Origin of the sequence: Streptomyces sp. NPDC002773 (genome assembly GCF_040295605.1) — a bacterium.
Classification (GTDB): domain Bacteria; phylum Actinomycetota; class Actinomycetes; order Streptomycetales; family Streptomycetaceae; genus Streptomyces.
This window is the reverse complement of sequence record NZ_JBEOVO010000033.1, coordinates 1-57,007: the sequence shown is the minus strand read 5'-3', so window position 1 is coordinate 57,007 and position 57,007 is coordinate 1. Positions and strand designations below refer to the sequence as shown.

53 protein-coding genes and 1 tRNA gene (1 of these 54 cut by a window edge) are annotated in these 57,007 nt (G+C 72.4%); 36 read left to right on the top strand and 18 right to left on the bottom strand.

What is annotated here, in order from left to right; genetic code table 11:
* From ABT034_RS29220 to ABT034_RS29190, 7 genes are all read left to right on the top strand, one after another.
* Positions 1-13, top strand: the 3' portion of a protein-coding gene (locus tag ABT034_RS29220) for a transglycosylase family protein (protein ID WP_351220065.1). The gene continues 719 nt to the left of window position 1, outside the view; 13 of the gene's 732 nt are visible here — the last part of the coding sequence; the start codon falls outside the window, past its left edge; its stop codon occupies positions 11-13.
* A gap of 365 nt (positions 14-378) precedes the next feature.
* Positions 379-1,659 (top strand): phosphopyruvate hydratase, encoded by a 1,281-nt coding sequence (eno, locus tag ABT034_RS29215; protein ID WP_351220064.1) that lies wholly within the window; start codon positions 379-381, stop codon positions 1,657-1,659.
* A gap of 101 nt (positions 1,660-1,760) precedes the next feature.
* The gene (locus ABT034_RS29210) at positions 1,761-2,231 is read left to right on the top strand and encodes an FtsB family cell division protein (protein ID WP_351220063.1); all 471 of its coding nucleotides are present in this window, start codon (positions 1,761-1,763) and stop codon (positions 2,229-2,231) included.
* Positions 2,232-2,262: 31 nt separating this feature from the next.
* Positions 2,263-2,805: a DUF501 domain-containing protein gene (locus ABT034_RS29205; protein ID WP_351220062.1), complete on the top strand. Its 543-nt coding sequence runs from the start codon at positions 2,263-2,265 to the stop codon at positions 2,803-2,805.
* Entirely contained in the window at positions 2,802-3,716 is a 915-nt protein-coding gene (locus ABT034_RS29200; protein ID WP_351220061.1) for a Ppx/GppA phosphatase family protein, read from the top strand. Before ABT034_RS29205 ends, ABT034_RS29200 begins: the two co-directional genes overlap by 4 nt.
* 380 nt (positions 3,717-4,096) lie before the next feature.
* Complete coding sequence (locus ABT034_RS29195; protein WP_351220060.1) at positions 4,097-5,476, top strand: NAD(P)/FAD-dependent oxidoreductase; 1,380 nt, start codon at positions 4,097-4,099, stop codon at positions 5,474-5,476.
* Positions 5,477-5,648: 172 nt separating this feature from the next.
* Positions 5,649-6,950, top strand: a complete 1,302-nt coding sequence (locus ABT034_RS29190) for a class I SAM-dependent methyltransferase (RefSeq protein ID WP_351220059.1) — start codon at positions 5,649-5,651, stop codon at positions 6,948-6,950.
* Positions 6,951-7,014: 64 nt separating this feature from the next.
* Here the strand turns inward: ABT034_RS29190 and ABT034_RS29185 are convergent, their stop codons facing one another.
* Entirely contained in the window at positions 7,015-9,546 is a 2,532-nt protein-coding gene (locus ABT034_RS29185) for an ABC transporter permease (RefSeq protein WP_351220058.1), read from the bottom strand.
* Positions 9,547-9,605: 59 nt separating this feature from the next.
* Entirely contained in the window at positions 9,606-10,376 is a 771-nt protein-coding gene (locus ABT034_RS29180; protein WP_351220057.1) for an ABC transporter ATP-binding protein, read from the bottom strand.
* Positions 10,377-10,762: 386 nt separating this feature from the next.
* Between ABT034_RS29180 and ABT034_RS29175 the strand changes: the two genes are divergently transcribed.
* Both ABT034_RS29175 and ABT034_RS29170 read left to right on the top strand, forming a co-directional pair.
* Positions 10,763-10,847, top strand: a tRNA-Leu gene (locus ABT034_RS29175).
* Between the two features lie 176 nt (positions 10,848-11,023).
* The gene (locus ABT034_RS29170; protein WP_351220056.1) at positions 11,024-11,926 is read left to right on the top strand and encodes a Bax inhibitor-1/YccA family protein; all 903 of its coding nucleotides are present in this window, start codon (positions 11,024-11,026) and stop codon (positions 11,924-11,926) included.
* 63 nt (positions 11,927-11,989) lie between these two features.
* Here ABT034_RS29170 and ABT034_RS29165 read toward each other — a convergent pair whose 3' ends face one another.
* Positions 11,990-12,556, bottom strand: a complete 567-nt coding sequence (locus ABT034_RS29165) for a TetR/AcrR family transcriptional regulator (RefSeq protein ID WP_351220055.1) — start codon at positions 12,554-12,556, stop codon at positions 11,990-11,992.
* Between the two features lie 110 nt (positions 12,557-12,666).
* On the opposite strand from ABT034_RS29165, the gene ABT034_RS29160 reads away from it, so the two are divergent.
* Complete coding sequence (locus ABT034_RS29160; RefSeq protein WP_351220054.1) at positions 12,667-13,539, top strand: alpha/beta fold hydrolase; 873 nt, start codon at positions 12,667-12,669, stop codon at positions 13,537-13,539.
* 58 nt (positions 13,540-13,597) lie between these two features.
* Here the strand turns inward: ABT034_RS29160 and ABT034_RS29155 are convergent, their stop codons facing one another.
* Positions 13,598-13,828: a DUF4287 domain-containing protein gene (locus ABT034_RS29155; protein ID WP_351220053.1), complete on the bottom strand. Its 231-nt coding sequence runs from the start codon at positions 13,826-13,828 to the stop codon at positions 13,598-13,600.
* A gap of 118 nt (positions 13,829-13,946) precedes the next feature.
* Here ABT034_RS29155 and ABT034_RS29150 point away from each other — a divergent pair, with 118 nt between their 5' ends.
* The gene (locus ABT034_RS29150) at positions 13,947-14,276 is read left to right on the top strand and encodes a hypothetical protein (protein ID WP_351220052.1); all 330 of its coding nucleotides are present in this window, start codon (positions 13,947-13,949) and stop codon (positions 14,274-14,276) included.
* Between the two features lie 183 nt (positions 14,277-14,459).
* Here ABT034_RS29150 and ABT034_RS29145 read toward each other — a convergent pair whose 3' ends face one another.
* From ABT034_RS29145 to ABT034_RS29135, 3 genes are all read right to left on the bottom strand, one after another.
* Positions 14,460-15,293 carry a hypothetical protein gene (locus tag ABT034_RS29145; protein WP_351220079.1) on the bottom strand — a complete coding sequence of 278 codons (834 nt, stop codon included), beginning with the start codon at positions 15,291-15,293 and terminating at the stop codon, positions 14,460-14,462.
* A 280-nt stretch (positions 15,294-15,573) separates the two neighbouring features.
* Positions 15,574-16,794, bottom strand: a complete 1,221-nt coding sequence (locus ABT034_RS29140; RefSeq protein WP_351220051.1) for an acetyl-CoA C-acetyltransferase — start codon at positions 16,792-16,794, stop codon at positions 15,574-15,576.
* Positions 16,795-16,943: 149 nt separating this feature from the next.
* Positions 16,944-17,942, bottom strand: a complete 999-nt coding sequence (locus ABT034_RS29135; RefSeq protein WP_351220050.1) for an SGNH/GDSL hydrolase family protein — start codon at positions 17,940-17,942, stop codon at positions 16,944-16,946.
* Between the two features lie 103 nt (positions 17,943-18,045).
* Here ABT034_RS29135 and ABT034_RS29130 point away from each other — a divergent pair, with 103 nt between their 5' ends.
* Both ABT034_RS29130 and ABT034_RS29125 read left to right on the top strand, forming a co-directional pair.
* Positions 18,046-19,434: a cystathionine beta-synthase gene (locus tag ABT034_RS29130; protein ID WP_351220049.1), complete on the top strand. Its 1,389-nt coding sequence runs from the start codon at positions 18,046-18,048 to the stop codon at positions 19,432-19,434.
* 347 nt (positions 19,435-19,781) lie between these two features.
* A complete protein-coding gene (locus ABT034_RS29125) occupies positions 19,782-20,630 on the top strand; it encodes a MurR/RpiR family transcriptional regulator (RefSeq protein WP_351220048.1) in 849 nt (282 codons plus the stop codon).
* Between the two features lie 67 nt (positions 20,631-20,697).
* Here the strand turns inward: ABT034_RS29125 and ABT034_RS29120 are convergent, their stop codons facing one another.
* The 6 genes from ABT034_RS29120 to ABT034_RS29095 form a co-directional block, all read right to left on the bottom strand.
* The gene (locus tag ABT034_RS29120) at positions 20,698-21,069 is read right to left on the bottom strand and encodes a hypothetical protein (protein ID WP_351220047.1); all 372 of its coding nucleotides are present in this window, start codon (positions 21,067-21,069) and stop codon (positions 20,698-20,700) included.
* A gap of 67 nt (positions 21,070-21,136) precedes the next feature.
* Complete coding sequence (locus ABT034_RS29115) at positions 21,137-21,595, bottom strand: roadblock/LC7 domain-containing protein (RefSeq protein WP_351220046.1); 459 nt, start codon at positions 21,593-21,595, stop codon at positions 21,137-21,139.
* Positions 21,595-22,377: a transcriptional regulator gene (locus ABT034_RS29110; protein ID WP_351220045.1), complete on the bottom strand. Its 783-nt coding sequence runs from the start codon at positions 22,375-22,377 to the stop codon at positions 21,595-21,597. The genes ABT034_RS29115 and ABT034_RS29110 overlap by 1 nt, the downstream gene beginning before the upstream one ends.
* A gap of 60 nt (positions 22,378-22,437) precedes the next feature.
* Positions 22,438-22,830: a roadblock/LC7 domain-containing protein gene (locus ABT034_RS29105; protein WP_351220044.1), complete on the bottom strand. Its 393-nt coding sequence runs from the start codon at positions 22,828-22,830 to the stop codon at positions 22,438-22,440.
* A gap of 149 nt (positions 22,831-22,979) precedes the next feature.
* Positions 22,980-23,459, bottom strand: a complete 480-nt coding sequence (locus tag ABT034_RS29100; protein ID WP_351220043.1) for an SRPBCC family protein — start codon at positions 23,457-23,459, stop codon at positions 22,980-22,982.
* A 4-nt stretch (positions 23,460-23,463) separates the two neighbouring features.
* The gene (locus ABT034_RS29095; RefSeq protein ID WP_351220042.1) at positions 23,464-24,840 is read right to left on the bottom strand and encodes a type III PLP-dependent enzyme domain-containing protein; all 1,377 of its coding nucleotides are present in this window, start codon (positions 24,838-24,840) and stop codon (positions 23,464-23,466) included.
* A gap of 112 nt (positions 24,841-24,952) precedes the next feature.
* Between ABT034_RS29095 and hutU the strand changes: the two genes are divergently transcribed.
* From hutU to ABT034_RS29040, 11 genes are all read left to right on the top strand, one after another.
* Positions 24,953-26,629 (top strand): urocanate hydratase, encoded by a 1,677-nt coding sequence (hutU, locus tag ABT034_RS29090; protein WP_351220078.1) that lies wholly within the window; start codon positions 24,953-24,955, stop codon positions 26,627-26,629.
* On the top strand, positions 26,626-27,843 hold the full coding sequence (locus tag ABT034_RS29085) for an allantoate amidohydrolase (protein ID WP_502973080.1): 1,218 nt from the start codon (positions 26,626-26,628) through the stop codon (positions 27,841-27,843). Before hutU ends, ABT034_RS29085 begins: the two co-directional genes overlap by 4 nt.
* A complete protein-coding gene (locus ABT034_RS29080; RefSeq protein ID WP_351220041.1) occupies positions 27,834-29,171 on the top strand; it encodes a formimidoylglutamate deiminase in 1,338 nt (445 codons plus the stop codon). The genes ABT034_RS29085 and ABT034_RS29080 overlap by 10 nt, the downstream gene beginning before the upstream one ends.
* Before the next feature lie 17 nt (positions 29,172-29,188).
* Positions 29,189-30,436 (top strand): imidazolonepropionase, encoded by a 1,248-nt coding sequence (gene hutI, locus ABT034_RS29075; RefSeq protein ID WP_351220040.1) that lies wholly within the window; start codon positions 29,189-29,191, stop codon positions 30,434-30,436.
* Between the two features lie 79 nt (positions 30,437-30,515).
* Positions 30,516-31,331: a hypothetical protein gene (locus ABT034_RS29070; protein ID WP_351220039.1), complete on the top strand. Its 816-nt coding sequence runs from the start codon at positions 30,516-30,518 to the stop codon at positions 31,329-31,331.
* Positions 31,332-31,443: 112 nt separating this feature from the next.
* Complete coding sequence (locus tag ABT034_RS29065) at positions 31,444-32,520, top strand: GNAT family N-acetyltransferase (RefSeq protein WP_351220038.1); 1,077 nt, start codon at positions 31,444-31,446, stop codon at positions 32,518-32,520.
* A 137-nt stretch (positions 32,521-32,657) separates the two neighbouring features.
* Positions 32,658-34,268, top strand: coding sequence for a glycosyltransferase (locus tag ABT034_RS29060; RefSeq protein ID WP_351220037.1), 1,611 nt, complete (start codon positions 32,658-32,660; stop codon positions 34,266-34,268).
* A complete protein-coding gene (locus ABT034_RS29055; protein WP_351220036.1) occupies positions 34,265-35,074 on the top strand; it encodes a polysaccharide deacetylase family protein in 810 nt (269 codons plus the stop codon). Before ABT034_RS29060 ends, ABT034_RS29055 begins: the two co-directional genes overlap by 4 nt.
* A complete protein-coding gene (locus tag ABT034_RS29050) occupies positions 35,071-37,125 on the top strand; it encodes a hypothetical protein (protein ID WP_351220035.1) in 2,055 nt (684 codons plus the stop codon). Before ABT034_RS29055 ends, ABT034_RS29050 begins: the two co-directional genes overlap by 4 nt.
* Positions 37,122-37,547: a hypothetical protein gene (locus ABT034_RS29045; protein ID WP_351220034.1), complete on the top strand. Its 426-nt coding sequence runs from the start codon at positions 37,122-37,124 to the stop codon at positions 37,545-37,547. Before ABT034_RS29050 ends, ABT034_RS29045 begins: the two co-directional genes overlap by 4 nt.
* A complete protein-coding gene (locus ABT034_RS29040) occupies positions 37,544-38,608 on the top strand; it encodes a glycoside hydrolase family 26 protein (protein WP_351220033.1) in 1,065 nt (354 codons plus the stop codon). The genes ABT034_RS29045 and ABT034_RS29040 overlap by 4 nt, the downstream gene beginning before the upstream one ends.
* A 9-nt stretch (positions 38,609-38,617) precedes the next feature.
* Here ABT034_RS29040 and ABT034_RS29035 read toward each other — a convergent pair whose 3' ends face one another.
* The 3 genes from ABT034_RS29035 to ABT034_RS29025 form a co-directional block, all read right to left on the bottom strand.
* The gene (locus ABT034_RS29035; protein WP_351220032.1) at positions 38,618-40,726 is read right to left on the bottom strand and encodes a lipopolysaccharide biosynthesis protein; all 2,109 of its coding nucleotides are present in this window, start codon (positions 40,724-40,726) and stop codon (positions 38,618-38,620) included.
* Complete coding sequence (locus ABT034_RS29030) at positions 40,723-41,919, bottom strand: DegT/DnrJ/EryC1/StrS family aminotransferase (RefSeq protein ID WP_351220031.1); 1,197 nt, start codon at positions 41,917-41,919, stop codon at positions 40,723-40,725. The genes ABT034_RS29035 and ABT034_RS29030 overlap by 4 nt, the downstream gene beginning before the upstream one ends.
* Positions 41,920-42,094: 175 nt before the next feature.
* Positions 42,095-43,012 carry an RNA polymerase sigma factor SigF gene (locus ABT034_RS29025; protein WP_351220030.1) on the bottom strand — a complete coding sequence of 306 codons (918 nt, stop codon included), beginning with the start codon at positions 43,010-43,012 and terminating at the stop codon, positions 42,095-42,097.
* 303 nt (positions 43,013-43,315) lie between these two features.
* Here ABT034_RS29025 and ABT034_RS29020 point away from each other — a divergent pair, with 303 nt between their 5' ends.
* From ABT034_RS29020 to ABT034_RS28995, 6 genes are all read left to right on the top strand, one after another.
* Positions 43,316-43,687, top strand: coding sequence for an STAS domain-containing protein (locus ABT034_RS29020; RefSeq protein ID WP_351220029.1), 372 nt, complete (start codon positions 43,316-43,318; stop codon positions 43,685-43,687).
* Positions 43,688-43,751: 64 nt separating this feature from the next.
* Positions 43,752-44,171, top strand: coding sequence for an ATP-binding protein (locus ABT034_RS29015; protein WP_351220028.1), 420 nt, complete (start codon positions 43,752-43,754; stop codon positions 44,169-44,171).
* Between the two features lie 109 nt (positions 44,172-44,280).
* Complete coding sequence (locus ABT034_RS29010) at positions 44,281-44,970, top strand: peptidase (protein ID WP_351220027.1); 690 nt, start codon at positions 44,281-44,283, stop codon at positions 44,968-44,970.
* Positions 44,970-45,845 (top strand): COG1470 family protein, encoded by an 876-nt coding sequence (locus ABT034_RS29005; protein ID WP_351220026.1) that lies wholly within the window; start codon positions 44,970-44,972, stop codon positions 45,843-45,845. The genes ABT034_RS29010 and ABT034_RS29005 overlap by 1 nt, the downstream gene beginning before the upstream one ends.
* Positions 45,842-46,915 carry a hypothetical protein gene (locus ABT034_RS29000; RefSeq protein ID WP_351220025.1) on the top strand — a complete coding sequence of 358 codons (1,074 nt, stop codon included), beginning with the start codon at positions 45,842-45,844 and terminating at the stop codon, positions 46,913-46,915. Before ABT034_RS29005 ends, ABT034_RS29000 begins: the two co-directional genes overlap by 4 nt.
* Before the next feature lie 14 nt (positions 46,916-46,929).
* Complete coding sequence (locus tag ABT034_RS28995; protein WP_351220024.1) at positions 46,930-48,306, top strand: hypothetical protein; 1,377 nt, start codon at positions 46,930-46,932, stop codon at positions 48,304-48,306.
* 65 nt (positions 48,307-48,371) lie between these two features.
* On the opposite strand, the gene ABT034_RS28990 is transcribed toward ABT034_RS28995, so the two are convergent.
* Positions 48,372-49,892, bottom strand: a complete 1,521-nt coding sequence (locus ABT034_RS28990; protein ID WP_351220023.1) for a peptide MFS transporter — start codon at positions 49,890-49,892, stop codon at positions 48,372-48,374.
* A 427-nt stretch (positions 49,893-50,319) separates the two neighbouring features.
* On the opposite strand from ABT034_RS28990, the gene ABT034_RS28985 reads away from it, so the two are divergent.
* Positions 50,320-50,997 carry a response regulator transcription factor gene (locus ABT034_RS28985; protein WP_351220022.1) on the top strand — a complete coding sequence of 226 codons (678 nt, stop codon included), beginning with the start codon at positions 50,320-50,322 and terminating at the stop codon, positions 50,995-50,997.
* Positions 50,998-51,011: 14 nt separating this feature from the next.
* Positions 51,012-52,283 (top strand): sensor histidine kinase, encoded by a 1,272-nt coding sequence (locus tag ABT034_RS28980; RefSeq protein WP_351220021.1) that lies wholly within the window; start codon positions 51,012-51,014, stop codon positions 52,281-52,283.
* A gap of 28 nt (positions 52,284-52,311) precedes the next feature.
* Here the strand turns inward: ABT034_RS28980 and ABT034_RS28975 are convergent, their stop codons facing one another.
* Positions 52,312-52,827, bottom strand: coding sequence for a GtrA family protein (locus ABT034_RS28975; RefSeq protein WP_351220020.1), 516 nt, complete (start codon positions 52,825-52,827; stop codon positions 52,312-52,314).
* 187 nt (positions 52,828-53,014) lie between these two features.
* Here ABT034_RS28975 and ABT034_RS28970 point away from each other — a divergent pair, with 187 nt between their 5' ends.
* The 4 genes from ABT034_RS28970 to ABT034_RS28955 all read left to right on the top strand — a co-directional run.
* Positions 53,015-54,154: a 5-(carboxyamino)imidazole ribonucleotide synthase gene (locus tag ABT034_RS28970; RefSeq protein WP_351220019.1), complete on the top strand. Its 1,140-nt coding sequence runs from the start codon at positions 53,015-53,017 to the stop codon at positions 54,152-54,154.
* Positions 54,155-54,189: 35 nt separating this feature from the next.
* The gene (purE, locus tag ABT034_RS28965; RefSeq protein WP_351220076.1) at positions 54,190-54,687 is read left to right on the top strand and encodes a 5-(carboxyamino)imidazole ribonucleotide mutase; all 498 of its coding nucleotides are present in this window, start codon (positions 54,190-54,192) and stop codon (positions 54,685-54,687) included.
* Complete coding sequence (locus ABT034_RS28960; RefSeq protein ID WP_351220018.1) at positions 54,684-55,898, top strand: dipeptidase; 1,215 nt, start codon at positions 54,684-54,686, stop codon at positions 55,896-55,898. Before purE ends, ABT034_RS28960 begins: the two co-directional genes overlap by 4 nt.
* Positions 55,899-56,022: 124 nt before the next feature.
* On the top strand, positions 56,023-57,007 hold a 985-nt coding region (locus ABT034_RS28955), incomplete at its 3' end, for a membrane dipeptidase (protein ID WP_351220017.1).

Sequence of the window (57,007 nt, the reverse complement as noted above, 5' to 3'; positions counted from 1 at the left end):
TCACCTGAAGTGAGCCCGGCGGTCCGCGTGAGTCCGGCGGCTCACGCGGTCCCCACGACCCTCCCGCGGTGACCACCCCGGTCCGGCGCGCCCTTCCCCCGTGCGCGCCCGACCGGGGTTCCGTCCGTTCCGGGCCGCTCCCGTGCGGGGGCGCACCCGTCGAGGGGCGACTGACTGAGGGACCGACCTGATGGTTACCGTCCAGTAGATCTGATGTCCTTCGTCCCGAAACGCATGCCCTTGGGTCCTTTTTCGTCCCAGGGGGCGGGCGCCCGGCTGGCCGGAGCCCCCGCGCCGGTTAGGCTCTTGTCGCAAGGCCAAGCGACCCTGCACCGACCTTGCGTCACATCCAGCGTCACATCCCAGAAGGAGATGCTCGTGCCGTCCATCGACGTCGTCGTAGCCCGGGAAATCCTGGACTCCCGAGGCAACCCCACGGTCGAGGTCGAGGTCGGCCTCGACGACGGCAGCACCGGCCGTGCTGCTGTTCCGTCCGGCGCCTCCACCGGTGCTTTCGAGGCCATCGAGCTTCGCGACGGTGACCCGAACCGCTACCAGGGCAAGGGTGTCGAGAAGGCCGTCCTCGCCGTCATCGAGCAGATCGGCCCGGAGCTCGTCGGCTACGACGCCACCGAGCAGCGCCTGATCGACCAGGCCATGTTCGACCTGGACGCCACCGAGAACAAGGGCTCGCTCGGCGCGAACGCCATCCTCGGCGTCTCGCTCGCCGTGGCCCACGCCGCCTCCGAGGCCTCGGACCTGCCGCTCTTCCGCTACCTCGGCGGCCCGAACGCGCACCTGCTGCCCGTTCCGATGATGAACATCCTCAACGGTGGGTCGCACGCCGACTCCAACGTGGACATCCAGGAGTTCATGATCGCCCCGATCGGCGCGGAGTCCTTCTCCGAGGCCCTTCGCTGGGGTGCGGAGATCTACCACACGCTCAAGGGCGTGCTGAAGCGCAAGGGCCTCTCGACCGGCCTCGGCGACGAGGGCGGCTTCGCCCCGAACCTGGAGTCGAACCGCGCCGCCCTGGACCTCATCATCGAGGCCATCAAGGAGGCCGGCTACACCCCGGGCACCGACGTCGCGCTCGCGCTCGACGTGGCCGCGTCCGAGTTCTACAAGGACGGCGCGTACGAGTTCGAGGGCAAGTCCCGCTCGGCCGCCGAGATGACCGAGTACTACGAGGAGCTCGTCTCCGCGTACCCGCTGGTCTCCATCGAGGACCCGCTGTACGAGGACGACTGGGACGGCTGGAACACCATCACCTCGCGCATCGGCGACAAGGTGCAGATCGTCGGCGACGACCTGTTCGTCACCAACCCCGAGCGCCTGGCCCGCGGCATCGAGGAGGGCTCCGCGAACGCCCTCCTGGTCAAGGTCAACCAGATCGGCTCGCTGACCGAGACCCTCGACGCCGTCGAGCTCGCCCAGCGCAACGGCTTCAAGTGCATGATGTCCCACCGCTCCGGCGAGACCGAGGACGTCACCATCGCCGACCTCGCGGTCGCCGTGAACTGCGGCCAGATCAAGACCGGCGCCCCGGCCCGCTCGGACCGCGTCGCCAAGTACAACCAGCTGCTGCGCATCGAGGAGATCCTCGACGACGCCGCGGTCTACGCCGGCCGCAGCGCCTTCCCGCGCTTCAAGGGCTGATCAACGGCTGAGCCTCTCCGCAGGGCAGCTTCCGTACGTCCCCGTACTCGGTCCCGTACCGTGTGCGGGGACGTCCGCGTGAACAGGGGAGGCGACACGACATGGCCGCGAAGGACCGGGACCGGTTCTCGACCGCGACCCGGATCAGGCTGCTCGGCGAGCAGACCGCCGCCCGTGTCTACCGCTCCCAGACCCGCCGCCAGGCCCGCCGCTCCCGGCTCACCGGCCGCGCGGCCTTCCTCGCCCTGGTCGTCTGCTCCCTCGTCGTGGCGCTCGCCTATCCCATGCGGAGCTACGTCTCCCAGCAGGGCGAGATCGCCGAGCAGGAGCGCAGGGCCGCCGAGGCCGCCCGGCGGGTCGAGGAACTGAAGGACGAGAAGGCCCGCCTCCAGGACCCGGCCTACGTCCGCCGCCTCGCCCGCGAGCACCTCCACTACGTGCTGCCCGGCGAGACCGGATTCACCGTGAACGACCCCGGCGCGGAGCAGCGGCCCCGCACCGACCAGGGCGCGGCGGACCGCCCCTGGTACGACAACCTCTGGGACGGCGTCGACCACGCCGACCGTCCTTGAAGCCCGAAACGACCTGACGAGCAAGGCAGACATGGAAACGCCCCCTCCGCAGACCGAACGCACCGAGCCCACCGAGGCGGACATCGCCGCCTTCGAGCTCCAGCTCGGCCGGCCGCCCCGCGGCCTGCGCGCCATCGCGCACCGCTGCCCGTGCGGCAACCCGGACGTCGTCGAGACCGCGCCCCGGCTTCCCGACGGCACGCCGTTCCCGACCACGTACTACCTGACCTGCCCCCGGGCGGCCTCCGCCATCGGGACCCTGGAGGCCAACGGGGTCATGAAGGAGATGCAGGCCCGGCTCGCCACCGACCCGGAGCTCGCCGCCGCCTACCGGGCCGCGCACGAGGACTACATCGCCCGCCGTGACGCCATCGAGGTCCTGGAGGGCTTCCCGAGCGCCGGCGGCATGCCGGACCGGGTCAAGTGCCTCCACGTCCTCGTCGGCCACTCGCTGGTCGCGGGCCCGGGCGTGAACCCCTTCGGCGACGAGGCCCTCGCGATGCTGCCGGAGTGGTGGGCGAAGGGCCCCTGCGTCACGCCGTGCGCGGAGAAGAAGGAGGGGGAGGAGCAGTGACCCGGGTCGCCGGAATCGACTGCGGTACGAACTCCATCCGCCTCCTCGTCGCCGACGTCCACCCCGAGACGGGCGATCTGATCGAGCTGGACCGGCGGATGACGATCGTCCGGCTCGGGCAGGGCGTCGACAGGACGGGCCGGCTCGCGCCCGAGGCCCTGGAGCGCACCTTCGCGGCCTGCCGCGCGTACGCCGAGGTCATCGAGGAGCTCGGCGCCGAGCGGATCCGCTTCGTCGCGACCTCCGCCTCCCGCGACGCCGAGAACCGCGACGAGTTCGTGAACGGGGTCGTGGAGATCCTCGGCGTCGAGCCCGAGGTCATCACCGGCGACCAGGAGGCCGAGTTCTCCTTCACCGGTGCCACCGGCGAGCTGCACGGCACGGAGACGTACCTCGTCGTGGACATCGGCGGCGGCTCCACCGAGTTCGTCACCGGCAACAAGCACGTCGAGGCGGCCCGTTCCGTCGACATCGGCTGCGTCCGGCTCACCGAGCGGCACGTCCGGCACGACCCGCCGACCGCCGAGGAGGCCGACGCGATCCGCGCCGACGTCCGCGCGGCCCTCGACCTGGCCGCCGAGACCGTGCCGATCGGCACGGCCGGGACCCTCGTCGGGCTGGCCGGCTCGGTCACCACGGTCGCCGCGATCGCGCTCGGGCTCCCGGAGTACGACTCCGAGAAGATCCACCACGCCCGGATCTCGGCCGCCCAGGTCGCCGAGGTCACCGACCGGCTGCTCGCCTCCACGCACGACGAGCGGGCCGCGATCCCCGTCATCCACCCGGGCCGGGTCGACGTGATCATCGCCGGGGCGCTCGTCCTGCGGGAGATCGTGGAGCGGACCGGGGCCCGCGAGGTGGTCGTCAGCGAGCACGACATCCTCGATGGGATCGCCCTATCCGTCGCATAGCGGGCGTCTATCGAGCCTCCCGGCGACACCCCGTCGGGAAAGTTCGTGAAGTTCTTCACAAGGAAAAGGGCCCTGATGGCGTCCGAGGAGGCCCTTCGGGCCGCCTTTAGCCCCTCCGGGGGGTGCCTCAGGGCCCTTTCGCAGGCGCGGAGGCCGATTCGCTCGATGTTTCCATCGCGTGAACGGGCCCTCCGGTTCAGCGTTAACGGCCGCTCTCCGGTCCAGTTCACAAGGGGTGAACAACGTTCGCCCTTGCATCCCGGTTCCTTTGCAGCACCATGACATGGATCACGTGGGCGGCGGAGTGTAGCAGAGACACCCGGAGAGCTTGTGAAGGGGCGCACGAGCACCCCCCTCAGGAGGGGTGGATACTCGATCTCATGAGCACCACGGAGCGTCCCAGGATCCTCGTAGTAGGCGGCGGGTACGTAGGCCTGTACGCAGCTCGGCGCATCCTCAAGAAGATGCGCTACGCGGAGGCGACCGTCACGGTCGTCGACCCGCGGTCGTACATGACCTACCAGCCCTTCCTCCCCGAAGCCGCCGCCGGCAGCATCTCGCCGCGCCACGTCGTCGTCCCGCTGCGACGCGTCGTGCGCGGAGCCGAGGTGCTCACCGGTCGGGTCACCACCATCGACCAGGACCGCAAGGTCGCCACGGTCGCGCCGCTCGTCGGCGAGGCCTACGAGCTGCCCTTCGACTACCTCGTCATCGCGATGGGCGCCGTCTCCCGTACCTTCCCGATCCCCGGCCTCGCCGAGCAGGGCATCGGCATGAAGGGCATCGAGGAGGCCATCGGCCTGCGCAACCACGTCCTCGAGCAGCTCGACAAGGCCGACTCGACCACCGACGAGGAGGTCCGCCGCAAGGCGCTGACCTTCGTCTTCGTGGGCGGCGGCTTCGCCGGCGCGGAGACCATCGGCGAGGTCGAGGACCTGGCCCGTGACGCCGCGAAGTACTACCAGAACGTGTCGCGCGAGGACATGCGCTTCGTCCTGGTCGACGCGGCCGACAAGATCCTCCCCGAGGTGGGCCCGAAGCTCGGCCAGTACGGCAAGGAGCACCTCGAGGGCCGCGGTATCGAGATCTACCTCGAGACCTCCATGGACTCCTGCGTCGACGGCCACGTCGTGCTGAAGAACGGCCTCGAGGTCGACTCCAACACGATCGTGTGGACCGCCGGCGTGAAGCCCAACCCGGCGCTCTCCCGCTTCGGTCTGCCGCTCGGCCCCCGCGGCCACGTGGACTGCAACGAGAAGCTCCAGATCAACGGCCTCGACTACGCCTGGGCCGCCGGCGACAACGCCCAGGTCCCGGACCTGGTCGGCCGCAAGGCCGGCAACCCGAACGCCTGGTGCCCGCCGAACGCCCAGCACGCCCTGCGCCAGGCCAAGGTCCTCGGCGACAACGTGGTGGCCGGCATGCGCGGCTTCCCGCAGGCCGAGTACAGCCACGCCAACAAGGGCGCCGTGGCCGGCCTCGGCCTCCACAAGGGCGTCGCGATGATCGTCATGGGCAAGGTGAAGATCAAGCTCAAGGGCCGTCTCGCCTGGTACATGCACCGCGGCTACCACGGCATGGCCATGCCGACCTGGAACCGCAAGATCCGCGTCTTCGCCGACTGGACCCTCGCGATGTTCCTCAAGCGCGAGGTCGTCTCCCTCGGTGCGATGGAGACGCCGCGCGAGGAGTTCTACGAGGCGGCCAAGCCCGCCCCCGCGCCGGCCGCCCCGGTGCAGGAGAAGGCCAAGGCCTCCTAGCGCACCCGCAGTACACGCAAGGCCGTAAAAGGGCCGTCCGCCATCCGTGGTGCGGACGGCCCTTCGCGTGTTCCGGGGGCGGATTGCGCGGTGGCGGGAGTGGAAATACCTACGGACGGTGTTCCCTTGGTGACGAGCATTTCTGGGGCACGAGATCACGGAGGTGTGCACCATGGCCGACGTCGCGTCGCGGCTGACGACTCTCGCCGAGGAACTCCTCGGAGGACCACTCCCGGTCCGGCTGCGGGCCTGGGACGGCAGTGAGGCCGGACCGGTCGGAGGCCCGGTCCTCATCCTCCGCGACCGCCGCGCCCTGCGCAGGATGATCTGGAAGCCCGGCGAACTGGGCATGGCCCGCGCCTGGGTGGCGGGGGAACTCGACGTCGAGGGAGACCTCTACGAGCTCCTCGACCGCCTCTCCGGGCTCCTGTGGGACCGCGCCGAGACCACCAGGGGCCTGCTCGACTCCGTGCGCGATCCCAGACTCCGCGCCGCCGCCCGTTCCCTGCTGCGGCTGGCGGGACCGCCGGCGCCGCCGCGGCCGCCCGCCGAGGAGATCCGGGGCCGCAGCGGCGGCCGGCACACCCGGCGCCGCGACAAGCAGGCGATCAGTCACCACTACGACGTGGGCAACGACTTCTACGAACTGGTCCTCGGCCCCTCCATGGTCTACTCCTGCGCGTACTGGACGCCGGACGGCACCCTGGAGGACGCCCAGCGGGACAAGCTGGACCTCATCGCCCGCAAACTGAACCTCAAGCCCGGCGACCGGCTCCTCGACGTGGGCTGCGGCTGGGGCTCCATGGCCCTCCACGCCGCCCGCGAGTACGGCGCCCGGGTCGTCGGCATCACCCTCTCCCGCGAACAGGCCGCGTACGCCCGCAAGCGGATCGCCGACGAGGGCCTGACCGACCTGGTCGAGATCCGCGTCCAGGACTACCGGGACGTCACGGACGGCCCGTACGACGCGATCTCCTCGATCGGCATGGCCGAGCACGTCGGCGCCGTCCGCTACCGGGAGTACGCCGACACCCTGTACGGGCTCCTCAAGCCCGGCGGGCGGCTGCTCAACCACCAGATCTCCCGGCGCCCCCAGCCCGAGGAGGAGGCGTACGAGGTCGACGTCTTCATCGACGCGTACGTCTTCCCCGACGGCGAACTCGCCCCGATGGGCCGCACCCTGAGCACCCTGGAGGACGCCGGCTTCGAGGTGAGGGACGTGGAGGCGATCCGCGAGCACTACGCGCTCACCCTGCGCCGCTGGGTCGCCAACCTGGAGCGGGAGTGGGACCGGGCGGTCCGGCTCACCTCGCCCGGCCGGGCCAGGATCTGGCGTCTCTACATGGCGGCATCCGCCGTCTCCTTCGAGCGCAACCGGATCGGCGTGAACCAGTTCCTCGCCGTGAAGACCCCGGTGTCGGGGAGGAGCGGGACGGCGCTGCGGCCGCGCGTGTGGAACGAGAAGTCGGACTGACACGCGGTACGGCGAAGGGCCGGCCTCCCGGGTGGGAGACCGGCCCTTCCTGTCGTACCGGGAACTACTCGGCCTTGATGGCGGCGAGCATGTTCAGCCTGGCCGCGCTCCGGGCCGGCCACAGGGAGGCGAGGACGCCGACCAGGGCGGCCAGGACCAGGAAGATCCCGATCCGGTCCCAGGGCAGGACCAGGGCGTAGCCCGGCAGGCTGTTCTTGAAGGTCTCGCCGATGGCCCAGCCGAGGAACGAGCCGAGGCCGATGCCGACGACCGCGCCGAACACCGAGATGACCACGGCCTCCAGACGGACCATCCGCTTCACCCGGCGCCGGTCGAGGCCGATCGCCCGCAGCATGCCGATCTCCTGCTGGCGCTCGAAGACGGACATCGCGAGGGTGTTGACGACACCGAGGACGGCGATGACCAGGGCCATCGCGAGCAGGCCGTAGACGATGTTCAGGAGCATGTTGATCTGCCCGCCGAACAGGTCACGGATGTCCTTCTTGTCCATGACGGTGATCGCCGGGTTGTCACCCAGGGCCTTCGACAGGGCCTTCTCGTTGGCCTCGGAGGCACCGCCGTCCGTCGCCACGAAGATCTGCGGCATGTGGGCCTGCTGCTCGTGCGCGTCGATCACCTTGTGGTCGATCAGGACGGGCGAGAGGAACTCGCTGTCCTCGTAGACGGCGCCGACCGTGAGCTTGCCCTTGACGTTGTCGAGGTACTCGACCGGTACGGTGTCGCCGACCTTCAGGCCGCGCTTCGCGGCGGTCTTGTCGGCGACGGCGATCTGTCCCTTGCCGAGGGTGTCGAGCGAGCCGTTCACGACGGTGACCTTGAGGACCTTCTCGATGTCACCGGGGGTGACACCGGAGGCCGAGGTGAACTCGCCCTTGATCTTCAGCGCGCCGGACTGCTGCGGGGACACCGCCGAGACGCCCGGCGCCTTCTCCAGGGCGGTCAGCGCCTCCTTGCTGAGGCCGTCACCGCTCGCCATGGCGACCATGTAGTCGGCCTTGATCTGGTCGACCGTCATCTTGTCGAGGGCGGTGCCGACGGTCGAGCCGAGCACCGAAAGGCCGGTGACCAGGGTCAGGCCGATGGCGAGCGCGGAGGCGGTGGCGCCGGTGCGGCGCGGGTTGCGGACCGCGTTCAGGCCGGCGAGCTTGCCGGAGACCCCGAAGAAGTTCACGAAGACCGGGCGGATCACGGCGATCACGGGCCGGGACAGGAACGGGATCAGCACGATCACCCCGATGAGGGTGAGGAACGCGCCGCCACCGATCAGCATCCGGCCTTCGTCGCCGCCCTGGCCGGCGCCGAGCACGATGAGCACGGCGCCGATCGCGGTGAGGGCCGCGCCGATGGCGTTCCGTACGACGAGGGACTTGGCGTTGGGGGTCGCGTGCACGCTGTTCATGGCGGCGACCGGCGGGATCTTCGCGGCGCGGCGGCCGGGCAGCCAGGCGGCGAGCATGGTGATGAGGACGCCGACGCCGAAGGCGGACAGGACCGGGGTGGTGCCGAGGACGAGGTCGCCGTCCGGGAGCTTCAGGTCGAAGGCGCTCATGGCCGAGCGGAGGCCGACGGCCATGCCGATGCCCAGGGCGTAGCCGACGGCGGAGGCGACCAGGCCGACGAGACCGGCCTCGGCGAGGACGGAACGGGTGATCTGCTTGCGCGAGGCACCGACCGCGCGCATCAGCGCCAGTTCCTTGGTGCGCTGGGCGACCAGCATGGTGAACGTGTTGGAGATGAGGAAGACGCCGACGAACAGGGCGATGGCCGCGAAGCCGAGCAGCACCTGGTTCAGCGCGCCGAGGCCCGCCTCGATGTCCTTGGCCTCCTGGTCGGCGAGGGCCTGGCCGGTCTGGGCGGTGGCGGCCTTCGGGACGACCTTCAGGACCTCGGGGAGGAGCTTGTCGGCGTCGGTGCCGGGGGTGGCGGTGACGGTCAGGTCCTGGAAGAAGCCGGGCTTCAGGTAGAGCTTCTGGGCGACGGAGGTGTCGAAGAGGACCAGGCTGCCGCCGGCGTTGACGGCGCCGTCCTCGGTCGTGAAGACACCGGAGAGCACGTACTCCTTGACGGGGCCGTTGGTGGCGACGCGGACGGTGTCGCCGACCTTGTAGCCGCCCTTGTCGGCGGAGTCCCTGTCGAGCGCGATCTGGCCGTCCTGGACCGGCCCGGCGCCCGTGGCGAAGGTGTACGCGCGGTCCTTGCCGTCCTTGCCGGGGGCGAAGTTGGTGCCCTTGTTGGACCAGCCGACGCCGATCAGCTTGCCGTCCTTGTCGGGCACACCGGCGAAGCCGTCGACGCGGGGGGTGACGGAGGCGACGCCGTCGAGCTTCCCGACGCGGTCGACGACCGTCTGGGACAGGCCGGGGGTCTTCTGGGCCTCCTCCTCGCTCGGATGCATGCTGACGGCGACGGCGACGTCGTCGTAGCTCTTCGCGGACTGGCCGCGGAAGGCCTGGGAGAGGGTGTCGGTGAAGACGAGGGTGCCGGAGACGAAGGCCACGCCGAGCATCACGGCGAGGACGGTCATCAGCAGTCTCGCCTTGTGCGCGAGCACGTTGCGCAGGGCGGTACGGAACATGGGTGTGTCCTGAAGGAAGGGGGGAGGACGGGCGGGCGTCGGGGGGCTGCGCTACGGCGTCAGCTCGTACGGCCCTTGGCGTCGAAGGCCTTCATGCGGTCGAGCACGCCGTCCGCCGACGGGTGCAGCATCTCGTCGACGATCCGGCCGTCCGCGAGGAAGATGACGCGGTCCGCGTAGGAGGCGGCCACCGGGTCGTGGGTGACCATGACGACGGTCTGGCCCAGCTCCCGGACCGAGTTGCGCAGGAAGCCGAGGACCTCGGCGCCGGAGCGGGAGTCCAGGTTTCCGGTGGGCTCGTCACCGAAGATGATCTCGGGCTGGGAGGCGAGGGCTCGGGCCACGGCCACGCGCTGCTGCTGGCCGCCGGACAGCTCGGTCGGGCGGTGGCTGAGCCGGGCGGAGAGGCCGAGCATGTCGATGACCTGCTGGACCCACTGCTTGTCGGGCTTGCGGCCCGCGATGTCCATCGGCAGCGTGATGTTCTCCAGGGCCGTCAGCGTCGGCAGCAGGTTGAAGGCCTGGAAGATGAAGCCGATCTTGTCCCGGCGGAGCTGGGTGAGCTGCTTGTCCTTCAGGGTGGACAGCTCCGTCTCGCCGATCCGGACCGAGCCGGAGGAGAAGGAGTCGAGGCCGGCGACGCAGTGCATGAGCGTCGACTTGCCGGAGCCGGAGGGGCCCATGATCGCGGTGAACTCGCCCTGGCGGAAGTCCACGCTGACGCCGTCGAGCGCGACCACCTGGGTCTCGCCCTGGCCGTAGACCTTCGAGAGGTCCGTGGCGCGGGCGGCCACCGCGGTGGCGCGGGACACGGTGGGGGTGGTGGTCACGAGGGGACTCCTGTCACTGCGGGGCTGTTGCGGGAACCCCTCCATCGTGTCGAGCGTTCCGGGCCGGGGCGTCCGCCCACGTGCCCGTTCCCGGGGCAGCCTGGAGTCGGACCGGGAGCCCGGACCGTCCTCCTGAGGTATGACGGCGTCCCTGAGGGACGGTCCCGTGGCGGTGTTCGGCCGACGTGACAGAAGTGCGACGACTTTTCGTCATTCCAGGGGGTGCGGCTTTGCGCCTGCGACCCCTGTCACAGTTTGGCGAAACAGCCCTCACCTGCACTGACGCACCCTCAGACGTCAATAAAATAAGACAACATCGGGTCGCCGTTCCGCTGAACGAGGGAAGCGCCCCGATAGGCTCATGTGCCAACGCGGAGCTTCGCGACGCCCGGATGGTGGAATGCAGACACGGCGAGCTTAAACCTCGCTGGCCTTCGGGCCGTACCGGTTCGAGTCCGGTTCCGGGCACCACCGAGCCCCAGGTGAAACACCTGCGGCCCGGCGCAGCCCGTCCCCTCTTCCGAAGCCCCCTCTCCTCCTCGGTAGACGTTTGAAAAGATCCTCCCCGAGCACTAGAGAGTTTCTTTTGCCTACGCATTACTCTTGACGAGAGGCCGCGCACATGCGGCACGCCATGGAGGAGTGAGATGAGGAGCAGCAACCCGGTCTTCTCGCGACGGGGGTTCAGCCGCGACAACGGCACCGCGGGCTTCAACGGCCAGCAGCCGCAGGCCGGGGGCCCCGCCGTCGGAACGAACCCGTACGCCACCGGTAACCCGTATGCCGAGGGCGCGACGAACCCGTACGCGACCAACCCGTACGCCCCGCAGGACACGCAGCTCGGCGCCCCCCAGCAGGCCCGGGGCAATGTGATGACGATCGACGACGTCGTGAGCCGTACGGCCATGACGCTCGGTACGGTCGTGCTCACCGCCGTCCTCTCGTGGTTCCTGCTGCCGGTCGACTCGGCCAACCTGGGCAAGTCCTACGGCATCGCCATCGGCGCCGCCCTGGTCGCGCTCGTGCTCGCGCTCGTGCAGTCCTTCAAGCGCAAGGCCTCGCCCGCGCTGATCCTGGGCTACGCGGCCTTCGAGGGTGTCTTCCTCGGAGTGATCTCGGCCGCCGTCTCGACGTACATCGCCGACGGCGTGGTCATGCAGGCGGTCCTGGGCACCATGGCGGTCTTCGCCGGTGTCCTGATCGCCTACAAGATGGGCTGGATCCGCGTCAACCGACGCTTCTACGGCTTCGTGATGGCCGCCGCGATGGGCTTCATGCTCCTCATGGTGGTCAACCTGATGTTCTCCGTCTTCGGCGGCGGTGACGGCCTCGGCTTCCGCAGCGGTGGCCTCGGCATCCTGTTCGGTGTCATCGGCGTCATCCTCGGCGCCTGCTTCCTCGCCCTCGACTTCAAGCAGGTCGAGGACGGCGTGAACTACGGCGCGCCGCGCGAGGAGGCCTGGCTGGCCGCCTTCGGTCTCACCATGACCCTGGTGTGGATCTACCTGGAGATGCTGCGTCTGCTGTCGATCCTTCAGGGCGACGACTGACGCACCCCGTGACTCGGGGGAAGGGCCCGTCCGGCTTCGCGCCGGGCGGGCCCTTCCGTGTGCTCAGGGCCGTGCGCGGGCGGCGTCGAGCAGGACCCCGGCCGCCGCCTTCGCCTGCGCGGCCGGTTCGGGGGAGCCGGTGATGCCCGCGACGGCCATGGCGCCGTTGGCGAGCAGGGACAGCTGGTCGGCGAGGACGGGCGGGGCGCCGAGGGCGTCCGTCTGCTCGGCGAAGTACGCCCGCAGGGCTTCCTTGTGGTCGCGGGCGAGGGCGGTCACGGCGGGGGTCACCCCGCCCAGCTCCCCGAAGGCGTTGATGAACGCGCACCCCCGGAAGTCGGGCTCCGCGAACCAGCCGGCCAGCCAGTCGAAGACCGCGAGCGCCCGCTCGTAGGGCCCGTCGGCGGTCTGCTCGCCGTGCGCGGTGAGGGCGGCGCGTACGGCCTCGTCGCGGCGCCGCAGGACGGCCTCCACCAGCAGGTCCTTCGAGGGGAAGACCTGGTAGAGCCGCTTGAGCGAGACGCCGGACGCGGTGCGGATGGCGTCCATGCCGACCGCCTGCACCCCGCGCTCGTCGAAGAGCCGCCCGGCGGTGTCGAGCACCTTCAGCTCGGCGGATTCCGCGTCCATCGTCCGATCACCCCTTGCATGGAGAACCATCGTTCTCGTAGCGTACAGGGCATCGGGAGAACGATCGTTCTCTCGGTCGGAATCCGCACACCCGAAACGGGGAGTCAGCCATGTCCGCCTTCGCCCAGCGCGCCCGCACCATCACCGTCGACGGGATCGACGTCTTCTACCGGGAGGCCGGCGACCCGGCGAACCCCACCCTCGTCCTGCTGCACGGCTTCCCCAGCAGCTCGCACATGTACCGGGGCCTGATCGCCGAGCTCGCCGACTCGTACCACCTGATCGCCCCCGACCACATCGGCTTCGGCGCCTCCGCCGCACCCGCCGTCGACGACTTCACGTACAGCTTCGACCGGCTCACCGAGATCACCCTGAAGCTGCTCGACCGGCTCGGCGCCGACCGGTTCGCCCTCTACCTCCAGGACTACGGCGCCCCCATCGGCCTCCGGATCGCCACCCGGCACCCCGAGCGGGTCACCGCGATCGTCAGCCAGAGCGGCAACGCCTACCTGGAGGGCTTCACCCCCTTCTGGGACGTCCTCTTCGCCCACGCGAAGGACCGCGAGGCCAACGAGACCGCGGTACGGGAACTCCTGACCGCCGAGGCCACCCGCTGGCAGTACACCCACGGCGTGCCCGCCGACCGCCTCGACCGGATCACCCCCGAGACCTGGACCCTGGACCAGGCCGGCCTCGACCGGCCCGGCAACAAGGACATCCAGCTCCAGCTGTTCTGGGACTACCAGTTCAACCTGGACGGCTACCCGGCCTTCCAGGAGTACTTCCGCACCCACCGGCCGCCGCTGCTCGCGGCCTGGGGGCGCGGCGACGAGATCTTCGGGCCGGCCGGCGCGGAGGCCTTCGCCCGCGACCTGCCGGACGCCGAGATCCACCTCCTGGACGCCGGGCACTTCGCCCTGGAGACCCACGGCGAGGAGATCGCCGCACTCGTCAGGGACTTCCTCGGCCGGCACGTGAAGTGAGCCGAGGGGCGGGGCGCGCGCCCGGGCAGGAAGCCGGCCCGGGCGGCCCGCGGCCGGATCAGAGCAGTCTGCGGGCCGCCCGCCGCAGGTCGTACTCGTGCAGGATCGCCTTCGCGTGGCCGTACGCCAGGTCGTGCGCCCCGCGGAGCCAGTTCACCCGCTCCTCGAAGCGGAGGAGGGAAGGGCCCTCCTCGACGGTGCGCATCCAGTCGGCGATCTCACGACCGGTGCGGCGCGGGATCCGGGCCAGCATGTTGCGGTGGGTCTCTTCGGAGAAAGTCTGGGACATCGGCGCCTCCGGACGCGTCGTACCGTGTGCTTCTCGTACTCCTCGCACTTCTTCACGTCACCGTGCCGAAGTGTTCGCCCGTTGGCAAGGGGCCCGGGACGGCGCGTAGGGTCACGGGGTGCGCGATACGAGTGAACTGACCGCCGCCGTCGAGCGCTTCGCCGACCGGCTGCGGGCCGCCCCGCAGAGCCGCCTCCAGCGCGGCGCGGCGGCCGAAGGCCTTGCCCTCGCCCGCGAGCTCGCCGTACGGGCCCAGCGCGCGGAGGACCCGGAGGGGGAGCCGAGGACCATGCCCGACGCGGGCGTCTTCACCGTCGCCGACCAGCTGGTCGTCGCCGGGAACGATCTGGCCGAAATCATGCGAACGGCCCCGGCGGACTCCCACGAAGGGGAGCTGGGCGAGGCCGTGAGACTGGTACGGGAAGCGGCGGAGCGCTCGGGGATGTAGGGCGCCGGGGCCGTCCTGGCCGCGGGCCAGGGGCTCGGCGCGCGCTCCGCGATCGGCGCGCTCTCCAGGGGCGTGCGTCGCGATCGGCGGTTCAAGGCACCCCGCGATCGGCGGTCGGAGGCCGCCGCAGCGCCCCGAAGCCCGTGAGGCCCCCTGGGGCCGAGCGGTGCGAGGAGCGCGGTATCAAAGGGACGCGATGACGCGGTCCGCCAGGATGTAGACGTTCTCCTCGTCGGACTCGCCGTACGAGAAGGTGAGGGCGAAGGCGCCCGAGACGCCCGAGCCGCCGAGCAGCACCGGCGTACGCCCGGAGCGCAGGGCCTCCGCAAGGCGCTCCGCGGTCTCGCGGTGCCCCGGGGTCATGCAGAGCGTCGTACCGTCCGCGAAGACGTACACGTCGAGCGTGCCGAGCGGGCCCGGACGCACGTCGGTCAGCGCCGTGCGCGTGTCGGCCAGCTCCTCGAGGCGGGCCACCGTCCGCTCGTGGTCCGTGACGACCGGCGTCTGCACCGGCACGAAGTCCGGGTGCGAGGGGTGGCGGCGGCGGGCCGCGGCCAGCTCCGCCGAGTCCTCGGGGTACTCGTCGAGGGCGTCGAAGACGTCCAGCGGGTCGGCGCCGTCCAGCGAGGCCGCCTCCGCCTCCATGGCCTCGAGGGCCATCGCCTCAAGGCCCACGAAGTCGGCCTGGCGCGGCACGAAGAAGGAACCCTCGTCGGCCGGACCGCCGAGGCCGCCGAGCAGCGACGGCGCGTCGGCCGCGTCCCGGGCCTCCTGCGCGGCCCAGAAGGCGCGCGCCTCCGCGAGCTCGCGCTCGCGCTCCTCGGCCAGCGCGTCCGCGACCGCGGCCCGTATCTCGGCCGCGGGCGTGGCCCGGGCGGCGGGAACGGTGACGCCGTGGCCGGCCGCCAGTTCGCTCCGCAGGGCGGTGACCTGCTTGCGGAGACCGTGGACGGCATGCAGGGCGGCAGCGCCCACGGCCGTGGCAGCGGCCGTGGTCAGCAGCAGGGCAAGAGGCATGGTGCTCACTGACGTACTCCCGATTCCGAGTCGATCCCCCGACTTCCTACATCAGCTTGTCCTGGGGCGGGGCCTGCTGTCAGTGCATTACGTCACGAATTGGACAGGTATTTCTGCCAGGTGTTTAGTCCCAAAACGGCTCTGACCTGCGAAAACGAACTCCCCCGGGATGTAGGTCACATCCTGGGGGAGATTCGGTCACGGCTCGGACGCGGGGCGGTTGACCCCGGCCGCCTCAGGAGAGGCGCGCGGTCGGCCCGGACGTACCGGCCCGGACGGGTCAGCTCAGGCGCTCGATGACCATCGCCATGCCCTGACCACCACCGACGCACATCGTCTCCAGGCCGAACTGCTTGTCGTGGAACTGGAGGCTGTTGATCAGCGTGCCGGTGATGCGGGCGCCGGTCATGCCGAAGGGGTGGCCGACGGCGATCGCGCCACCGTTGACGTTCACCTTGTCCAGATCCAGACCCAGGTCCTGGTAGGACGGGATGACCTGCGCGGCGAAGGCCTCGTTGATCTCGGCCAGGTCGATGTCGCCGATGGTGAGGCCGGCGCGCTTGAGGGCCTGCTTCGACGCCTCGACCGGGCCGAGGCCCATGATCTCGGGGGAGAGGCCGGAGACGCCGGTGGAGACGATCCGCGCCAGCGGGGTCAGACCGAGCTCGCGGGCCTTGGTGTCCGACATGATCACGAGCGCGGCGGCGCCGTCGTTCAGCGGGCAGCAGTTGGCCGCGGTGACCAGGCCGTCGGGGCGGAACACCGGCTTGAGGCCCTGCACGCCCTCCAGGGTGACGCCGGCGCGCGGGCCGTCGTCCCCGGAGACGACGGTGCCGTCCGGGAGGGTCACCGGGGTGATCTCGCGCTCCCAGAAGCCGTTCTTGATGGCCTGCTCGGCGAGGTTCTGCGACCGTACGCCGAACTCGTCCATCTCCTGGCGGCTGATGCCCTTGAGGCGGGCCAGGTTCTCGGCGGTCTGGCCCATCGCGATGTACGCGTCCGGGACGATGCCGTCCTCGCGCGGGTCGTGCCAGGTGGAGCCCTCGGAGGCGGCGACCTCCGCGGTACGGGCCTCGGCGTCGGCGAAGAACGGGTTGTGCGTGTCGGGCAGCGAGTCGGAGTTGCCCTTCACGAAGCGGGACACCATCTCGACACCGGCCGAGATGAAGACGTCGCCCTCGCCCGCCTTGATGGCGTGCAGCGCCATGCGGGAGGTCTGGAGCGAGGAGGAGCAGTAGCGGGTGACCGTGCAGCCCGGCAGGTGGTCCATGCCCATCTGCACGGCGACGATCCGGCCCAGGTTGTTGCCCTGCTCGCCGCCGGGCAGGCCGCAGCCCAGCATCAGGTCGTCGATGTCGCGGGGGTCGAGCTCCGGCACCTTCGCCAGGGCGGCCTGGACGATGGTCGCGGTGAGGTCGTCCGGACGCAGGTCCTTCAGGGAGCCCTTGAAGGCCCGGCCGATGGGCGAACGGGCGGTCGAGACGATCACGGCTTCGGGCATCACGGCTCCATGAGGGTGCGGAGTGAGCGGACTGAGAGGGAAGTTACCCGTACGTACCGCAGGGGTCACCGCCCAGGCGATGTGACACGGACCTCAATTCTAAGCGAGCGCTCATTCAGGGCTGCCCGTAAAGGCCGGGGGCCGCGACGTCAGGACTGGGCGTCCTCCGGGGCCGGCGCCTCCGCGGGCACCGGCAACCTCCGCCGCCGCCGGTGCTTCAGGAGCGCCCACGGAGCCCGCGCCCCGGTGACCTCCGTGCCCGCCTCCCGCACGGCCTCCGCCGCCGCCTTCGCCACCGGCAGCATGTTCTCCCGCCGCGCCGGCTCGAGACGGTCGGTCTCCGGCCAGACGCCGAGCACCGCGCACATCGTCGGCAGGACGGCCATCGCCGCCGTCGCGTACCCCTCCGCCGACGGATGGAAGCTGTCCACCCCGAACATCTCGCGCGGGTTCGCCGCGAACTCGGGCCCGAGCAGGTCGCCGAGCGACACCGTCCGCCCGCCCTGCTCCACCACCACGATCGTCTGCGCCGCCGCGAGCTGCCGGGACGCCCGCCGGGCCAGCCACCGCAACGGCTGGTACACCGGCTCGATCGTGCCCAGATCCGGGCAGGTCCCGACCACCACCTCCGCGCCCGCCGTCCGCAGCCGCCGAACCGCCGACGCCAGGAGCCGCACCGACTCCGTCGGCGGCATCCGGTGCGTCACGTCGTTCGCCCCGATCATGATCACGCACACGTCCGGCGGCCCGAGCGGCTGCGTGAGCAGCAGCGACACCTGGCGCTCCAGGTCGTCCGAGCGCGCACCCGACAGTGCCACGTTCCGCAGCACCACCGGCCGCTCGGCGACCGCCGCGAGCCCCGAGGCGAGCAGCGCGCCCGGCGTCTGACCCGAGCGGCGCACCCCCTGGCCCGCCGCCGTGGAATCACCCAGAAGGGCCAGCCGCAGCGGGGCGTCCGTGCCGAACGCCCGCCCGTACAGACCGTCGGCGCCGGGTGGCAGCGGGGCCGCCCCGTCGCCCACCGTCCGCTTCGCGAGCTGCATCTCGGCCAGCAGGACACCCACGGCCGCCACCCCGAGCAGCCCGATGCTCCCGCCGCCGTACGCCGCACCCGCCGCGATCCGCCGCGCCACCCTCGCCCTCGACATGGGGCCGTCACCTCCTTCAAGCCGTTCAGGGTCTAACTGCCCCGTAACCCGCTCCGACTACGCATACGCTGGCCCCACCATTACGGAGACCCCGGAGATTACGGTGCAATTCCACGACTCGATGATCAGCCTCGTCGGCAACACCCCGCTGGTGAAGCTCAACAACGTCACAGCGGGCATTCAGGCGACCGTCCTGGCCAAGGTCGAGTACTTCAACCCCGGAGGCTCGGTCAAGGACCGCATCGCCCTGCGGATGATCGAGGCCGCGGAGCAGAGCGGGGAGCTGAAGCCCGGCGGCACCATCGTCGAGCCCACGTCCGGCAACACCGGCGTCGGCCTGGCGATCGTGGCCCAGACGAAGGGCTACAAGTGCATCTTCGTCTGCCCCGACAAGGTGTCGCTCGACAAGATCAACGTCCTGCGGGCGTACGGCGCCGAGGTCGTCGTCTGCCCCACCGCGGTCGACCCGGAGCACCCGGACTCGTACTACAACGTCTCGGACCGGCTCGTCCGTGAGACGCCCGGTGCCTGGAAGCCCGACCAGTACTCCAACCCGAACAATCCGCGCTCCCACTACGAGACCACAGGACCCGAGCTCTGGGAGCAGACGGACGGGAAGATCACCCACTTCGTGGCGGGCGTCGGCACCGGCGGCACCATCTCCGGCACCGGCAATTACCTCAAGGAGGCCAGCGGCGGCTCCGTCAAGATCATCGGCGCCGACCCGGAGGGCTCCGTCTACTCCGGCGGCTCCGGCCGCCCGTACCTCGTCGAGGGCGTCGGCGAGGACTTCTGGCCCACGGCGTACGACCGGACCGTCACGGACCGGATCGTCGCCGTGTCCGACAAGGACTCGTTCCAGATGACCCGCCGCCTCGCCAAGGAGGAGGGCCTCCTCGTCGGCGGCTCCTGCGGCATGGCGGTCGTGGCGGCCCTGGAGGTCGCGAGGGAGCTCGGCCCGGACGACGTCGTGGTGGTCCTGCTGCCGGACTCGGGCCGCGGGTACATGTCGAAGATCTTCAGTGATGAATGGATGGCCGACTACGGCTTCCTGGAGGACACCTCCACCGCGACCGTCGCCGACGTCCTGCGCCACAAGGAGGGCGGCCTGCCCTCCCTCGTCCACATGCACCCGGACGAGACCGTCGGCCAGGCCATCGAGGTGCTGCGCGAGTACGGCGTCTCCCAGATGCCCATCGTGAAGCCCGGCGCCGGCCACCCCGACGTCATGGCCGCCGAGGTCGTCGGCTCGGTCGTCGAGCGCGAGCTCCTCGACCACCTCTTCACCAAGAAGGCTTCTCTGGAGGACCCGCTGGAGCGGCACATGAGCGCGCCGCTGCCGCAGGTCGGCTCCGGCGAGCCCGTCGCCGATCTGATGACCGTCCTCGGTGAGTCCGCCGACGCGGCGATCGTCCTGGTCGAGGGCAAGCCGACCGGCGTCGTGAGCCGCCAGGACCTGCTGGCCTTCCTGGCCAACGGCGGCGCGAAGTAGGCCTCAGGGCAGGTCGCCAGGCGGTTCGCACGGCAGGCCGCAAGGCAGTTCGTGCAACTGGTACGAGCGCGACACGTACCGGCAGCACCCGCTTAACACGCGTCCGGCACATTGGTGGTTGTCGGCGTCACGGACTTCCGGAGCGGCTCCCGGGCCTCCAGAGACGCCGCGGACGCGGAGACCGGCCCTGACCCGGGCCCGTGTCCCTCGCGGGGACCGCCGTCGTCCCGCCCCCCGGCAACGGGGGTGCGGCGGTCCCCGCGCTACTCCTTTCGCTCCCCTCACCCGGCTGCATATCCTTATGCAGAGATTTCCGTGGGTGAATAGGTGGAAGGGGGGCGGACGGCATGAGCGACAGCCCGGCCGGGCGGCTGCAGGGGCTCTTCGAAGGGCACCGGCTGACGCCGACGCAGCGGCGGATCGCGCACTGCATGGTGCGGCGCGCCACTGACGTGCCGTTCCTGTCCAGCGTCGAGCTCGCCGAGCTCGCCGGGGTCAGCCAGCCCTCCGTCACCCGGTTCGCCGTCGCCCTCGGTTTCGACGGGTACCCGGCGCTGCGCCGGCACCTCCGCGAGGTCGCGCCCCCCGGGCCCGGCGGCGCGGGCGGGGGCGGGGGCGAGGCGTTCAACGAGTACCAGCAGGCCGTGCTCGCCGAGGTCGAGAACCTCAAACACCTCGCCGGACTCCTCGCCGACCCCGCGCCCGTCGAGCGGGCCGGCCGGCTGCTCGCCCGTTCCCGTCCGCTGCCCGTCCTCGGGCTGCGGGCCGCCTCCTCGCAGGCGCGTGGCTTCGCCTACTTCGCCGCCAAGGTCCACCCCGACGTCCGACTCCTCGACGAGGGCGGCTCGATGCTCGCCGACCGCGTCGACGCGGCCGTACGGGCCGGGGCCACGGCCCTGCTGTGCTTCGCGCTGCCCCGGCACCCGCGGGAGGTCGTGGAGGCCCTGGAGTACGCGCGGGGGGCCGGGCTCACCGTCGTCACCGTCGCCGAGTCGGCGTTCGCGCCCGTCGCCGCCCACAGCGACCTGCTGATCCCGGCCGCCGTCGGCACCGGCCTCGCCTTCGACACGGCCTGCGCGCCGATGATGCTCGGCCGGGTCCTCCTGGAGGCCATGGCCGACGAACTCCCGGACGCGCAGGCGCGCCTTGAGGAGTTCGACACGAGGGCGGCGGCGCGGGGGCTGTTCGTCGAGTAGGGAAAACGCCTCCACGCGCGCGTGGCGGGCGTGGTGCGTGCGGCGGGCCCCGCGCGCGCGTGCCGGGTCAGACCTCCAGCTCGTTCTCGATCTTCTTCAGCTGGTGGCGGGCCATCGCCAGGTTCGCCCGGTCCTTGTCGAGGGCCAGGTAGAGGAAGAGGCCGTTGGCGCTGCGTGCCTTGAGCAGCCGGATCAGGTGGTAGTGCCGGCCGAGGGTGATGAGGATGTCCTCGATCTCGTCGTTCAGCCCCAGCATCTCCATCGCCCGGACCTTGGCCCGGACCACGTCCGTGTTGGCGGCCGCGGCCACGTTCAGGTCGAGTTCCTTGCCGCCGCCGATCGTGCCGAGCGCCATGCCGCTGGTGTAGTCGACGAGGGCAGCGCCGATCGCGCCGTCGATGGAGGCCGCTTCCTTGAGGGAGGTCTCGGTGTTCGCCATGGTGTCGTACTTCTTCCTTCTCGGGTCTTCTCGGGTCTTCTTCGGGTCTTCTTCGGGTCTTCTCGGGTTACGGGTTCGATGGGGGCGCGGTGCGGTTCAGGTCCCTGCGCTCCAGCGCTCCGTCGACGAGTTCGCCTATCCGGACGCTGGACCTCCGGGCCTCCAGATGGAGCCGCCCCACATTGATCCGGGGCTCGGCGAGCAGCGTCAGGACGGCCGCGCCGCCTGCCGCGTACGTGGCCACGTAGCCGTTGTCGCCGCGTACCAGCAGCTCGCGGAAGCGGCCCTGGCCCGTGGAGTCGGTCAGCCGCTGGCCGACGCCGAGCGCCGCTGCCGTCAGCGCGGCCACGCTCGAAGCCTCGCCGTCCACGGTGTCGTGGGCCAGGACGAGCCCGTCGGCGCTGGCCGCGAGCGCCCCCGTCAGCTGGGGCAGCCGGGCCCGCAGCCGTCTGAGCTCGCCGAGGACCTCGGCTTCTGCCGTCATGAGCTGTTTCCTTTCGGCGCGCAGGCGCAGGGCACGCCTCATCACAGGTGTGCCTCCAGGGCGTCTCGGAGCCGGCGCAGCAGGGCGATGTCGGGGTCGGCCACCGGTAGCGCCGGGATGGGGGGCGGTGGCGCGGAATCGGGGTCGGGGCCGGGGTCGAGCGCTGTTTCCACGAGCCCGGCGGCGGCGAGCCGCCGTACGTCGAGGAGGGTGTGGAAGGCGGGCCGGCCGAGCAGCCTGGCGAGGTCCGCCGGGGTCCGCTCGCCGTCCGCGGCGGCGAGCAGCGCGCGCTGCCGGGCGCCCGCGGTCTGGCCGGGGGCGGCGGGGCGGGGCACGACCGGGGCGGTGTCGACGGAGGCGTACGGCCAGACGGCGTCGAGGAGTTCACGGCGGCGTACCGTCTCGCGCTCCACGGCCTCGGCGGACACCGGCCGCACCGTCCCGAACCAGTGCCCGACCCCGTACCGGAAGCGGGTCGGTCCGCTGGCGGGGGAGAGGGCGAAGAAGGCCGCGTCGAAGACGGCGCCGAGGTGGCAGATCTCCAGCTCGCCGTCGTGGAGCCGGCCGCTGTCGACGAGGAAGCGGCCGACGGCGCTGTGGGCCCCGGCCCGGTCGACGGCCTCGTCCCAGCCCTCGCGGGGCAGGCGGCCGCCGGTGGTCAGGAGGACGTCGACGCCGGGGGCCGCGGGGCTCTCGGCGTGCACGACCCGGCCGTCGACGAGGTAGAGCGTGCCGTGGTCGCGGAGCAGGGCGCCGGTGGCCTTCTCGGCGGCGAGCCGGACCAGCATCGGGGAGACGGGGGTGGCGACGGCGGCGGCGCTCATCCGGCGACCCGCCCTTCGGCGGCGGCGCTCATCCGGCGTCCCGCCCTTCGGTAGCGGCGCTCATCCGAGGACCAGTCTCTCCGCGAGGTCGCGGAGGCGGAGGCGGGCCAGGGCGAGGTTGCCGGTGTCGCGGTCGAGCCAGAGGTGGAGGAAGACGCTGCTGTCGAAGGAGGTCTCGACGAAGCGGAGGACGTGGTAGCCGGCGCGGGTGGTGACGATCAGGTCCTCGACGGGCGGCCCGTCCCCCGCGCTCTCGCCCGCCGCCGCGAAGGTGTCGAACTCGGCGGCAGAGCGTGCGAGTTCGGCGGTCTCGGCGGCCGTGGTCTCATGGTCCCCGACCGGTGAGTCACCCGCCGTCCCGAGGGCGAGCCCGCTGGTCCAGTCGACCAGGGAGGCTCCGCGAGCGCCCGGCAGGGCCATGGCCTCCAGTAGGCACTCGTCGATTCCGGGCACGCGGGTTCCCCTCCCGATGCGGCGTGCGAACGTACGGCAGTGACGGTGACGTTACTGAACGCAGCGCTCCGGGGGAGGCGTTCTGGCATTTTCCATCGGAACATGCCAGCGCCTGGCGGAAACCGAACCAGCGGCACCCTTCCCGCGGATCAGAGGCGCGACTCCACCGTGTGCGCGATGTCGGACAGGTCCTTCGCGAGCGCCTTGGCGACGGCCTTCGCGCCGAAGCGGGCCATCAGCCGGGTGAGGAACCCCGGGGCGCGGCCGTGGGCGGGCCGCGCGGAGAACGTCATCCGCAGGGTGGCGCCCCCGGTGCCGTCGGGCGTGAGGGTGAGCTCGGAGACGTAGTGCATGCCGTGCGAGTCGGCGACCGCGACGTACCGGTCGGGCGGCTCGCACTCCGTCACGGTCATTTCCTCCGTGGCCTCCTTGCCCAGCATCCGCCGGGTCTCGCGCCACCGCGTGCCCACCCCGAAGCCGCCCTCGGTGAGCACCTCCACCTTCTCGACGCCCGAGAGGACGCGGGGCATGTCCCGGAGGTCGGTGATCGCCTCCCAGACCCGCCCGGGGGAGGCGTCGACCCGGTGCTCGACGACGACGGATGTGGTGTCCGTACCGGTTCCAGTCATGGCTTTATGGAAGCCGGGCCGCCCGTCCGGCGCTACCCGGGGCCTCCTCGCGCTCCCCTCCCGCCTGCCGCACCAGCGCGTCCGCGTGCGCCCCGCCCGAGTCGGCGACGATCTCCGCGAGCGTCTGGGGCGTCCGTACCGTCGCGAAGGCCACCGTCCCGTCGTCGGCCACCGTGAAGCCGTGGATGCCGGGCCGGGGCAGGCTGTTGTACGCGTAGTGGTGGGCGAAGTAGTACGCGCCGGTGTCCGGGACGGCCACCACGTCCCCCGGGTGCAGGAGCGGCAACTCCCGGCTCGTGGCGAGCATGTCGCCGGCGAAGCAGGCGGGGCCCGCCACGTCCTGGACGGTGGTCTCGCCGGTGCGGGGGCGGCCGGCGGAGTCGTACGCGAGGACGCGCAGCGGCCAGGACTCGGGGGCGTAGACCGTTCGGGTGGCCAGTTGGACGCCCGCGTGGGTGACGGCGATCGGACGGCCCCCGGAGGTCTTGGTGTACTCCACGCGGGCGAGGACCGTGCCGTGCTTGGCGAGCAGTGAGCGGCCGAACTCGGTCACCAGGCGGTAGCGGCCGTCGAAGAGGCCGGGGGCGGTGTCGGCGAGCAGCCGGGCGTACTCCGCGTACGTCGGTGTCTCCTCGTCGGAGGTGAAGTTGACCGGGAGCCCGCCGCCGATGTCGAGGGTGTCGATCTGCTGCCGGCCCGCCGCGCGGTTGATCTCCTCGGCGAGGGCGTACGCCTCCCCGACGCCTTCGGCCATCAGGGCGAAGGGGACGCCCTGGGAGCCGGTGTGGGTGTGCAGCCGGGTGAGCCAGGGCCGGTCCAGGTAGGCCTGGACGACGGCCTTGCGGGCGCCCTCGTCGCGGAGCGCCACGCCGAACTTGGAGGTGGCGGTGGAGGTCGAGAGGGCGCCGATGGAACCGGCTCCGACCTGCGGGTTCACCCGGAGGCCGAGCGGCGAGGCGGTGGGTGCGGAGGCGACGAGGGCGTCGAGCCTGGCCAGTTCCTGGAGGTTGTCGGCGTTGACGGCGATGCCGAGCGCGAGGGCCTGGCGGAGCTCGGCGGGGGTCTTGGCGGGGGAGTCGAGCACGGTCTGGCCGGGCGGGACGCCGGCGGCGCGCGCGAGGGCGAGCTCGCCGGGGCTGGCGACCTCGACGCCGAGCCCGGCCTCGTGGAGCAGGCGCAGGACGGGCACGAGCGGGGCGGCCTTGACGGCGAAGGCGTGCAGCACGTGGGCGTCGGTGACGGCGGCGAACGCGCTGGTCAGGGCGGCTGCGGAGGCGCGGATGCCGGCGGTGTCGAGGAGGGCGACGACCGGTTCGGTGGGGGAGAGGAGTCCTTGATCGACGGAGGCTCGGACGGCGAGATCGCGACGGGAGGAGGCCATGGATCCATCCCATCACCGGGACGGTCGGCGCCGCAGCTGTTGACTACAACTATTCATACCGCCAGGATGTGAATATCTGAACGACATTCGAGGAGGCACCGCCATGTCGGCCATGTCAGGACCCCGCCCCGTACGGGCCCCGCGCGGTACGGAACTGAGCGCCCTGGGATGGCAGCAGGAAGCCGCCCTCCGGATGCTCCAGAACAACCTCGACCCCGAGGTCGCCGAGCACCCCGACAAGCTCGTCGTCTACGGCGGCACCGGCAAGGCCGCCCGCGACTGGCGCTCCTTCGACGCCATGGTCCGCACCCTGCGCACCCTCAAGCAGGACGAGACGATGCTCGTCCAGTCCGGCCGCCCCGTCGGCGTCATGCAGACCCACGAGTGGGCCCCGCGCGTCCTCATCGCCAACTCCAACCTCGTCGGCGACTGGGCCAACTGGGAGGAGTTCCGGCGCCTGGAGCAGCTCGGACTCACCATGTACGGCCAGATGACCGCCGGGTCCTGGATCTACATCGGCACCCAGGGCATCCTCCAGGGCACGTACGAGACCTTCGCCGCCGTCGCCGCGAAGAAGTTCGGCGGCACCCTGGCCGGCACGATCACCCTCACCGCGGGACTCGGCGGCATGGGCGGCGCCCAGCCCCTCGCCGTCACGATGAACGACGGCGTCGCGATCTGCGTCGACGTCGACCCGCGCGCCATCGAGCGCCGCATCGAGCACCGCTACCTCGACGTCAAGGCCGACAACCTGGCGCACGCGCTCCAGCTGGCCACCGAGGCCCGCGACGCCCGCCGTCCGCTCTCCATCGGCCTCCTCGGCAACGCCGCCGAGCTGCTCCCGCAGATGCTCGCCGAGGGCGCCCCGATCGACATCGTGACGGACCAGACCTCCGCCCACGACCCCCTTGCCTACCTGCCCGTCGGCGTCGCCTTCGACGACATGGCGACGTACGCGGCGAAGGACCCGGCCGGGTTCACCGTCCGGGCCCGCGAGTCGATGGCCCGGCACGTCGAGGCCATGGTCGGCTTCATGGACGCGGGCGCCGAGGTCTTCGACTACGGCAACTCGATCCGCGGTGAGGCGCAGCTCGCCGGCTACGACCGCGCGTTCGCCTTCCCCGGTTTCGTCCCGGCGTACATCCGCCCGCTGTTCTGCGAGGGCAAGGGCCCGTTCCGCTGGGCGGCCCTCTCCGGCGAGGCCTCGGACATCCACAAGACGGACAAGGCGATCCTCGACCTCTTCCCCGAGAACGAGTCCCTGCACCGCTGGATCAAGATGGCCGGCGAGCGGGTCCACTTCCAGGGCCTGCCCGCGCGCATCTGCTGGCTCGGCCAGGGCGAGCGCGACAAGGCCGGCGACATGTTCAACGACATGGTCGGCAACGGCACCCTCGCCGCGCCCCTCGCCATCGGCCGCGACCACCTCGACTGCGGCTCCGTCGCCTCCCCGTACCGCGAGACCGAGGCCATGCTCGACGGCTCCGACGCGATCGCCGACTGGCCGCTCCTCAACGCCATGGTCAACGTCGCCTCCGGCGCCTCCTGGGTGTCGCTGCACCACGGCGGCGGCGTCGGCATGGGCCGCTCCATCCACGCGGGCCAGGTCTCGGTGGCGGACGGCACGGCCCTCGCGGGCGAGAAGATCCGCCGCGTACTTACCAACGACCCCGGCATGGGCGTCATCCGCCACGTCGACGCGGGCTACGACATCGCGGAGCGGGTCGCGGACGAGAAGGGCGTCCGCGTCCCGATGCGCGAGGGCTCCGAGGACGAGGCCTCCGCGTGAGCGACACGTTCCACGCCATGTGGCGGTCGCTGCGGCCCATCGGCCGCAGCGCCGCCTCCGGCGGCTACCGCCGCTACGCCTGGACCGAGGCCGACGCCGACTGCCGGCTCTGGTTCCGGATGCAGGCCGAGGCCCGCCGCCTGGACGTCGAGACCGACCGCAACGGCAACCAGTGGGCCTGGCTCGGCGACCCGACCGCCGGGAACGCCGTCGTCACCGGCTCCCACCTCGACTCCGTCCCCGACGGCGGAGCCTTCGACGGCCCCCTCGGCGTGGTCTCCGCCTTTGCCGCGCTCGACGAACTGCGCGCCAGAAAAGTCCAGTTCAAGCGGCCCCTCGCCATCACCAACTTCGGCGACGAGGAAGGCGCCCGCTTCGGACTCGCCTGCGTCGGCTCCCGCCTCACCGCCGGCCGGCTGACGAAGGAGCAGGCGTACGAGCTCCGCGACGCATCCGGCACCAGCCTCCCGCAGGCCATGGAGGCGGCCGGCCACGACCCGTCCGCCATCGGCCCCGACCCGGAGCGCCTCTCCCGCATCGGCGCGTTCGTCGAACTGCACGTCGAGCAGGGCCGCGCCCTCGACCTGTCGGGGGACGCCGTCGGCATCGCCTCCTCCATCTGGCCGCACGGCCGCTGGCGGTACGACTTCGCCGGCGAGGCCAACCACGCCGGCACCACCCGGCTGGTCGACCGCCGCGACCCGATGCTCACCTACGCGGAGACGGTCCTCGCCGCCCGCCGCGAGGCCGAACTCGCGGGCGCCGTCGCCACCTTCGGCAAGATCGCCGTCGAGCCGAACGGCGTCAACGCCATCCCGTCCCTGGTCCGGGGCTGGCTCGACGCCCGCGCCGCCGACCAGAGCTCCCTGGACAGGGTCGTCACGGGCATCGAGGCGGAGGCCCGTACCTACGCCGAACGCCACGGCATCGACCTCGCCGTCGTCCAGGAGTCCTTCACCCCGGTCGTGGACTTCTCGCACGCCCTGCGCGACGAGCTGTCCCGCATCCTCGGCACCTCGGGGAAGGTCCCCGTCCTCGGCACGGGCGCCGGCCACGACGCGGGTATTTTGTCCGAATCGATCCCGACCGCCATGCTGTTCGTACGGAACCCCACCGGCGTCTCGCACTCCCCGGCCGAGTTCGCGGCCGAGGACGACTGCGTGGCCGGGGTCCTCGCACTCGCCGACGTACTGGAGGAGCTGGCGTGCCGCTGACGACGTACTGGCTGGAACACGCCTGGCTCGACACGCACGTCGAGCCGGGCGTGGCCCTGGAGGTGTCGGACGGCCGCATCACCGCCGTACGCACCGGGGTGGACGCACCGCCTCCGGGCGCCGTCGTCCTCCGCGGCCTCACGATCCCCGGCCTCGCCAACACCCACTCGCACGCCTTCCACCGCGCCCTGCGCGGCACCGTCCAGGTCGGCTCCGGCACCTTCTGGACCTGGCGCGAGGTCATGTACACCGTCGCCCAGCGCCTCACCCCCGACAGCTACTTCGCCCTGGCCCGCGCCGTGTACGCGGAGATGGCCCTCGCGGGCATCACCTCCGTCGGCGAGTTCCACTACCTCCACCACGGGCCCGGCGGCACCCCGTACGCCGACCCCAACGCCATGGGCGAGGCCCTGATCGCCGCCGCCGCCGACGCCGGCATCCGCATCACCCTCCTCGACACCGCCTACCTCTCCTCCGGCTTCGGCGCCGCACCGGAACAGCACCAGCTCCGCTTCACCGACGGCACGGCGGACGCCTGGGCCGAACGGGTGTCGGCGCTCAAGGAACGCGACGGCGCCCGTATCGGGGCGGCGATCCACTCCGTCCGTGCGGTCCCGGCGGACCAGCTGGCGACGGTGGCCCGCTGGGCCCAGGACCGGGAGGCCCCCCTCCACGTCCACCTCTCCGAGCAGACCGCCGAGAACGACGCCTGCCTGGCCGCCCACGGCCTGACCCCCACCCAGCTCCTCGCCGAACACGGCGTCCTCGGCCCCCGCACCACGGGCGTCCACAACACCCACCTGACGGACGCCGACATCGCCCTGATCGGCTCGTCGTCCACCGGCACCTGCATGTGCCCGACCACCGAGCGCGACCTGGCCGACGGCATCGGCCCGGCGGTGGCCCTCCAGCGGGCCGGCTCGCCGCTCTCCCTCGGCAGCGACAGCCACGCGGTCATCGACCTCCTGGAGGAGGCGCGGGCCATGGAACTGAACGAACGCCTGCGCACCCGCACCCGCGGCCACTGGACGGCGGCGGCACTGCTCCGCGCGGCCACCGCCGACGGCCACGCGGCCCTCGGCCGGCCGGACGCGGGCACCCTGGAGACGGGCGCGCTCGCCGACTTCACGACGATCGCGCTCGACTCGGTCAGGACAGCGGGACCGGTACCGCGTCTGGCAGCCGAGACGGCGGTATTCGCCGCGTCGGCCGCGGACGTGCGTCATACGGTCGTGGCCGGACGCCATGTCGTACGGGACGGGGCCCACCACTCCGTACCGGACGTGGCCCGGGCCCTCGCGGACTCGATCGCCGCCCTGCGCGGCTGAAGGAGACACTCCCCACCATGAACACCGGCCCCGCGGCGAGGAACAACCCGGCGGCGACCTCCGCCCCCACGAGCGCGAACAGCGCCGTGGCGAAGACCGCCACCGCCATCGTCAACATCGCCAGCCTCGTCACGAACGACCCCTCCCTCGGTGATGGCAGTGCCCTTGGCCTGATCCAGGACGCGGCCGTCGTCATCGACGGCGACCGAGTCGTCTGGGTCGGTGAATCAAGCAAAGCACCGGCCACTGACAACAGGGTCGACGCGGGCGGCCGGGCCGTGATCCCGGGCTTCGTGGACTCCCACTCGCACCTCGTCTTCGCGGGCGACCGCACGGCCGAGTTCAACGCGCGGATGTCGGGCCAGGCGTACGCGGCGGGCGGCATCCGCACGACGGTCGCGGCGACGCGAGCGGCGAGCGACGAGGCCCTGTCGGCGAACGTCGCCCGCTACCTCCGGGAAGCCCTCGCCCAGGGCACGACCACCTTCGAGACGAAGTCCGGCTACGGCCTGACGGTCGAGGACGAGGCCCGCGCCCTCCGTATCGCGGCCGAACACACCGACGAGGTGACGTACCTCGGCGCGCACATCGTGTCCCCGGACTACGCCGACGACCCGGCCGCGTACGTGGAGCTCGTCACGGGCGAGATGCTGGACGCCTGCGCCCCGTACGCCCGCTGGATCGACGTCTTCTGCGAGAAGGGCGCCTTCGACGGCGACCAGGCCCGCGCGATCCTCACCGCCGGCAAGGCGAAGGGTCTCCACCCCCGGGTGCACGCCAACCAGCTGACGTACGGCCCCGGCGTCCAACTGGCGGTGGAGCTCGACGCGGCGAGCGCGGACCACTGCACGCACCTGACGGACGCGGACGTGGACGCCCTCGCGAACTCGTCGACGGTCGCCACGCTCCTCCCGGGCGCGGAGTTCTCCACCCGCGCCCAGTGGCCGAACGCCCGCCGCCTCCTGGACGCGGGCGCGACGGTCGCCCTCTCCACGGACTGCAACCCGGGCTCGTCCTTCACATCCTCGGTGCCGTTCTGCATCGCGCTGGCGGTACGGGACATGGGCATGACCCCCGACGAGGCGCTCTGGTCCGCCACGGCGGGCGGCGCGGCAGCCCTCCGCCGCACGGACGTGGGCCGCCTGGCCCCCGGCACCCGAGCGGATCTGTCCGTCCTGGACGCCCCGTCCCACGTCCACCTGGCGTACCGGCCGGGGGTGCCGCTGGTGACGGAGGTGTGGCGGGCGGGCGTACGGGCGGTCTGAGCACGCCGCCGGGCGCAGGGCGGGTGGGTTGAGTAGGCGTACTCATGTGCGCCCCACCGCCCGCGCCCAGACTTCGGGCATGACCTCTTCGCTCGTAACGCCCTTGAGGAACCGCCGAGTCGGCGCGGCCGTGGCGGCGGCGCTCTGCGCCCTCGCCCTCACCGCCTGCGGCACGGAGACGGCCGGAGGCGGGGCCCCGGCGGGCGCGGGCGCCAGGTCCGGAGCCGCGCAGGTCGCGGCCCCGCCTCCGGCCGCCACCCCGACTCCGACTCCGACTCCGACCGCCCCTGTCGGCGACCCGGCCGACGACCCCCGCCTCACGCCGGAGCAGCAGGCGGCCGAATTCAGACTGCTGGAACTCGCCGTCGACCTCGCCGAGCCGTGCGCGGGCGACCCGCCGCCCCTTCCGGTCGAGATCCCGACGACGGAACCGGACGGCCCGCCGCCCCTCCCGGCCGAGGTCCCCACGACGGAACCCGAAGGACCGCCGCCCGCGAAGGGCGAGAAGTCCCCCTCCGGACCCCCGCTCGCGGAGGAGGAGCCGCCCTCCGCGAAGCCTTGGGACTTCGAGCGGGCCCGCCAGGAGACCGAACTGAGCGCCGTCGACACGTGCGTGGCCCCCCTGCACGGCAAGCGCATCGCGAAGGCCCTGGACGGCAAGGCCGACCCGTCCCCGGCCTCCGTCGAGAAGGTCCTCCACAGCCTCGGCTACGACATCGACTACCGCCTCCACGGCCCTCAGGAGGTGAACGGCAAGGTGGAGTTCACCCTCGACCTCCGTTTCATGGGCGGCGAGCTGTGCCTCACCGGCCGCTACGACGGCACCCGGACCTCCTTCGACCCGTACGGCGCCTCCATGGAGGTCCGCTGCCCCGACGTGAAGCGCCGCGCCTGACCCGGCGAAAGACCGAGTATCCCTGTCTCGGAGGGTTCCGGACCGGTACCGTCCTGTCCTGGTAGCACTCAGGGGGCAAGACCGGGGGGTCGGCTAGGTGGGCGCTTTTCGTGTGCGGATCGTGAGGCCGGGGGAGCTGAGCGAGCGCGAGGTCGAGGCGTGGCGGGAGCTGCGGGTCAAGTCCGGTGCGCCCGCGAACCCCTTCATGGAACCGGAGTTCACGCGCGCGGTGGCCGAGGTGCGGCCCCGTTCACGCGTTGCCGTGTGGTGCGAAGGGGACGAGCCCGTCGGTTTCTTCCCCTTCGAGAAGGGCCCGCTCGGGCAAGGCCGCGCCATCGGCTTCGGCGTCTCCGACAGCCAGGGCGCCGTCCTCCGTCCCGGTCTGCGACCGGGCGCGCGGGCGGTGCTCCGCGCCTGCGGCCTCGCGATGTGGGAGTTCGACAACCTGGAGGACGGCCAGCCCGTCTTCGCCGGCGCCGCCGCCGAGTCCTTCGCCTCCCCCGTCATCGACGTCGATGAGGGGTACGCGGCCTACGAGGCGCTGCTGCGCGCCCAGTCGCCCAAGTTCCTCAAGACCACCCTCGCCAAGGAACGCCGGCTCGGCCGCCAGGCCGACGGCGAGGTCCGGTTCGTCTTCGACGAGCGCGACCCGGCGGCCCTGCGCACCCTCATGGAGTGGAAGTCCGCCCAGTACCGCAGGACCGGCCGCGGCGACCGCTTCGCCAAGGAGTGGATCAACACCCTCGTCCGGCGCCTCCACGAGCAGCGCACGCCCGGCTGCTCCGGCGTCCTGTCCGTCCTGTACGCGGGGGAGCGGCCGATCGCCGCGCACTTCGGGCTGCGGTCCGCGACCGTCCTGTCCTGTTGGTTCCCCTCGTACGACCCCGAGTTCGCGAAGTACTCGCCCGGCCTCGTCCTGCACCTGCGGATGGCCGAGGCGGCGGCCGCCGCCGGGATCGGGCTGCTCGACCTGGGGCGCGGCGACGCCGAGTACAAGAACGCCCTCAAGACGGGTGAGCTGACGGTGTACGAGGGGGCCGTCTTCGTCCCCGGCGCCCGGGCCGCCCTGCACTGGCTGGGCCGCGAGCCCGCCCGCCGCGCCCACAGCTTCGTCCGCAACCGCCCCGCCCTCGCGGCCCGCGCCCGCACCGCACTCAACGGGCTCGCCCGGCTACGGGGGAACCGATAACCGCGGCCCGCCGGGGCCGCGGGCGGGGCGGGCGGCCCGCGGAACGTGCGGCCCTCCCGTGCCCGCCGCCTCCGTAGCCGTAGTCGAGCCACCACCCCGCCACCGCCCCGCCGCCGTACCTCCCTGAGGGATCCCCGTTGAGCAACCCACCGCCCCGCCCGATCTCCGTCGCCGAGCTCGATCTCGCCGGGCCGGACGGGCACGTCCTCTCCCTCCGGCCGGTGCCGGGCGGCCCGCCCCTCCGCCCGGGTGGCGTCTACGCCCTCGTACGGGTCGCGGGGCGCCCCGCAGCCACCATCCTCGGCACCGTGGCGGAAGGCGCCGACCCCGCCGAGGTGCTCGCCACCCTCGCCCGCGCGCGGCTCGCGGAGGAGGCGACGGCCCCCCGCACGGACGCCGAACGCCTCGCCGCCGCACGAGAGCCGGCTCAGGCCGGCACCGAGCCCCCGGCCGCGGTACGGCAGCCGACTCCGCCCGACGCCGAACGCCTCGCCACCGCACGGCAGTCGGCCCAGCCCGACCCCGAACGCCTCGACACCGCACGGCAGTCGGCCCAGCCCGACCCCGACACCCTCGCCGCCGCACGGCAGTCGGCCCAGCCCGACCCCGACACCCTCGCCGCCGCACGGCAGTCGGCTCAGCCCGACGCCGACACCCTCGCCACCGCACGGCAGCCGGCCCAGACCGACGCCGAAGCCCGCCCAGCCGTACCGCCCCTCGCCCCCGCCCCAGGCCGCAAGCACCTCCCCCCGCCCCGCACCTCCGTCATCGTCGCCACCCGTGAGCGTCCCGAGCAGCTCGCCCGCGCCCTCGACTCGCTCCTCGCCCAGGACCACCCGGACTTCGAGCTCCTCGTCGTCGACAACGCGCCCCGGACCACGGACACGTACGACCTCGTCACCGGGAAGTACGCCGACCGCGTCCGGTACGTCCGCGAGGACACCCCCGGTCTCGCCGGCGCCCACAACGCCGGGCTCGCCGCCGCCGACGGCGCCGTCCTCGCCTTCACCGACGACGACGTCATCGCCGACCCGCACTGGCTGACCGCGCTCACCGAGCCGTTCGCCGACGACCCCGGGCTCGGCTGCGTCACCGGCCTGATCCTGCCCGCCCGGCTCGCCACCCCCGCCCAGGTCCTCCTCGAATCGCACGGCGGCTTCGCCAAGGGTTTCGCGCCCCGCCTGTACGACCCGGCGGAGCCGCCCGCCGACGAACCGCTCTTCCCGTTCACCGCGGGCAGTTTCGGCTCCGGCGCCAACATGGCCTTCCGGGCCTCCGCCCTCCGGCAGGCGGGCGGTTTCGACCCGGCGACCGGCACCGGGACCCCGGCCAGGGGCGGCGACGACCTGTACGCCTTCGTCGCCGTCCTCTCCGCCGGCTTCCGCCTCCGGTACACCGCCGAGGCCCTCGTCTGGCACCACCACCGCGACACCTGGCAGGACCTGCGGAACCAGGCGTACGGCTACGGCGCCGGCCTCACCGCCTACCTCACCGCGACCCTCGTCCGCCGCCCCCGGCTGCTGCCCGCGCTGCTCACCCGGCTGCCGCGCGGCCTCGCCCACGCGCGCGCGATGACCGCCCGGCGCGGCGAGACCCCCGACGGCGGCGTCCCCGGCGAGCACGGCACCCACCACCACCCCTGGCCCCGAAGCCTCTCCCGACTGGAGCGACGCGGCATGCTGTACGGCCCGATCGGATACGCCAAGGCCCGCGCGCAGGCCGCTCAGCGGAAGGCGGCGGGCCGATGACCGGCATTGCCCTCCCCGCCCGTATACCCGTCCTCCTCTACCACGCCGTGATGGACGACCCCCCGGACTGGATCGCCGAATTCACGGTCACGCCGAGGAAGTTCTCCTCGCAGCTCGACGCGATCGTCGCCAGCGGCCGTACCCCCGTCACCGTCGGCACCCTCGCCGCGCACCTCGCCTCCGGGGCCCCGCTGCCGGACCGGCCCGTCGTCATCACCTTCGACGACGGCTTCGCCGACCTGGCCGGGCCGACGGCCGAGGCGCTCGCCGCCCGCGGCCTGCCGTCCACCGCGTACCTCACCACCGGGGCCATCACCCCGGGCCGGCCCTGCCTCCTGCCGCCCGCGCCGATGATGACCCTCGCGCAGGCACCGCGCCTTGAGGAGTACGGCATGGAGGTCGGCGGCCACACCGCCACCCACGCGCAGCTCGACACCCTGGCCCCGGGCGCGCTCCGGCGCGAGCTGCGCGAGTCGAAGGCGGTCCTGGAGGACACCCTCGGCCACGAGGTACGCCACCTCGCCTACCCGCACGGCTACAACAGCCCCGCCGTCCGCCGCGCCGCCGCGGCCGCCGGCTACACGTCGGCCGTCGCCGTCCGGCACGCGCTGAGCTCCGGGCGCGACGAGATCTACCGCATCGCCCGGCTCATCGTGCGCCGCACGCACACCGCCGCCGACGTGGAGCAGTGGATGGAGGGCCGCGGCGCGAAGACCGCGCCGTACCCGGACTCGCTGCCGACGGTCGGCTGGCGGCTCTACCGACGGACGCGCGCGCTGGTGCGCGGAGCGGAGTTCGCGGGGTGACGAAGAACGTGTTCACACCGACACCGGAGAGCGGCGACGTGCCGGTGCCACCGAACGGCACCGCGCCCGCCGGGGCCAGGCCGCCCGCCGGGGCCAGCCCGCCCGCCGGGGCCAGCGCCCCCGCCGGGGCCAGCCCGCCCGCCGGGGCCAGCGCCCCCGCCGGCGCCAGCGCGCCCCACGGGGCCAACGCGCCCGCCGCGGCCGGCACGCCCCCCACCCCCCGCACCCCCCTCCCCGACCCCCCCTGGCTCCCCCCCGCCCTCCTGGCACTCGGGCTCGGGCTCTGGGTGGCCGCCCTGCCCGGGATCGACTTCCGCACCATGGGCGACTACGGGCTCCTGGACCGGCTGCCCGTCACCTTCCACGCCTCCCTGCTCGTGCTCACCGCCGGGTTCCTGGTGACGTTGCGGCGGGCCGGGACCTCGCGGAGTTGGCCGCTCGCCTACTGCGTCGCGCTGCTCGTCGCGCTCAAGGCGCCCCCGGCCGTCCTCTACGACTCCGTGCGCTACCCCTGGGCCTCCAAGCACGACGCCGTCGTCAACGTCATCCTCGGCGCCGGCGAGCTGCGTCCGAACGCCGCCCTGTCCGGGAACATGTCCGCCTACGAGCAGTGGCCCGGCTTCTTCACCCTGAACGCGGCCCTGGTCCGTGCCTTCGGCGTCGAGAGCACCGCCGTCTACCTCAACTGGGCGCCGATCGTCCTCGGTCTGATCGCCCTGCCCCTGCTCGTGCTGATCTACCGCACCTTCGCCGAGGACTGGCGGCTGGTGTGGACCGCCGTCTGGATCTTCCAGCTCGCCAACTGGGTCGGCCAGGACTACTTCGCGCCGCAGGGCCTCGCGTACATCCTGCACCTGACCGTACTCGTCGTCGTCCTGCGGCACTTCGTACGGCCCGGCTCGGCGGGACGGCTGCGCGACCGGGCGTTTCTCGACCCGGCCGCGACCGCCGTGCCGCCGCCCACGGGTCTGCGCCAGCGCGCGGTCTGCGTGGCGATCATCTCCCCGCTGATCTTCGCGATCAACGCCGTCCACCAGCTCACCCCGATCATGCTCTGCGCGGCCCTGTTCGTCCTCGCGCTCACCCGCCGCTACCGCAACTACGGCCTCCTCGTCGTCGCCGGGCTGCTCATGCTGACCTGGAACCTCACCATGGGCCGGCCGCTGTTCCTGGAGACGCTGGGAACGCTCCGCGACTCGATCGGCCGCCTCACCGAGAACTCCCGCGCCGGATACGCGGGTCAGCTCACCGGCCCCGGGCCCGAGCTGGCAGGCCAGGCGAACATCGCCATGGCCCTCGCCGTCGTCGTGCTCGCCGGGATCGCCGTCCTCGGCCGCCGCCGGCTGACCCGCAGCGCGCTGCCGCTGCTGCTCGTCTCGATCGCCCCCGTCCCGCTCTTCGCCGTCAACGACTACGGCGGCGAAATGCTGTTCCGGGTCTATCTGTTCGGGCTGCCGGGCGCCGCGTTCTTCGCGGCGGCGGCACTGGTCCCCGCCACCGCGGGCGCCCACCGGAGCCGGGGCGCGCTCGCCCGGCGCCGCACCGCGGCCGTCGCCCTGCCCGTCGTCCTCGTCGCCCTGACGGCCGGGTTCCTGCCCTCGTACTACGGCAAGGAGACGATGTACTACACCCCGCCCGCCGAGTCGGAGCTGGTCACCCGCGCCATCGACCGGCTGCCCGAGGGCGGTCTGCTCCTCGCCACCGCCGGTTCCTTCCCGCAGGCCCTGCACCGCTACGACCAGGTCGAGCACTGGTTCTTCGCCGAGCAGGAGCTGCCCGAGAACGAGAAGATGCTCGCCGACCCCGCCCGCTACCTCGCCGACGGGATCCCGCGCGGCACCACCGCCCATGTCGTCCTCACCCGCACCCAGGACGTCTACACGGCGGGCGAGGGCCTGCTGCCGCCGGGGGGCTTCGAGACCCTGCGCACCCGCCTGAAGGCCTCCCCGCTCTTCAGGACCGTCGAGGAGACCCCGTACGGGATCGTCCTCGCCTACACCCCGGCGTCCGCGGTCCCGGCCGCCCCGGCCACCCCGGGAGGTACACCGTGAAGACGAACCAGAACCGGATCAGAGGAGCCGTCGCCGTCTCCGGATGGGTGGCCCTCGCGGCCACCCTGCTGCCCGACGGCTCAGCCCTGCGCTGGCTGCCCGTGCTGCTCTTCGTCTGCCTCGGCCCCGGCCTCGCCCTGCTCCTCCCTCAGCCGAGCGGACTGCGGCCCGGCGCCCGCCTGGAGGCGTTCGCGCTGGCCGCGCCGCTCAGCCTCTCCCTCGCCACGCTCACCGCCACCGTCCTCTTCCTCCTCGAAGGGTTCTCCGTGACCGCCTTCCTCGTCCCGCTCGCCGCGTTCTCCACCGCCGTCGTCCTCCTGCCAGGCCTGCCCCTGCCCGCCGCCACCCGCGGCGCGGTCGAACCCGAGGGCAGCGGCTCCTCCTTCCGGTTCCGCAAACGAGGGCATGGTGGCGGCCGATGACCGGCCGGCACACCAGGGGCGGCCCCGCCGGACGGCTCGCCGTGGCGCTCGCCGCCGTCGGGGCGCTGACCGCCGGCATAGGGGTGTGGGCGACCGTCGCGGAGGGCGGCGACGACCGGTGCGCCCCCGACGCCAGGCTCGTCGCCCCCTGCGGGGCCTGGTGGGGCGCGTACATCCCGCACGACGGCGACAGTTCGCTCACCCGGCCGGTGCTCGCCTTCGAGAAGAAGATCGGCCGGCGCCTCGACCTCGTCTACACGTACCACGACATGTCGGGCAACGAGCTCGACGGAACCCTCCTCACCGCCGACGAACGGGCCCTCGGCCGGGACCGGATGCTGATGCTCGCCTGGGAGTCCACGGTGTGGAAGGAACCGCACCACGCCGGATACACCGAGACCCAGCTCGGCTGGAAGAACATCGCCTCCGGGCAGTACGACACCGAGATCCTCGATCCGCAGATCCGCCGCATCAAGGACTACGGCAAGCGGGTCTTCCTCTCCTTCGACCAGGAGGCCGACGCCCGGATCAAGGAGGGAGCGGGCACCCCCGCCGAGTACGTCGCCGCCTACCGCCACGTCCGCGACCGGTTCGACGAGCTCGGCGCCGACAACGTGGTCTGGGTGTGGACGGTCTCCGGCTACCTGGGCAGCGCGGAGACGATGAAACAGCTCTACCCCGGCGACGACTACGTCGACTGGATCGGCATGGACCAGTACAACTACTACCTCTGCCACGGGTCGACGAACTGGCTGGACTTCGACCGGAGCCAGCGGCCCAGCTACGACTGGCTCCGGAAGAACATCTCCGCGGAGAAGCCCGTCATGCTCTCCGAGTTCTCCACCGCCCCCGACCCGAAGCGGCCCGAGCGGCAGCGCGACTGGTACACCGCCATCCCGGATGTGGCGCCGACGCTGCCGGAGGTGAAGGCGTACGTGCACTGGAACCGGGCCGTGCCCGGACCCGGCTGCGACCTGACGATCGACGCGGGGCCGGGCCTCGAGGGCTACCGGATCGCCGGGCAGGACCCGTACTTCCGGCAGGACCTGCCCGAGGACTGAGGAGCCGCCTCAGCCCCTGCCCGCCGTGAGCCCCCGGAAGGCGCACACCGCCATCGTGCCCCCGGCCAGGCCCAGGAAGAGCGGCAGCGGGGCGGTGGCGAAGGCCTGCTGCCCCGCCCAGCCCGCCCAGACGAGCACCCACACCACCCCGGCCGTGACCCGTCCGCCCACCCCGACCACCCGCAGCAGGACGGCCGTGAGCAGCAGGCACAGCGCCTGGAGCACGATCGGGGCGACGGCCCGTCCCGCCCCCTCGCCCAGGAGCGTGGCGCCCGGGCCGCCCGCCTCGGCCGGTCGCAGGCCGAGCAGGGGCGGTGCGGTGTGCAGGGCGAGGAAGGTGGCGAGCAGAACCGTTCCGGCGAACCAGGGCCGGAACACCCGGAGCCCGACGGCGGCGCCCTGGAGGCCGACGAACAGCAGCCCGGCGGCGAGGGTGACGGGCGGCAGCGCGGTCAGCAGGCCGGTCCCGGAGAGCCGCTCCACGTCGAGCGCGCCCGAGCGGGCGAGCGGAAGCCAGAAGAGGGCGGCCGCGAGCGCGAGCAGGGCCCATCGCCAGAGGGTCGACGAGTCCCCTCCCGTACGGGCCGTGGGGGGAGCGGGTGGTGCCGCGGGGGCGGCCGGCCCTTCCGTACGCTGCCGGGGCACGTACACGGGGATCCCGAACGCCGGCGTGACCGACTCGTGCGCCCCGCGCAGATAGGCGCTCTCCCGCGCCCAACTCGTGCCGTAGTCGTCCTCCGCGTCGCGTTCCCCCACCCGCGCGTCGGCCTTCGGTCCCTCGGGCGCCGCCCGGCCCTTGAGCGTGGCGCGCAGGCCCGGCACGCAGGCGACCGCCGTCACGGTCATCCCGCCCAGGACGGCGTAGCCGGCCCCGGCGATGCCGAAGGGCCCGAGGAGGAAGACCGCGCTGCCGAGCACCAGGACGCACATGGTGCCCTGGAGGGCGGCGAGCATGCCCGTACGGCCCTGGACGCGCAGCACCCCGATGTACAGCTCGACGGCCACCCGGGGCAGCGCGGCGGCGGCGAGCAGCCGGAGGACGGTCGTGCCGTTCTCGGCGTACTCGGTGCCGAAGGGCGCGAGGAGCAGCGGGGCGAGTACGACGAGGAAGAGGACGACCGGGACGAGCAGCAGCACCATGCGGCGCAGCGCGCCCCTGACGCCGTCGGCGAGGGAGTCGGGGCTGTGCGAGGCGTGCGCGGTGAGCGAGGAGGCCATGTTGATGGCCATGAACTCCATGGTGCCGCCGACGGTGTAGGCCGTGTAGAAGAAGGCGTTGTGGGCGGCGTCGAAGCGGACGGCGACCATCATCGGCAGCAGGCTGATCATCAGCAGGCTGAAGACCGAGCCGACCGAGTCGCCGGCGAGGAAGCGGCCGATCTCGCGCATCGTGGGCGGCTCGCGGTCCCGGTCGGCGCGCGCCTGCCGGGGGATGAGGTGCCGGAAGACGAGCCAGCCGAGCGGCACGACGGAGAGCGCGATCGCCGCCGCCCAGGAGACGAAGACGCCGAGCACCGGCAGGGAGACGGCGAGGACGACGAGCAGCACGAGCTTGCCGAGCGAGAAGACGGCGTTGCCGACGGGGACCCAGATGGCCCGTCTCAGCCCGGTGAGGACCGCGTCCTGGAGGGTGAGCAGGGCCCAGCCGATGCTGGCGGCGGTGAAGAAGATGCCGGCGGACAGGGTGCCGAGGGGGGCGTACGAGGGGCCCCACCAGTCCAGGGTGAGCAGGAAGACACCGCAGGCGACACCGACGACCAGGGTGCTGGCCAGGTACAGCCGCGTCACGAGCGGTCCGGTGGCGCGGCCGGCCCGTGGCACGTACCGGACGACGGCGCCGGTCAGCGTCGTCGCCGTGAGGGAGGCGAGCATCCGCTGGGCGGCGATGGCGGCGGAGCCCTGCCCGACGGCCTCCTCCGAGTAGTAGCGGGCCGCGACCAGCCAGAAGCCGAGCCCGAGGGCGGCGGAGACGCCGGTGGAGAGCATCAGCGCGTAGGCGTTGCGGAACAGGGAGCCGTCACCCGGGCCGTCCTGGGCCGCGGGGGGCTCCGGCGCGGCGCCCTCGGGCTCCCCGGCCGCGGGACGGTCGGTGTCCCGCAGTCGTACGGTCTCGCTCACCGGGCGCCCTCGGGAGCCGGCGACAGCTGCGCGGGGCGGATTCCGGCGGTACGCAGTACGGCGAGGACCTCGTCCGCGCGGCGCGGGTCCACCGGCAGGGCGTGCCGGGCGAACCAGGCGGCGGGCCCCGGGGCGGGGGAGGGGTCGGTGAACGCCTCGCCCGCGTAGCCGTCGAGGGGCGGGTCGTAGACGTAGCCGGTGGTGATCCGGCGCCGGGCGAGGGCGTCGATCGCGGTGTCCCTGTCCTCGACGAGCAGCGGTACGCGGAACAGCGGCCGCGCCGTCTCCTGCGGGGCGCCGGGCGTGCCGTACTCGCTGGTCAGGAGGCGTGCGGTGCCGTCCCGGTGGGCGTCGAGGACGCCGTCGAGCCGGGTGAGCCTGCGGGTGGCGCGGCGGAGCCTGCCGGCGCCGGGCCGCAGCCGGTAGTCGTGCATGTCGACCCGGACCCAGGAGTGGAAGGGGTCGAGGGCGGGCGCGGCCGGGAGGGCTCGCGCCAGTTCGTCGGCGCGGAGCGGCATCCGGATCTGCTCGCGTTCCTCGAGACCGAGCAGCCGTACGGTCGCGCGCGCGGCGCGGGCGAGGCGCAGCCCGTGCAGGGCGGCCTCGGCGTACGGCCTGGTCAGATAGGCGAGTTCGGCGGTGGCGCGGGTCGGGTGCAGCAGCGCGTCGCGGGCGGCGGTGAGGTCCGCGCGCAGCGCCGGGTCGGCGAGGGCGAGGAAGCCGCCGGCCTTGGCGCCGGTGTGCTTGGAGAGGCTGAAGACGGAGGCCTCGCCGTACGTGCCGACGGGCTGCCCGCCCACCGTCGAGCCGATGGCGTGGGCCGCGTCCTCGACGAGCGGGATGCCCAGGCGGTCGCAGCGGGACCGCAGTTCGGGTGCCGGGTCGGGATTCCCGTACAGATTCGTGGTCAGTACGGCGGACAGCTCCTGCCATACGGAGTCGGGCACCGCGGCCGTGTCGATCGACCCGTCCCGGGGGTCGAGCGGCGCCTGTACGGGGCGGAGCCCGGCGGCGAGGACGACGAAGAAGATGACGTCGTCGTTGACCGGCGACATCAGGACCCGGCCGCCGGGCCGGCACCAGTGGCGCAGCGCGAGGTAGAGCCCGAAGCGGCACGACGGCACGTAGAGGCACTCCCGGCCCCCGAGTCTGCCGCGCATGCGCTCTTCCAGTTCCGCGTACGCAGAAACCATGTGATTCCCCCCTGAACCCCCGGGCTCAATGTGGCCCAATCCGGACGGCCCGTCAACAAGGCCCTCCGGTCGCGCGGAAGGGCCCGTCCCGGGTCCGAAGACCGTGAACGGGCCCTTTCCGCAGCCATCTTGGCGGCTCTGGGGAGGCGGTGGAGGTCATTCCTCCAGAGTGAGGTCATTCCTCCAGGGTGAGGCCGCGGCGGAGCTTGGCCAGGGTGCGGGAGAGCAGCCGGGACACGTGCATCTGCGAGATGCCGAGCTCCGTGCCGATCTCCGACTGGGTCATGCCGGAGACGAAGCGGAGGGAGAGGATCTCCCGCTCGCGGGCGGGCAGCGAGGCGATCATCGGCTTCAGAGAGGCGATGTACTCGATCCCGGTGAGGCCGTTGTCCTCGTAGCCGAGGCGGTCGGCGAGCGCGGCCTCGCCGCCACCGCCGTCCTCCTCGGTGGGCTGCGCGTCGAGCGAGGCCGCGGTATAGGCGTTGCTCGCGGCCATGCCCTCGACGACCTCCTCCGGGGCGATGCGGAGTTCCTCGGCGAGCTCGGCGACCGTCGGGGCGCGGTCGAGGCGCTGGGAGAGCGCGTCACCGGCCCGAGCGAGATCGAGCCGCAGCTCCTGGAGCCTGCGGGGCACGTGCACGGACCAGGAGGTGTCGCGGAAGAAGCGCTTGATCTCACCGATGATCGTCGGCATCGCGAACGTGGGGAACTCGACGCCGCGGGAGAGCTCGAAGCGGTCGATGGCCTTGATGAGGCCGATGGTGCCGACCTGGACGATGTCCTCCATCGGCTCGCTGCGGGTGCCGAAACGGGAGGCGGCGAACCTGACCAGGGCCAGATTGAGTTCGACCAGGGTGTTGCGGACATACGAGTGGTCGTGGGTGCCCTCTTCGAGCTCGGCGAGCCGGGCGAAGAGCTGCTTCGAGAGGGCGCGCGCGTCGACCGGTCCGATGCGGTCGAGGGGCTGCTCGCTGAGCTGGGCCGGGAGCTGGACTGCGGTGGGGGAGGGGTTCATGGCGGTGTCGGGTCGGTCGAGGGTGACTGCTGCCGACGGCGCGTCGGGGGTACGCGGGGCGTCGAGCCGGGGTGACATGGGTCTCCTTCGTGGTTCTTCTGCTGCGGTTTGCGGCGCCTCCGAAGCCGGTCGTGTCGGGTGTGCTCCTCTAGCCCTACCTGCTCGACGCGCAAGGTCGCAAGTATCGACAATCCGCTTTGTCCGGTTATGTGGTGGGCCTTATGTGCGCGGAGGGGTGCCCCGCTTGTAGGGTTCGAAGCGCGTCAGTCAGCGCCGGTCAGTACCGGTCAGCGCCACTCAGCGCCGGTCAGTGCCAGTCAGCGTCAGTCAGTGCCGGTTGGCGTGAGTCCGCATCCGCGTGAGTGAGAAGAGGCAACGGTCATGGACCGCGAGAACATCGGCAGCGCACCGCCCGCGCGGCTGCGGGTCGAAGTCCGGACCGTGGACGGGAGCAGCGAACTCCTCGCGCCGGTGGGTGAGCTCGATCACCACACCGCCGACCTGCTGCGCTCCCCCCTGGACAGTGCGCTCGACGAGGGCCGTTCACGGCTCGTCGTGGACTGCTCGGGCCTGGAGTTCTGCGACTCGACCGGGCTCAACGTCCTGCTCGGCGCCCGGCTCAGGGCGGATGCCGCCGGCGGCGGGGTCCATCTGGTGGGGATGCGGCCCGCGGTGGCCCGGGTGTTCCAGATCACGGGCGCGGACGCCGTCTTCACCGTGCACGAGACACTCGCCACAGTCCTCCCCGACTGAGCGACCACCCGCACCGCCCGCACGTCCTGCCCTCTGTCCCGTCGATCGGTGAGGTGAAGCGCTGATGGACCAAGCTTCCGACGTCCGTACGCTCGCCCTCGGCGAGGCCAGTGGCACCGTCCCGCTCGCCCGTGACTTCACACGGACCGCGCTCCACGAGTGGGGCTGGCTGCCGGCCGGCACCGCCGACCGCAGGGCCGCCGCCGAGGACGTCCTCCTCGTCGTCTCCGAGCTCGTCACCAACGCCTGCCTGCACGCCGAGGGCCCCGAGTCCCTCCGCGTCCTGCGCCTGGCCAAGGTCCTGCGCCTCGAAGTCACCGACCGCGGCGCGGGCCAGCCCGCGCCCCGCACCCCGCACCGGTCGGGCCGCCCCGGCGGCCACGGCATGTTCATCGTGCAGCGCCTCTGCCTCGACTGGGGCATCGACCGCACCCCGGGCGCCCCGGGCAAGACGGTCTGGGCCGAACTCGCCTCACCCGTCTAGGACCTTCACAAGTCCGTCCCCTCCCCTGCCTTCCCTCCGCAGGGCCCCGGGCGTACCTTGACGCCACATCTGAAAGGCCGTCAGTTACGTCGCGGTGAGGGGTGCCCGGGTGTCCAAGGAGCCGAACCGGAGGAGGACGACCGCCGCGCTCACGGCCGCGGTGGCGGGCGCGGCCGTGCTGGCCGGCGCCCCGGCCGCCCACGCGGCCGTCGTCGACGTCAACTACGCCTGCGACACGAAGATCGGCCCCAAGAGCGCCGTCTCGCCCGTCGGCATCACGGCCGTGAAGAACGGCAGCACGTACACGATCACCATGTCGTTCGAGAAGGGAGTCTCCGACAGCCCGGTCGAGCTCCCCAAGGGCGTCATGACCCCGCGCGCCGAACTCGTCCTCGGCGGAGCCGCCTCCGGCACCCTCAAGGTCAAGGGAACGCCGAACACGGCCGCCGTCCCGCCCGACACCCCCATCAGGATCGGCACCCTGACCGGCACGTACACGCCGGAGAGGAACGGCAAGGTCACCTTCACGGCCGGGACGCTCACCGTGCACGCCCTCGGCATGGACGCGGCCGTCTGCACCCCGAAGAACGACCCCCGGCCCTCGCTCGAACTCGACGTGACCGGCGTCTCGGGCGGTGACGCGACCCCACCGCCCGCGCAGGAGCAGGAGGCCCCGCCCGCCGAACTGCCCAGGACCGGGCCCCTCGACTCCGCCATGGCCCTCGGCACCCTCGGCGGCACCGTCCTCCTGACCGGCGCCGCCGGAGTGCTCTGGCTCACCCGGCGCACGGCACGCTGATGCGGACGGCGGCACGCTCCGGACTCCTCGCCGCCGCGACCGCCCTCGCCGGCGTGGTCGCGGCGGGACCCGCCGGAGCCCTGGCCTCGACGGCGGCGCTCCCCGGCTTGACCGCGACGCCCCCCGGCCCCCAGGGCTGGACGGCCGCGCCCGCCGCCGGACGGCCGTACGCCTACCTGGAGGGCCCCGCCGGCAGCGTCCTCCAGGACACCCTGTCGCTGACCAACCCGGGCGCCGGGCCGCTCACCGTACGGCTCAGCGGGCAGGGCGCCCCGGTGTCCTTCGCAGCGCCGACCGTGATCGTGCCGGCCAGGACCAGGGCGGACGTGCCGTTCGCCGTGACCCTCACCGCCGACACCCCGCCCGGCGAGCACCGGGGCACCGTACGGGCCACGGCGGCGGGCCGCGAGATACGCGTCGACCTGCGGCTACGGGTCAGCGGCCCCCGGCTCGCCGCCCTCACCGTCGAGGACGTCCGCGTCGACACCGCGACCGGATCCCTCCGGTACACCCTGGTCAACCGGGGCACCACCGTCCTCGCCCCGCACCTCGCGGTCCACGCCGAAGGCGTCCTCGGCACCGTCCTCGACCGGCCGGCCCGCGCCCTGCCGCTCCCCCTCCGCCCCGGCGAGCGGGTCACCAGGACCGAACCCTGGCCCGACCCACCCGCCTTCGACGCCGTCACCGTCCGCCTCACGGCCACCGCCCCGGACGCCGCCCCCGCCACCGCCCGCGCCGACGCCTCCTTCGCCTCGGGCCCGGCGCTCACCGGGGCGGCCGGCCTGCTCCTCGCGGCGGCGGGCGCCGGCGGGTACGCGGTACGGCGGCGCGGCAGAGCCCGTACCCAGCGAGCGTCGGCGGGAGCGACCCCATGAGACACAGCGGAACGACGAGGTGGGCCCGTACCGCCGGGGCCCTCCTCACGGCCCTCGCCCTCGTCCTCCTCCCCGCCGCCCCCGCGGCGGCGGCCCCCGGTCCCGCCGTGGAACTCTCGCAGGCGGAGGGCGGCAAGGGCGGCGAGATCACCGTCAGCGGCAGCGGCTGGAAACCGGGCGCGCTCCTCATGCTCCTGATCTGCGGCCAGGCCGCCCCCGGCAAGGGCGTCATCGGCGGCACCAACTCCTGCGCCAACACCGACGGCCGGGCCGCCACCGTCGACGCGCGGGGCGCCTTCAGCGCGAAACTGCCCGTCACCGAGCCGCCCAAGCCCTGCCCCTGCGTCGTGCACGTCGCCGGGGTCACCGGCCCGCAGGACGCCGTCGACCGGGAGTTCACCGTCGCCGGGCACCCCACCGCCCCACTCCCCGAGACCTCGGGCGACGGGCGGCTCGCCGTCCTCGCCGCCGTACGCCTCGACGGATCGAGCGGCCTCCTCACCTGGTTCGGGGCGCCGCCGCGCCGCGAGGTCGTCCTCACCGTCGGCAACCTCGGCTCCGCGCCCGTCAAGGACCCCGTCTTCCAGGTCGGCACCAGCCACGGCGTCTTCGCGCCGCAGTACGAGGAACGCCAGTGGAGCGGCACCGTCGAACCCGGCCGGAAGGCGCTCGTACGGCTCCCCGTCGAGCTCACGGCGGGCGCGCACGGCGACTACCAGGTCTCCGTGCGGTACGCGGGGAAGGTCCTGGTCGAGCAGCCGTGGGGGGTCGGCAGGCCCTGGGGCGTGGTGCTCTTCTGGCTGCTGCTCGCCGTGGTCGTACCGGCGGCCCTGTTCCGGATCGGGATGGCCGTGGTGGACCGCGCCCGGCCCGCCACGAGCCCGGACCGCCGGCCCGCCGAGACCACCGCCCGGCCCCGGCCTCCGCGCCTCCGCCGGCGTACACGTACCCCCGACCCCGCCCTGCGGGACCAGGGGGACGACCAACCGACCGCGGTCCTGCCGTGGTTCAGGCCTGACTCCGCACCGTCAGCCCCAGAGAGCAGCCCGACGACGAAGGGACATGCGTGAGTACGCAACGGAGGATGAGCGCGGCCGGGGTCGCGCTGATGCTCGGCGGCGCGGGGATCCTGATTTCCGCCGGCCCCGCCCAGGCCGCCGAGGTCTCGTACAAGACGGAGTGCATCCCGCCGTCCATCTCCGGGCTTCCGCCCGTGCAGGGCACGACGAAGGTGCTGATCACCGCACCGGCGGAGGCCAAGGTCGGCGACGAGGTCGAGATCGTCTGGAAGACGGTCCAGGCCGCCTCGAAGAACCCCGACGTGCTCGACCTCGGCCAGGACACGGTCAAACCGACCGGCGTCCTCACCGTGGGCGGCGCGGCGGGCGGCACCGTCGCGATGGAGGGACCGCGGAAGAACCCGCCGATCCCCAAGAACAGCCCCATGGTGCTGCCCGACATGAAGGGGAAGCTGAAGCTGGAGAAGGCCGGTGAGATCACCCTCACCCCCGGCAACTACACGATCAACGTGTCCAAGCCGCTGTCGACGGACACGAAGTGCACGCCGAAGGAGACGGTGCCGGTCGGGGCGACGATCAAGGTGACGGCGGGGGGAGGGGGGACGACGACGAGCGGCGGTACGACGAGCGGTGGCGGTACGACCACGAGCGGCGGTACGACGAGCAGCGGCGGCTCCAGCACCACCGGCGGCACGACCACCGGCGGCGGCACCACCACCGGAGGATCCTCCAACTCCACCGGAGGCTCCGGTTCGGGCGGTTCGGGCGGTTCGGGCGGCTCCGGCGGCGGGCAGACGGCGTTCCCCGGCAAGGAGGTCGCCGTCGGCTTCAGCTGCCAGGCCCCCGGCCCCGGCGCCATCACGTCCAAGGTGACGATCGACGCCAAGAAGAACGGCGGCTCCTACGACCTCACCGTCAAGACGGCCAAGGGCGTCATGGACAGCCCCGCCCCCCTCCCCGCCGGCGCCCTCAAGGCCTCCATGGCCCTCAAGGTCGGCGGAGCGGACAGCGGCACCGTGAACGTCACGGGACCGCCCAACCCCGCCGCCCTGAAGATGGGCGATCCGGTGAACCTGCCGGACATGAAGGGCACGTACACGCCCGGCGCGACCGGCACGGCGACCCTCAGCCCCGGCACGCTGACCATCAAGGTCACCCTCGGCGACTCGCAGATGGAGATCCCCTGCCAGGTCAAGGGAGCCGTCCAGGCCTCCCTCGAACTGGACACCAGCAAGCAGGCGGGCGGCGCGAACGGCGGCGGTTCGAACCCCTCGGGCGGCGGCTCCGGCACCCCGTCCGGCGGCTCCGACGGCGGGAACCTCGCCGAGACCGGCGCCGAGGACGACGGCGCCCTGCGCGCCCTCGCCCTGGTCGCGGGCACGGTGATCCTGCTCGGCGGCGCGGTGTTCACGTTCACCCCGTGGGCGAGGCTGAGGCGCTGACGGAACGACGGAGGGCCCGTCGCACCGGTGCGGTGCGACGGGCCCTCCGGGGCGGCCGGGTGACGTCAGTGGACGCTGCCCATGAGGCCCTGGACCTTCTTGCGGTACATGTAGATCGCGAATCCGGCCGCGACGGCGAGCGCCGCCTGCAGTCCGATGATCCCGGTGCCGTTGAGGTCGACGCCCGCGATGGAGAGCAGACCCGTGGTGCAGTCGCCCGCGGTGACGGCGAGGAACCAGACGCCCATCATCTGGGAGGCGTACTTCTGCGGCGCCATCTTCGTGGTGACGGAGAGGCCGACCGGGGAGAGGCACAGCTCACCGATGGTCTGGATCATGTAGATCGAGACGAGCCACATCGGGGAGACCTTGTCGCCGCCGCCCGCCATGTTCATCGGGACGATGAAGACGAAGAAGGACGCGCCGACCAGGACGAGGCCCATCGCGAACTTCACGATGGTGTTCGGCTCCTGGTTCTTGCGGGCCAGCCACAGCCACAGCCAGGCGAAGACCGGGGCGAGCGCCATGACGTACAGCGGGTTCAGCGACTGGTACCAGGTGGCGGGGAAGCCCAGGCCGAAGATGGTGTCCGCGGTCTTGTCGTCGGCGAACAGGGACAGCGTCGAGCCGCCCTGGTCGTAGATCATCCAGAAGATGGCGGCGGCGACGAAGAACCAGATGTAGCCGGTGACGCGGGACTTCTCGCCGGTGGTCAGGTCCTTGTCGCGCTTGATGCGGGCCAGGACGGCGACCGGGATGATCAGACCGGCGAGGGTGATCGGGACCATCGCCCAGTTCAGGGTGTACATGCCCAGGGCGACGACGGCACCGTAGAACGCGGCGATCACGACGGTGACGACGGCCGCCTTGGTGATGACGGCCTTGCGCTCCGCGGCGGACAGCGGGTTCGGGACCTCGCTGCTCTTCGGGTTCAGCGTCTTGCCGAAGGCCAGGAAGACGGCGAGGCCCAGGCCCATGCCGACGGCGGCGAGGGCGAAGCCCAGGTGCCAGTTGACCTTCTCGCCGACGGTGCCGATCACCAGGGGGGCGAGGAACGCGCCCAGGTTGATGCCGATGTAGAAGATCGTGAAGCCACCGTCACGGCGCGGGTCGTCCGCGCTCTTGTAGAGGTGGCCGACCATCGTCGAGATGTTGGCCTTGAGGAGACCGGAGCCGACCGCGACGAGCGCGAGGCCGACGAAGAACATCGCCTGGCCCGGCATGGCCAGCGAGACGTGGCCGAGCATGATCACGGAGGCCGCGATCGTGACCGTCTTGCGGGCGCCCCAGACGCGGTCGCCGAACCAACCGCCGGGCATGGCCATGAGGTAGACCATCGAGACGTAGACGGAGTAGATCGCCGTCGCCGTCGCCGCGGTCATCGCGAGGCCGCCGCCCTGGCTGCCCGTGGCGGCGTCCACGCCGCCGGAGACCAGGTACAGGACGAGAAGGGCCCTCATGCCGTAGTAGGAGAAGCGCTCCCACATCTCGGTCATGAAGAGAGTGGCCAGGCCGCGGGGGTGGCCGAGGAGGGTCTTCTCGTAACCGAGGGGTTCGGCCGAGTCCTTCGTCAGGCTGGACGCCATGTCGATCCTTGCTCTGTCGGGACGCGCGCCTTGTGAGCGTGGTGCGCCCGGTGGGGGAGGCCGGCACCGGTGGAGTCGTAGAACTCCGCCGGGATCCACGCCCCGGGAGACGCGCTGTCGCGTCCCGGGACCCGGCCCGCAGGTCATTCACCGTCTTCAAGGTTCGGCGGGGCCGACCTCACGCAGAAAGAGGACCTTGGCGCGCGAAGCTGGCCAAAGGTCCCCGATTACCGCTACAGACGTCTCGCCACCATACGACACGACAGGGCCGGATATGGAAGGACTTGAGAGATGGATCACAGGCAATCATGCAACCGCACGCCACCATTCCAAGGTCATGTGCAGGATGGTCACAAGATCTCCAAGGGTCGTCCGGACCTGGAGCATCGTGCCCCGGGCCGGTACCCCTGCGGTCTACCATCACCCCATGACCCGTGTACTGCTCGCCGAGGACGACGCATCCATCTCGGAACCGCTGGCCCGCGCCCTGCGGAGAGAGGGGTACGAGGTCGAGGTCCGCGAGGACGGTCCGACCGCCCTCGACGCCGGACTCCAGGGCGGAGTCGACCTGGTCGTGCTCGACCTGGGCCTGCCCGGCATGGACGGTCTCGAGGTCGCGCGGCGGCTGCGCGCCGACGGGCACGCGGTCCCGATCCTGGTGCTCACCGCACGGGCCGACGAGGTCGACACCGTCGTCGGGCTCGACGCGGGCGCCGACGACTACGTCACCAAGCCCTTCCGTCTCGCCGAACTCCTCGCCCGGGTCCGGGCTCTGCTCCGGCGCGGCTCCAGCGAGCCCGCCGTCGCCCCCTCGACCCACGGCGTACGCATCGACGTCGAGTCGCACCGCGCCTGGATGGGCGACGAGGAGCTCCAGCTCACGGCGAAGGAGTTCGACCTGCTCCGGGTCCTGGTCCGGGACGCCGGCCGGGTCGTCACCCGCGACCAGCTCATGCGCGAGGTCTGGGACACCACCTGGTGGTCCTCCACCAAGACCCTCGACATGCACATCTCCTGGCTGCGCAAGAAGCTCGGCGACGACGCGGCGAACCCCCGCTTCATCGCCACCGTGCGCGGTGTCGGCTTCCGCTTCGAGAAGAGCTGAGCCACCCTCACACCATGCGCCGCCGACTGATCAACTCCACGCTCGCCGTGGTGCTCGTCGTCATCTCGGTGTTCGGGGTCTCCCTCGTCATCGTCGAGACCCGCACCATCACCAGCACCGCCCAGGAACGGGTGGACACCGAGGCGGTGCGGCTCGCCTCCATCGTCGACAGCCGGCTCATCGGCGGCGAGCCGGTCAACCCCGACATCCTCGCCGAGCAGAGCGGCGCCAAGCGGTACGCCGAGATCCACATCCCCGGCCGCCCGACGATCGAGATCGGCACCCGCCCCACCGGTGACGTCATCCAGGGCCTCGCCGAGGGCGAGCGCGGCGAGACCGTGATCGTCGAGGAGTCCCGCTCCACCGTCACCGCCGAGGTCGGCCGCACCCTCCTGATCATCGGCGCCGTGGCCCTGCTCGCCGTCGTCGCCGCCGTCCTCCTCGCCGTACGGCAGGCGAACAAGCTGACCTCCCCGCTCACGGACCTCGCGGAGACCGCCGAACGCCTCGGCTCCGGCGACCCGCGCCCCCGGCACAAGCGGTACGGGGTGGCCGAGCTCGACCGGGTCGCTGACGTCCTCGACGCCTCCGCCGAGCGCATCGCCCGGATGCTCACCGCCGAGCGCCGGCTCGCCGCCGACGCCTCCCACCAGCTCCGTACGCCCCTCACGGCGCTCTCCATGCGCCTGGAGGAGGTGGCACTCGCCGACGACCTGCACACGGTCAAGGAGGAGGCGACGATCGCGCTCACCCAGGTCGAGCGGCTCACCGACGTCGTCCAGCGGCTCCTGACCAACTCCAGGGACCCCCGCTCCGGCTCCGCCGTCGCCTTCGACCTGGACGAGGTCGTCAAACAGCAGATCGAGGAGTGGCGGCCGGCCTACCGCAGCGCCGGACGGGCCATCGTCCACTCGGGCAAGCAGGGGATGCGGGCCGTGGGCACCCCGGGCGCGGTCGCCCAGGTCCTCGCGGCCCTGATCGAGAACTCGCTCATGCACGGCGGCGGCACGGTCGCCCTGCGGACCCGGGTCATCGGCAACCAGTCGGTGATCGAGGTCACCGACGAGGGCCCGGGCGTCCCGGCCGACCTCGGCGCGCGGATCTTCGAGCGGGCCGTCAGCGGCCGCAGCTCCACGGGCATCGGCCTCGCGGTCGCCCGCGACCTGGCCGAGGCGGACGGCGGCCGACTGGAGCTGCTCCAGCAGCAGCCGCCGGTCTTCGCGCTCTTCCTGAGCCGCGAGGTCAAGAGCGTCTCGGACGAGCCGCGGGACCGCCCGGTACGGTGAACCGTCCGGAAGGGCAGGTCAGACGCGGTCAGACGCGATCCGGCTGCCGCCGGGTCGCCTGCCGCGGGGCCTGCTCAAGGAACGACTCGGCGGTCTGCACCGCCTCCTTCGCGGGCAGCGCGCGGAACACCCACGTGCGGTAGGACCAGAAGCGGAACAGCGTGCCGATCCCGATGCCGAAGAACTTGAAGAAGTTGCTGGCCAGCGGGCCGTCCCAGCCGAAGCCGTACGTCGCCGCGTAGAGCACGCCGTTCTCGATGACCATGCCGATCACGCTGAACAGCAGGAACAGCGACATCTCCTTCGTCCGCCCGGACTTGTCCCGGTCGCGGTACGTGAAGTAGCGGAACCCCACGTAGTTGAAGACGATGGCGACGACGGTCGCGATCAGGCTGGCCCGCACCATCGGGATCTCGGTGGTGCCGCGGACCAGGTTGAAGACGCCGAGGTTGACCAGGACGCCGAGACCGCCGACCACCCCGAACTTCGCGACCTCGCGGACGAGCAGGTCGAGTCGCGTGCGCAGCGCGCCAGGTTCACTCATGGTGATGGCTCTGTCCCGTCCGTCCGGGTGACGTCCGGATGACGTCAACCCAACCACTGTAACCAGCCGCCCTGTCACCCGCCCGTGTACCTCGTAAACCCCCGGGAACCCGGCTCAGGGCCTTGGTTTTCTTGTGCCAAACCACAGCCGGACGAGTGTTCCCCGATGGTGCGGATACCCTAAGAGGGTGACGTTCCCGGTAGTCGGCATGGTCGGTGGCGGTCAGCTCGCCCGAATGACCCACGAGGCGGGCATCCCCCTCGGCATCAAGTTCAAGCTCCTCAGTGACACCCCGCAGGACTCGGCGGCCCAGGTGGTGAGCGAGGTCGTCATCGGCGACTATCGCGACCTGGACACGCTGCGTGACTTCGCGCGCGGATGTGACGTGATCACCTTCGATCACGAGCACGTCCCCACGGAGCACCTGCGGGCCCTCGAGGCGGACGGCATCCCCGTCCGCCCTGGGCCCGACGCGCTGGTGCACGCCCAGGACAAGGGGGTGATGCGCGCCAGACTCGACGAGATCGGCGCGCCGAGCCCGCGGCACCGCATCGTGGCGGACCCCGAGGACGCGGTGGCCTTCGCCGCCGAGGTCGGGGGCTTCCCGATCATCCTCAAGACCGTGCGCGGCGGCTACGACGGCAAGGGCGTCTGGTTCGTCCGGGCGCCGGAGGACGCCCGCGACCCGTTCCTCGCGGGGGTCCCGGTCCTCGCCGAGGAGAAGGTCGACTTCGCGCGCGAGCTCGCCGCGAACATCGTCCGCTCCCCGCACGGCCAGGCCGTCGCCTACCCGGTGGTGGAATCCCGCCAGGTCGACGGCGTCTGCGACACCGTGATCGCGCCCGCGCCGGACCTCGACGACGAGCTCGCGGGCCAGGCGCAGGAGCTGGCGCTGCGGATCGCCAAGGAGCTCGGGGTCGTAGGCCATCTGGCCGTCGAGCTGTTCCAGACCACGGACGGCCGCATCCTCGTCAACGAACTGGCGATGCGCCCGCACAACTCCGGCCACTGGACCCAGGACGGGGCGATCACCTCGCAGTTCGCCAACCACGTCCGGGCGGTCCTCGACCTGCCTCTCGGCGATCCGCGCCCCCGCGCGCGGTGGACCGTGATGTGCAATGTCCTGGGCGGCGACTACCCGGACATGTACACGGCGTACCTGCACTGCATGGCCAGGGACCCGCAGCTCAAGATCCACATGTATGGCAAGGACGTGAAGCCCGGCCGCAAGGTGGGGCACGTCAACACCTACGGCGACGACCTGGACGACGTGCTGGAGCGCGCGCGCCACGCCGCCGGCTACCTGCGAGGAACGATCACCGAGTGAGCAGCATCAGCACCTCCCCCGTCGTCGGCATCGCCATGGGATCCGACTCCGACTGGTCCGTCATGGAGGCCGCCGCGCAGGCCCTCGACGAGTTCGAGATCCCCTACGAGGTGAACGTCCTCTCCGCGCACCGGATGCCCCGCGAGATGATCGCGTACGGCGAGGAGGCCGCGGGCCGCGGCCTCAAGGCGATCATCGCGGGCGCGGGCGGCGCCGCCCACCTGCCCGGCATGCTCGCCTCCGTCACCCCGCTGCCCGTGATCGGCGTTCCGGTGCCGCTGAAGTACCTCGACGGCATGGACTCGCTGCTCTCCATCGTGCAGATGCCGGCCGGCGTCCCCGTCGCCACGGTGTCCGTCGCCGGCGCCCGCAACGCGGGCCTGCTCGCGGCCCGGATGCTCGCCGCGCACGACCCCGAGCTCCTCACCCGGATGACCGACTTCCAGCAGGAGCTGAAGGAGCAGGCGACCGAGAAGGGCAAGCGGCTGCGGGCCAAGGTCGAGGGCGCCGACTCCTTCGGTTTCGGCAAGTGACCGCGGCCGACCGGCTGGCGGAGGCGCGGGAGCTGCTCGCTTCCGCGCCCGTCGCCGACGGTCACAACGACCTGCCGTGGGCGCTCCGCAAGCACGCGCGGTACGACCTGGACCGCCTGGACATCGCCGCGGACCTGACCGGCGCCCTCCACACCGACCTCGCCCGGCTGCGGGCCGGCGGCGTCGGCGCCCAGTTCTGGTCGGTGTACGTGCCCTGCGGGCTCGCCGGGGACGACGCGGTCAGCGCGACCCTGGAGCAGATCGACATCGTCGACCAGCTCCTGGAGCGGTACGCGGACCAGCTGGCCCCCGCCCTGACGGCGGACGACATGGAGGCGGCCCGGCGGCAGGGCCGTATCGCCTCCCTCAAGGGCGCCGAGGGCGGCCACTCGATCAACAACTCCCTCGCCACCCTGCGCGCCCTGCACACCCTGGGCGTGCGGTACATGACGCTCACCCACAACGACAACAACGACTGGGCGGACTCCGCGACCGACGAGCCGGGTGTCGGCGGGCTCTCCGCCTTCGGCCGGCGGGTCGTCCGCGAGATGAACCGCTCCGGCATGCTCGTCGACCTCTCGCACGTCGCCGCCACCACCATGCGGGACGCCCTCGACGCCACGGCGGCGCCGGTGGTCTTCTCGCACTCCTCGGCCCTCGCGGTCTGCGACCACCCCAGGAACATCCCGGACGACGTCCTGGAGCGGCTGCCCGCCAACGGCGGCGTCGCGATGGCCACCTTCGTGCCCAAGTTCATCCTGCCCGCGGCCGTCGAGTGGACCGCGCGCGCCGACGACAACCTCCGCGCGCACGGCTTCGACCACCTCGACACGACCCCGGAGGCGATGAAGCTGCACCGCGCCTTCGAGGCGGAGCACCCGCGCCCGATCGCCACCGCCGCCACGGTCGCCGACCACCTCGACCACATGCGCGAGGCCGCCGGCGTCGACCACATCGGCATCGGCGGCGACTACGACGGGACGGCCTTCACCCCCGCCGGCCTCGACGACGTCGCCGGCTACCCGAACCTGGTCGCGGAGCTCCTCCACCGCGGCTGGTCCCACCCCGACCTGGCCAAACTGACCTGGTCGAACGCGGTCCGCGCCCTCCGCGACGCGGAAGCGGTCTCCCGCGACCTGAAGAGCCGTACGGCCCCGTCGAACGCGACCATCGACGCGGAGGACACCCGCGGGGCGGTCGACGTACCGTAACCGGGCACGTCACCCCACCGGCTCACTCCGCCGCGCTCCCGCGCGGGGCCGGTGGCACGGTGGACGGTACTGCCCCGCCGCGCTCGGCGGGGCGGTACTGCATCGCCGAGTTCGGAGTAACCCCATGGCGGAAGTGCTAGACGACCCACCCGGCCTCTCCACCGTCGCTGTCGCCGCCGGCGGGCTCGACCCCCTCGAGCCGCCCGCGCCGCTCGACGAGACGGCACGCGCCCGCGCGGTCCTGGCGGCCCAGCCCGTCGTCGAGGGGCATGCCGAACTGCCCGTGTCGCTCGACCCCGAGGACCTCCCGCCGGTGCGTGCCGGGGAGACCGGAGCCCAGTTCTGGTCCCTGCACGTCGAGGCCGACGAGGGCGTCGTCGAGACCCTGCGCCGCATCGACGCCGTCCGCGGGCTCGTCGCCGCCTGCCCGGAGGAACTGCGCCTCGCGCACGGCACGTCCGAGATGGCCCACGCCCGTAACTGCGGCCGCGTCGCCGCCCTCCTCGGCCCGGTCAGCTGGACCGCGCTCGGCGCCTCCGCCGCCACTCTGCGGGCGTACCAGACCCTGGGGGTACGGGCCGTCGACCTCACCCACTTCGACGACTTCGCCCGCGAGGCGGTACGGGAGATGAACCGCATCGGCCTGGCCGTGGACCTCTCCGGAGCCGACCAGGACACGATCCGCCGCACCCTCGAGGTCACCCGGGCCCCCGCCCTGCTGACCCGGGCGGCTCCCGAGGGCTTCCCGGACGACGTCCTGGGCCTCCTCGGCGCGAACGGCGCCGTCTGCATGGTCACGGTGACGGAGGACCCGGCCGCGGTCGCCGACGTCCTGGACCGGGTGCGTACGGCGGCCGCCCCGCACTGCGTGGGCATCTCCCGCACCACGGCCCCCGCCGTCGGCTACGTCCCGCTCTTCGCGGAGCTCCTGCGGCGGGGCTGGACGGCCCAGGACCTGGTCGGGCTCGCCCACGGCAACGCCACCCGGGCACTGCGGCAGACGGAGTTCCTGTCCCGGACGAACCGCATCAGACCGGCCGTGGGGGGGCGGGGCCGGGGGTGGGGGGCCCGGCGGGGGGGGGCGGGGGCGGGGGGGGCCAAACCCCCGG

Coding starts and splice junctions, on each gene's coding strand:
- ABT034_RS29210 (WP_351220063.1), top strand. CDS start 1,761: ATGGCCGCGAAGGACCGGGACCGGTTCTCGACCGCGACCCGGATCAGG.
- ABT034_RS29205 (WP_351220062.1), top strand. CDS start 2,263: ATGGAAACGCCCCCTCCGCAGACCGAACGCACCGAGCCCACCGAGGCG.
- ABT034_RS29195 (WP_351220060.1), top strand. CDS start 4,097: ATGAGCACCACGGAGCGTCCCAGGATCCTCGTAGTAGGCGGCGGGTAC.
- ABT034_RS29190 (WP_351220059.1), top strand. CDS start 5,649: ATGGCCGACGTCGCGTCGCGGCTGACGACTCTCGCCGAGGAACTCCTC.
- ABT034_RS29185 (WP_351220058.1), bottom strand. CDS start 9,546: ATGTTCCGTACCGCCCTGCGCAACGTGCTCGCGCACAAGGCGAGACTG.
- ABT034_RS29170 (WP_351220056.1), top strand. CDS start 11,024: ATGAGGAGCAGCAACCCGGTCTTCTCGCGACGGGGGTTCAGCCGCGAC.
- ABT034_RS29165 (WP_351220055.1), bottom strand. CDS start 12,556: ATGGACGCGGAATCCGCCGAGCTGAAGGTGCTCGACACCGCCGGGCGG.
- ABT034_RS29160 (WP_351220054.1), top strand. CDS start 12,667: ATGTCCGCCTTCGCCCAGCGCGCCCGCACCATCACCGTCGACGGGATC.
- ABT034_RS29155 (WP_351220053.1), bottom strand. CDS start 13,828: ATGTCCCAGACTTTCTCCGAAGAGACCCACCGCAACATGCTGGCCCGG.
- ABT034_RS29145 (WP_351220079.1), bottom strand. CDS start 15,293: ATGCCTCTTGCCCTGCTGCTGACCACGGCCGCTGCCACGGCCGTGGGC.
- ABT034_RS29140 (WP_351220051.1), bottom strand. CDS start 16,794: ATGCCCGAAGCCGTGATCGTCTCGACCGCCCGTTCGCCCATCGGCCGG.
- ABT034_RS29135 (WP_351220050.1), bottom strand. CDS start 17,942: ATGTCGAGGGCGAGGGTGGCGCGGCGGATCGCGGCGGGTGCGGCGTAC.
- ABT034_RS29125 (WP_351220048.1), top strand. CDS start 19,782: ATGAGCGACAGCCCGGCCGGGCGGCTGCAGGGGCTCTTCGAAGGGCAC.
- ABT034_RS29120 (WP_351220047.1), bottom strand. CDS start 21,069: ATGGCGAACACCGAGACCTCCCTCAAGGAAGCGGCCTCCATCGACGGC.
- ABT034_RS29115 (WP_351220046.1), bottom strand. CDS start 21,595: ATGAGGCGTGCCCTGCGCCTGCGCGCCGAAAGGAAACAGCTCATGACG.
- ABT034_RS29110 (WP_351220045.1), bottom strand. CDS start 22,377: ATGAGCGCCGCCGCCGTCGCCACCCCCGTCTCCCCGATGCTGGTCCGG.
- ABT034_RS29100 (WP_351220043.1), bottom strand. CDS start 23,459: ATGACTGGAACCGGTACGGACACCACATCCGTCGTCGTCGAGCACCGG.
- ABT034_RS29095 (WP_351220042.1), bottom strand. CDS start 24,840: ATGGCCTCCTCCCGTCGCGATCTCGCCGTCCGAGCCTCCGTCGATCAA.
- hutU (WP_351220078.1), top strand. CDS start 24,953: ATGTCAGGACCCCGCCCCGTACGGGCCCCGCGCGGTACGGAACTGAGC.
- hutI (WP_351220040.1), top strand. CDS start 29,189: ATGAACACCGGCCCCGCGGCGAGGAACAACCCGGCGGCGACCTCCGCC.
- ABT034_RS29070 (WP_351220039.1), top strand. CDS start 30,516: ATGACCTCTTCGCTCGTAACGCCCTTGAGGAACCGCCGAGTCGGCGCG.
- ABT034_RS29055 (WP_351220036.1), top strand. CDS start 34,265: ATGACCGGCATTGCCCTCCCCGCCCGTATACCCGTCCTCCTCTACCAC.
- ABT034_RS29040 (WP_351220033.1), top strand. CDS start 37,544: ATGACCGGCCGGCACACCAGGGGCGGCCCCGCCGGACGGCTCGCCGTG.
- ABT034_RS29030 (WP_351220031.1), bottom strand. CDS start 41,919: ATGGTTTCTGCGTACGCGGAACTGGAAGAGCGCATGCGCGGCAGACTC.
- ABT034_RS29025 (WP_351220030.1), bottom strand. CDS start 43,012: ATGTCACCCCGGCTCGACGCCCCGCGTACCCCCGACGCGCCGTCGGCA.
- ABT034_RS29020 (WP_351220029.1), top strand. CDS start 43,316: ATGGACCGCGAGAACATCGGCAGCGCACCGCCCGCGCGGCTGCGGGTC.
- ABT034_RS29015 (WP_351220028.1), top strand. CDS start 43,752: ATGGACCAAGCTTCCGACGTCCGTACGCTCGCCCTCGGCGAGGCCAGT.
- ABT034_RS29005 (WP_351220026.1), top strand. CDS start 44,970: ATGCGGACGGCGGCACGCTCCGGACTCCTCGCCGCCGCGACCGCCCTC.
- ABT034_RS29000 (WP_351220025.1), top strand. CDS start 45,842: ATGAGACACAGCGGAACGACGAGGTGGGCCCGTACCGCCGGGGCCCTC.
- ABT034_RS28995 (WP_351220024.1), top strand. CDS start 46,930: ATGAGCGCGGCCGGGGTCGCGCTGATGCTCGGCGGCGCGGGGATCCTG.
- ABT034_RS28990 (WP_351220023.1), bottom strand. CDS start 49,892: ATGGCGTCCAGCCTGACGAAGGACTCGGCCGAACCCCTCGGTTACGAG.
- ABT034_RS28985 (WP_351220022.1), top strand. CDS start 50,320: ATGACCCGTGTACTGCTCGCCGAGGACGACGCATCCATCTCGGAACCG.
- ABT034_RS28980 (WP_351220021.1), top strand. CDS start 51,012: ATGCGCCGCCGACTGATCAACTCCACGCTCGCCGTGGTGCTCGTCGTC.
- ABT034_RS28975 (WP_351220020.1), bottom strand. CDS start 52,827: ATGAGTGAACCTGGCGCGCTGCGCACGCGACTCGACCTGCTCGTCCGC.
- purE (WP_351220076.1), top strand. CDS start 54,190: ATGGGATCCGACTCCGACTGGTCCGTCATGGAGGCCGCCGCGCAGGCC.